This is a genomic window from Vibrio sp. S/42/10 (assembly GCF_029890535.1).
Lineage (GTDB): Bacteria > Pseudomonadota > Gammaproteobacteria > Enterobacterales > Vibrionaceae > Vibrio > Vibrio cyclitrophicus.
This window is the reverse complement of sequence record NZ_JAKMZC010000011.1, coordinates 115343-173013: the sequence shown is the minus strand read 5'-3', so window position 1 is coordinate 173013 and position 57671 is coordinate 115343. Positions and strand designations below refer to the sequence as shown.

Annotated in this window: 41 protein-coding genes and 2 pseudogenes (2 of these 43 running past the window's edge); 9 read left to right on the top strand and 34 right to left on the bottom strand. The window is 41.8% G+C overall.

Annotated features, from left to right (window positions below; translation table 11 throughout):
- From guaD to L8S15_RS13725, 10 genes and pseudogenes are all read right to left on the bottom strand, one after another.
- Positions 1-679, bottom strand: partial view of a guanine deaminase gene (guaD, locus tag L8S15_RS13770; RefSeq protein WP_010432757.1) — the 5' portion only. It extends 656 nt beyond the left edge of the window; only the first 679 of its 1335 coding nucleotides appear in the window; the start codon lies at positions 677-679; its stop codon lies off the left edge, out of view.
- Positions 680-738: 59 nt separating this feature from the next.
- Positions 739-1620, bottom strand: a complete 882-nt coding sequence (xdhC, locus tag L8S15_RS13765) for a xanthine dehydrogenase accessory protein XdhC (RefSeq protein ID WP_016785518.1) — start codon at positions 1618-1620, stop codon at positions 739-741.
- 53 nt (positions 1621-1673) lie between these two features.
- Positions 1674-4079 carry a xanthine dehydrogenase molybdopterin binding subunit gene (gene xdhB, locus L8S15_RS13760; protein WP_016790089.1) on the bottom strand — a complete coding sequence of 802 codons (2406 nt, stop codon included), beginning with the start codon at positions 4077-4079 and terminating at the stop codon, positions 1674-1676.
- Entirely contained in the window at positions 4072-5517 is a 1446-nt protein-coding gene (gene xdhA / locus L8S15_RS13755) for a xanthine dehydrogenase small subunit (RefSeq protein WP_022570952.1), read from the bottom strand. Before xdhA ends, xdhB begins: the two co-directional genes overlap by 8 nt.
- A gap of 424 nt (positions 5518-5941) precedes the next feature.
- A complete protein-coding gene (locus tag L8S15_RS13750) occupies positions 5942-6676 on the bottom strand; it encodes a GntR family transcriptional regulator (RefSeq protein ID WP_016766964.1) in 735 nt (244 codons plus the stop codon).
- Positions 6677-6950: 274 nt separating this feature from the next.
- A pseudogene (locus tag L8S15_RS13745) lies at positions 6951-7178 on the bottom strand (DNA-3-methyladenine glycosylase I); the annotation flags it as partial.
- 491 nt (positions 7179-7669) lie between these two features.
- A complete protein-coding gene (gene ppl / locus L8S15_RS13740) occupies positions 7670-10348 on the bottom strand; it encodes an anti-phage protein Ppl (RefSeq protein WP_280573641.1) in 2679 nt (892 codons plus the stop codon).
- 326 nt (positions 10349-10674) lie between these two features.
- Entirely contained in the window at positions 10675-10926 is a 252-nt protein-coding gene (locus L8S15_RS13735) for a hypothetical protein (protein ID WP_016797332.1), read from the bottom strand.
- A 266-nt stretch (positions 10927-11192) separates the two neighbouring features.
- Positions 11193-12167, bottom strand: coding sequence for a zinc-binding alcohol dehydrogenase family protein (locus L8S15_RS13730; RefSeq protein ID WP_280573638.1), 975 nt, complete (start codon positions 12165-12167; stop codon positions 11193-11195).
- Positions 12168-12218: 51 nt separating this feature from the next.
- The gene (locus L8S15_RS13725) at positions 12219-12632 is read right to left on the bottom strand and encodes a nuclear transport factor 2 family protein (protein WP_146493482.1); all 414 of its coding nucleotides are present in this window, start codon (positions 12630-12632) and stop codon (positions 12219-12221) included.
- A gap of 161 nt (positions 12633-12793) precedes the next feature.
- Here L8S15_RS13725 and L8S15_RS13720 point away from each other — a divergent pair, with 161 nt between their 5' ends.
- Positions 12794-13120, top strand: a complete 327-nt coding sequence (locus L8S15_RS13720; RefSeq protein WP_146493483.1) for a helix-turn-helix domain-containing protein — start codon at positions 12794-12796, stop codon at positions 13118-13120.
- A 359-nt stretch (positions 13121-13479) separates the two neighbouring features.
- On the opposite strand, the gene def is transcribed toward L8S15_RS13720, so the two are convergent.
- Positions 13480-13983, bottom strand: coding sequence for a peptide deformylase (gene def, locus L8S15_RS13715; RefSeq protein ID WP_280573633.1), 504 nt, complete (start codon positions 13981-13983; stop codon positions 13480-13482).
- A 660-nt stretch (positions 13984-14643) separates the two neighbouring features.
- Here def and L8S15_RS13710 point away from each other — a divergent pair.
- Both L8S15_RS13710 and L8S15_RS13705 read left to right on the top strand, forming a co-directional pair.
- The gene (locus L8S15_RS13710; RefSeq protein ID WP_280573630.1) at positions 14644-15960 is read left to right on the top strand and encodes a hypothetical protein; all 1317 of its coding nucleotides are present in this window, start codon (positions 14644-14646) and stop codon (positions 15958-15960) included.
- A 101-nt stretch (positions 15961-16061) separates the two neighbouring features.
- Entirely contained in the window at positions 16062-17024 is a 963-nt protein-coding gene (locus tag L8S15_RS13705) for a hypothetical protein (RefSeq protein ID WP_016789011.1), read from the top strand.
- 253 nt (positions 17025-17277) lie between these two features.
- On the opposite strand, the gene L8S15_RS13700 is transcribed toward L8S15_RS13705, so the two are convergent.
- From L8S15_RS13700 to L8S15_RS13675, 6 genes are all read right to left on the bottom strand, one after another.
- Entirely contained in the window at positions 17278-18285 is a 1008-nt protein-coding gene (locus L8S15_RS13700) for a PIN domain-containing protein (protein WP_102308718.1), read from the bottom strand.
- 42 nt (positions 18286-18327) lie between these two features.
- On the bottom strand, positions 18328-19377 hold the full coding sequence (locus L8S15_RS13695) for a DUF2971 domain-containing protein (protein ID WP_280573621.1): 1050 nt from the start codon (positions 19375-19377) through the stop codon (positions 18328-18330).
- Between the two features lie 437 nt (positions 19378-19814).
- Positions 19815-23372, bottom strand: a complete 3558-nt coding sequence (locus L8S15_RS13690; protein ID WP_210499765.1) for a hypothetical protein — start codon at positions 23370-23372, stop codon at positions 19815-19817.
- A 538-nt stretch (positions 23373-23910) separates the two neighbouring features.
- Entirely contained in the window at positions 23911-25158 is a 1248-nt protein-coding gene (locus tag L8S15_RS13685) for a hypothetical protein (RefSeq protein WP_016795512.1), read from the bottom strand.
- A gap of 9 nt (positions 25159-25167) precedes the next feature.
- Positions 25168-26160 (bottom strand): DNA-processing protein DprA, encoded by a 993-nt coding sequence (locus L8S15_RS13680; RefSeq protein ID WP_016795513.1) that lies wholly within the window; start codon positions 26158-26160, stop codon positions 25168-25170.
- Positions 26161-26723: 563 nt separating this feature from the next.
- Entirely contained in the window at positions 26724-27320 is a 597-nt protein-coding gene (locus tag L8S15_RS13675; RefSeq protein ID WP_016795514.1) for a tyrosine-type recombinase/integrase, read from the bottom strand.
- Positions 27321-27600: 280 nt separating this feature from the next.
- Between L8S15_RS13675 and L8S15_RS13670 the strand changes: the two genes are divergently transcribed.
- Complete coding sequence (locus tag L8S15_RS13670) at positions 27601-28581, top strand: hypothetical protein (protein WP_016795515.1); 981 nt, start codon at positions 27601-27603, stop codon at positions 28579-28581.
- Positions 28582-28857: 276 nt separating this feature from the next.
- On the opposite strand, the gene L8S15_RS13665 is transcribed toward L8S15_RS13670, so the two are convergent.
- The 3 genes from L8S15_RS13665 to L8S15_RS13655 form a co-directional block, all read right to left on the bottom strand.
- A complete protein-coding gene (locus tag L8S15_RS13665) occupies positions 28858-29625 on the bottom strand; it encodes a DUF1883 domain-containing protein (protein ID WP_210499766.1) in 768 nt (255 codons plus the stop codon).
- A gap of 386 nt (positions 29626-30011) precedes the next feature.
- Positions 30012-30770: a TerC family protein gene (locus tag L8S15_RS13660; protein WP_016792126.1), complete on the bottom strand. Its 759-nt coding sequence runs from the start codon at positions 30768-30770 to the stop codon at positions 30012-30014.
- 359 nt (positions 30771-31129) lie between these two features.
- The gene (locus L8S15_RS13655) at positions 31130-31879 is read right to left on the bottom strand and encodes a 3-oxoacyl-ACP reductase family protein (RefSeq protein ID WP_280573601.1); all 750 of its coding nucleotides are present in this window, start codon (positions 31877-31879) and stop codon (positions 31130-31132) included.
- Between the two features lie 121 nt (positions 31880-32000).
- Here L8S15_RS13655 and L8S15_RS13650 point away from each other — a divergent pair, with 121 nt between their 5' ends.
- Positions 32001-32924 carry a LysR family transcriptional regulator gene (locus tag L8S15_RS13650; RefSeq protein WP_017057680.1) on the top strand — a complete coding sequence of 308 codons (924 nt, stop codon included), beginning with the start codon at positions 32001-32003 and terminating at the stop codon, positions 32922-32924.
- A 123-nt stretch (positions 32925-33047) separates the two neighbouring features.
- Here the strand turns inward: L8S15_RS13650 and L8S15_RS13645 are convergent, their stop codons facing one another.
- Positions 33048-34895, bottom strand: a complete 1848-nt coding sequence (locus tag L8S15_RS13645; protein WP_210449928.1) for a hybrid-cluster NAD(P)-dependent oxidoreductase — start codon at positions 34893-34895, stop codon at positions 33048-33050.
- A 107-nt stretch (positions 34896-35002) separates the two neighbouring features.
- Positions 35003-35770 carry a carbohydrate deacetylase gene (locus tag L8S15_RS13640; protein WP_016792130.1) on the bottom strand — a complete coding sequence of 256 codons (768 nt, stop codon included), beginning with the start codon at positions 35768-35770 and terminating at the stop codon, positions 35003-35005.
- A 179-nt stretch (positions 35771-35949) separates the two neighbouring features.
- Here L8S15_RS13640 and L8S15_RS13635 point away from each other — a divergent pair, with 179 nt between their 5' ends.
- The 3 genes from L8S15_RS13635 to L8S15_RS13625 all read left to right on the top strand — a co-directional run bounded on the left by L8S15_RS13635 (position 35950) and on the right by L8S15_RS13625 (position 39705).
- Positions 35950-36843, top strand: a complete 894-nt coding sequence (locus L8S15_RS13635) for a LysR substrate-binding domain-containing protein (protein ID WP_016795505.1) — start codon at positions 35950-35952, stop codon at positions 36841-36843.
- Between the two features lie 944 nt (positions 36844-37787).
- On the top strand, positions 37788-38957 hold the full coding sequence (locus tag L8S15_RS13630) for an MFS transporter (RefSeq protein ID WP_102371150.1): 1170 nt from the start codon (positions 37788-37790) through the stop codon (positions 38955-38957).
- Between the two features lie 496 nt (positions 38958-39453).
- Complete coding sequence (locus tag L8S15_RS13625) at positions 39454-39705, top strand: hypothetical protein (RefSeq protein WP_016795518.1); 252 nt, start codon at positions 39454-39456, stop codon at positions 39703-39705.
- 83 nt (positions 39706-39788) lie between these two features.
- Here L8S15_RS13625 and L8S15_RS13620 read toward each other — a convergent pair whose 3' ends face one another.
- The 12 genes and pseudogenes from L8S15_RS13620 to L8S15_RS13560 form a co-directional block, all read right to left on the bottom strand.
- Complete coding sequence (locus tag L8S15_RS13620; RefSeq protein WP_016795519.1) at positions 39789-40031, bottom strand: hypothetical protein; 243 nt, start codon at positions 40029-40031, stop codon at positions 39789-39791.
- 1099 nt (positions 40032-41130) lie between these two features.
- Positions 41131-42777 (bottom strand): ATP-dependent helicase, encoded by a 1647-nt coding sequence (locus L8S15_RS13615; RefSeq protein ID WP_280573588.1) that lies wholly within the window; start codon positions 42775-42777, stop codon positions 41131-41133.
- Positions 42774-44693: an AAA family ATPase gene (locus L8S15_RS13610; RefSeq protein ID WP_029203663.1), complete on the bottom strand. Its 1920-nt coding sequence runs from the start codon at positions 44691-44693 to the stop codon at positions 42774-42776. Before L8S15_RS13610 ends, L8S15_RS13615 begins: the two co-directional genes overlap by 4 nt.
- Positions 44694-44780: 87 nt before the next feature.
- Positions 44781-45548: a hypothetical protein gene (locus L8S15_RS13605; RefSeq protein WP_016795523.1), complete on the bottom strand. Its 768-nt coding sequence runs from the start codon at positions 45546-45548 to the stop codon at positions 44781-44783.
- A gap of 162 nt (positions 45549-45710) precedes the next feature.
- On the bottom strand, positions 45711-47171 hold the full coding sequence (locus L8S15_RS13600) for a caspase family protein (protein WP_029203664.1): 1461 nt from the start codon (positions 47169-47171) through the stop codon (positions 45711-45713).
- A 971-nt stretch (positions 47172-48142) separates the two neighbouring features.
- Positions 48143-48787: a gamma-mobile-trio protein GmtX gene (gene gmtX, locus L8S15_RS13590; protein ID WP_016795526.1), complete on the bottom strand. Its 645-nt coding sequence runs from the start codon at positions 48785-48787 to the stop codon at positions 48143-48145.
- Positions 48784-52803 carry a VPA1269 family protein gene (locus L8S15_RS13585; protein WP_102371147.1) on the bottom strand — a complete coding sequence of 1340 codons (4020 nt, stop codon included), beginning with the start codon at positions 52801-52803 and terminating at the stop codon, positions 48784-48786. Before L8S15_RS13585 ends, gmtX begins: the two co-directional genes overlap by 4 nt.
- Positions 52804-52814: 11 nt before the next feature.
- Positions 52815-53207: a tyrosine-type recombinase/integrase gene (locus L8S15_RS13580; RefSeq protein WP_280573576.1), complete on the bottom strand. Its 393-nt coding sequence runs from the start codon at positions 53205-53207 to the stop codon at positions 52815-52817.
- On the bottom strand, positions 53189-54235 hold the full coding sequence (locus L8S15_RS13575; protein ID WP_280573574.1) for a hypothetical protein: 1047 nt from the start codon (positions 54233-54235) through the stop codon (positions 53189-53191). The genes L8S15_RS13580 and L8S15_RS13575 overlap by 19 nt, the downstream gene beginning before the upstream one ends.
- Positions 54236-54379: 144 nt before the next feature.
- Positions 54380-54838 (bottom strand): annotated as a pseudogene (locus tag L8S15_RS13570) (DNA-3-methyladenine glycosylase I); the annotation flags it as partial.
- Between the two features lie 63 nt (positions 54839-54901).
- Positions 54902-55528: an HD domain-containing protein gene (locus tag L8S15_RS13565; RefSeq protein ID WP_016766966.1), complete on the bottom strand. Its 627-nt coding sequence runs from the start codon at positions 55526-55528 to the stop codon at positions 54902-54904.
- 223 nt (positions 55529-55751) lie between these two features.
- Positions 55752-56399 carry an HAD family phosphatase gene (locus L8S15_RS13560; protein ID WP_280573572.1) on the bottom strand — a complete coding sequence of 216 codons (648 nt, stop codon included), beginning with the start codon at positions 56397-56399 and terminating at the stop codon, positions 55752-55754.
- A gap of 411 nt (positions 56400-56810) precedes the next feature.
- Between L8S15_RS13560 and L8S15_RS13555 the strand changes: the two genes are divergently transcribed.
- Positions 56811-57671 carry the 5' portion of an anaerobic C4-dicarboxylate transporter gene (locus tag L8S15_RS13555; RefSeq protein WP_016766967.1) on the top strand. The gene runs 468 nt beyond the window's last position, so only the first 861 of its 1329 coding nucleotides appear in the window; its start codon is at positions 56811-56813; the stop codon falls past the right edge of the window.

Below are 57671 nucleotides of genomic sequence, written 5' to 3'. Positions count from 1 at the left end.
CGGGATATTCTTCTAGCAGTTTACCGACAGTAGCAAGTTGCTCTGGTGTACTGGTTGGGGCAAAGCGAGGTGTCACGGCGTAAAGCAAACGTCTGCGGTTGTGCCATTTCTCAATCAGTTCCTTGGATTCAGCATAGCCTGATTCTGGTGTATCTGTGAGGTAATCGGGCGCATTGCGATCCATCAGTACCTTGCCCGCTATCATGCGTAGGTTACGCTTTTCGGCTTCTTCAAAGAATACATTCACTGACTCTTTGTGTACGGTGCCGAATACCAATGCTGTAGTCGTACCGTTGCTGGCCAGTTCGTCAAGAAATAGTTTGGCTACTTTTTGTGCGTAGACGGGGTTCTTGAAGCGCTTTTCTTCTGGAAAGGTGTAGTTTTCTAACCAATCAAGAAGCTGCTCACCATAAGATGCAATCATCCCTGTTTGAGGGTAGTGGATGTGCGTATCAATAAAGCCAGAGGTGATCAGCTTATCTTTGTATTCTTTTACTTCGAGTGTTTTTGGTTGGCGAGCCAATACTTCATTGGCATGCCCTAAATCGACGACATGGCCGTTCTCTATGACTAAAACACCGTCTTCAAAATAGTCGTAAGACTCATCGATACCGACATCTTTTGGATCGGCTACGCTATGTAAAATACTGGCGCGATAAGCTTTGCGTTGCGTTGTCATGTTTACTTCCTTTTAATGACTTCAGTGAGATCTTGTCCATTGAAGCTTTGCGACTTGTGTTAGGCGATCTTTTCTTCCAATGGTGGCTCACCTATATCGCTTGATTGACTGTGTTGAACGGTCAAATCTTGATTTCGATAGTGTTTGGTCGGGCGCTTTTGTTCAAGCGCTTGGCCTTGATAGTGTGCGATCAATTCACCTGCAACCGATACCGCAATTTCCGCAGGGTGTTTGCCATTCACGGTGCTAATGCCAATCGGGCAAAGCATAGTTTCTATCTGTTCCTGGCTGTAGCCACGCTGCTCTAAGCGGAAGTCGAATTTCTTACGCTTCGTAAGCGAACCAATCATGCCAAAGTAACGGCTATCTTCACGGTCAATAATCGCTTTGGTCAGGTCGAAATCGAGCTGGTGGTTGTGCGTCATCACAAGGTAATAGCTGTTCGGTGGCATGTGTTTCACTTCGCCAACCGGATCATCTGAGACAAGCTTTTTAACACCGTGTGGCAGCGTTTCAGGGAATACTTCTTCACGCTCATCAATCCAGGTCACGCGGAAGGGCAGGGTTGCGACAATGTGCAGCAGCGCTTTGGCAACATGGCCTGCGCCGAACAGCACAAGGTGGTTCTGCTGAGTGCCAATCGGTTCGAAGCTTAACGTTGCCACTCCGCCACAACATTGGCCTAAACGAGCGCCTAGGTTGAAGCGTTCCACTTTGAGCGATTTTTCGCTGGCAATCAGCATTTCGCGAGCCATTTTAGTGGCCACATGTTCAAGGTGACCACCACCAATCGTGGCTATGATTCGGTCACGAGTGACAAGCATTTTTGTGCCCGCATCGCGTGGAACAGACCCCCTGTCTTCGAGCACCGTCACCATTACACATGGCTCGTAGTTCTCTTCCAGTTTTGCCAGTTCGTGAATCCAATTATCCTTAAACATATGTCCTCCTAAATCCCTTTTATGCTTCCCAAGCTAAACGATCGATATGAGCCTTAAGCCGTTTCTGATTGAGCATCGACCGAAGTCGGAGCCGTTTCAGTGACTTCCTGAATCGCCATCAGAATACGTTCTGGCGTTGCAGGTGTGTTGAGCTTAGGAATCGCCCCATCGACGGCGACATAGCTAATGGCGTCTTTCAGTGCGCTCCATACCGACATACCCAACATGAAAGGCGGTTCACCCACGGCTTTCGAGTTGAAGACGGTGTCTTCTGGGTTGTTACGGTTTTCTAAAAGATGCGTTCTGAAATCAATTGGCATATCAGCAATCGCCGGGATCTTGTAACTCGCAGGACCATTGGTCATCAAGCGGCCTTGCTGGTTCCAAACCAACTCTTCCGTCGTTAACCAACCGACACCTTGCACAAAGCCACCTTCGACTTGGCCGATATCAATCGCAGGGTTCAGTGAAGCGCCCACATCATGCAGAATATCGACACGCAGAATCTTGTTTTCACCGGTTAGGGTATCGATGATAACTTCTGAGCAAGATGCTCCGTATGCGTAGTAGTAGAACGGGCGACCGCGCGCGTTCTCGTGATCGTAATAGATCTTCGGAGTGCGGTAGAAGCCAGTGCTCGACAGCGAGATTTGGTTAAACCAAGCCAGTTCAACAAACGAGTTGAAGGTCATGATCTCATCGCGGATTTGCACCATGCCGTTCTTAAATACCACTTCTTCAGGCCACACTTTGAAGTGCGAAGCCGCGAAGTCAATCAGACGCTGCTTAATGGTCATTGCGGCGTTTTGCGCGGCCTTACCGTTGAGGTCGGTGCCCGATGAGGCTGCGGTTGGTGATGTGTTCGGAACTTTGCCTGTGTTTGTAGCGGTGATCTGGATACGTTCGATATCGACTTGGAACTCCTGTGCAACGATTTGTGCCACTTTGATGTTCAAGCCTTGCCCCATTTCCGTACCACCGTGATTCAAATGAATACTGCCATCGGTGTAGATATGGATGAGCGCACCTGCTTGGTTCAAGAAAGTCGCAGTAAACGAGATGCCAAATTTCACTGGTGTGATCGCAAGGCCTTTCTTCAAAATAGGGCTTTGCTTGTTGAACTCGGCAATGTCTTTACGACGTGCGTGATAGTCACTGCTGCGTTCAAGCTGTTCAGTTATCTCAGGTAAAAAGTTGTCTTCAACGGTTTGGTAGTAATGGGTCACGTTACGGCCTTCTTCGCCGTAGTAGTTCGCCTTACGTACTTCCAAAGGATCTTTTTTCAGGTAACGCGCAATCTCGTCCATGATGTGTTCGATGGTCATCATGCCTTGCGGACCACCAAAGCCACGGTAAGCGGTATTCGATGCCGTGTTGGTTTTGCATCGATGACCGACCACAGTTGCATCACCTAAGTAATAGGCGTTGTCTGAGTGGAACATTGCTCGGTCGACGATAGAACTTGATAAATCTGGCGAGTAACCACAGTTACCTGCAACGGTAATGTCGGCACCTTGAATCATACCATTGTCGTCAAAACCGACCGTATATTGGTTGTAGAACGGGTGGCGTTTACCGGTTTGCTGCATGTCTTCATTGCGCAGCAAACGCATTTTGGTTGGTCGGCCTGTAAGGTGGGCAATAACCGCAGCCATACATGCTGGAGAGGCCGCTTGAGTCTCTTTACCACCGAAACCACCACCCATACGACGCATATCAATCACGACTTTGTGCATCGGCACGCCAATCACTTCCGCAACCAACTTTTGAACTTCGGTCGGGTTTTGAGTCGAGGTGTACACGATCATGCCGCCGTCTTCGGTTGGCATCACGCTACTGATTTGAGTTTCTAGGTAGAAGTGCTCTTGGCCGCCGATCTCTAGATCACCTGAGATCACATGTTTCGCTTTTGCCAGCGCGGCTTTCGAGTCACCACGTTGTTGAGTGTGGCTTTCTGTTACGAAGTGCTCTTTCTCTAGCGCTTCTTTTACATCAAGAATGGCGGGTAGCTCTTCGTATTCAATAATGGCTGCATGTGCGGCTTTGCGTGCCGTCTCTAAATCGTTGGCTGCCACGGCAATCACAGGTTGGCCGTAGTATTCTACTTTGCCATCAGCGAGCAGTGGGTCACCCGGTAGGATGGCACCGATATCTAGTTCACCCGGTACGTCCTTGGCTTGAATGGCAATCGCCACGCCTTCGAATTCGTAACACGGAGATAGGTCTATTTTGGTGATGTTGCCGTGCGCTTGCGTGCTCAGGCGTGCGTATACGTGCAGCTGATTCGGGAACTCTAGGCGATCATCAATGTACACCGCTTCGCCTGTGACTTGCTTGGCTGCACTGTCGTGTTTAACGCTTTTACCTACGCCAGTTTTTAGGTCTTGTTTTGCAATGGTAACCATCTCTTCGTGGGTCATCGCATTGCTCTTGTGACCAGAGGAATTTGATTTAGACATAAGACGTTACCCTTGTTTCGATTTGGTTGTTTTTGTTCTGTCGTTCAATGAAGTAACGGCGCAACATATTGGCCGCCGACAATGAACGGTATTCTTGGCTGGCACGGAAATCAGATAGCGGCTCAAAGTCGTTATACAGTTCCTGCATCGCTAACTTAATATTAGCGTCTGTCCACGGTTTACCTAATAACGTATTTTCACAACGCGCCGCGCGCTTAGGTGTTGCAGCCATACCACCGAAGGCGATACGAGCGTAAGAAACCTTGCCATCTTCGATTTGAATATCAAACGCACCACACACCGCAGAGATGTCATCGTCTAAACGTTTAGACAGTTTGTAAGCTCGAAAGCTGTCGTTGCTTGTTTTAGGAATGATGATCTGTTCAATGAACTCACTCTCTTTCTGCGCTGTCACTTTGTAGCTGATGAAGTAATCTTCAATCGGCATTGTGCGAGACTCGTCACCGCAACGAAGTTTGATCTTCGCGTTCAGGGCAATCAGCAGAGGAGGGGTGTCACCGATAGGTGAAGCATTGGCTACATTGCCGCCGATGGTGCCTTGGTTGCGTACTTGCAGTGAAGCAAAGCGATGCAACAGTTCACCAAAATCTGGGTAGTGCTTTTTCAGTAGTGAGTAAGAATCACTGATAGGCAGGTTGGCACCAATGATTAAATCGGTGTCGGTCTCTTCACATACCTTCATGTCTTCAACAAGGTTCACGCTGATCAGTGTTTCAATCTCGCGATGGAGTTGCGTCACTTCCAGTGCTAAATCCGTACCGCCAGCAACCAGCTTAGCGTTCGGATGCGCTTGAAAAAGCTTGGCCAGTTCATCGGTGCTTTTCGGGGAAAAAGCGGTGAGGTGACCAAGGCGTAAGTTGGCTTCGGTGTCTTGAATACTTTCTAGCTTCTTGATGGTGTTGCGTTCAAGCTCAGCAAATTGGTCGATCAAAGGCTGGTCTGTTGAAAGTGACATCGCAGCATCAACAATTGGTCGGTAGCCAGTACAGCGACATAAGTTACCCGCCAGTGATTCCATGACGTCTTCTTTACTTGCATCGGGTTTGTTCTTGCCTAGTGCAAACATCGACATGATGAAGCCCGGTGTGCAGTAACCACACTGTGAACCGTGAAAATCTACCACCGCCTTCTGTACTGGGTGCAAAGAGCGATCTCGGTTTTGTAGATCTTCTACTGTGATCAGTTGCTTGCCATGCAGCGCTGAAACGAAAGTTAGGCAAGAGTTCACCGAGCGGTATTGCAGCTGTCCATTAACCACTTCACCCAGAACTACCGTACATGCACCACAGTCACCCGACCCACAACCTTCTTTTGTACCCGTTTTATTAACTTTGGTACGAAGGTAGTTGAGCACTGTCATATTTGGCGACAGATTATCTTCACGTCTTATTTCCTGATTGAGCAAAAAAGTAATCAAGAGACCTCCTTGTAAATCGACATATTTCCATGTGTATTCTTTTTGACTTCTAGGTCAATAATTATCCATCCTGACCTAAGGGTCAACTATTTATTTACAAAAACGCAACAATATGGCGCTTTGGTGGATTGTGTACAATTTAATTTCTATTGTAGTGACTTGCTTTATATGGACTTGACTGGTTATTTAGAAGTTTTTTGGTGAAGGTTGGGTTTTGACTATGTATACAAATTAAGAGGAGTTTTTGTGATGTGAAGTATCGTTACTATTCAACTTTTCTGAAGTGTTGAGGTAATACAGAGCAAAATTTCCGGGCAAAGCTGCGTTGATTTTATAAGGTAAAAAGAGGGATTCAGGTATAAAGAAGAGAAGTGAACACAATTGGTTCACTTCTGTCGATTTATAAAAATTGTTGTTTAAAGGACTATGATTTCTTCTTAAGCAGATCGGAGAATACCACATGTAGATCACTAGAAGCTGTGCTGCTGTCTAGGTTGAGTTTAGAACGAATATGGCTTAGATGTTCTTGCATCAACTCGACGGCTTGTTGTTCGTTGCCTGACTCTATTGCATCCAGTAAGCCGGAGTGTTCGTCTAAAGAACAGTTTGAGTGGTTGCCCGTTTCGTATTGAGCGATCAGCAGTGAGGTTTGCGATACTAAACTGCGTTGGAAAGCCAGCAGTGGAGCGTTTTCGGCCATTTCAGCCAGTTTGATGTGGAACTCTCCAGACAAACGTAAGCCAGAGCCGTAATCACCTTGGTCGAAAGCACAGTTCTCTTTCGCGACCAATTTTCTGCACTCTTCGATTTGAGCTTTGGTCGCGTTTTTAACGGCTAGCTCGGTGATAGCAATTTCCATTACTTCACGTGCTTTAAATATCTGTTTGGCTTCGTCTACTGTTGGAGCCGCAATCACAGCTCCTCGGTTAGGGCGGATCACCACAACTTGCTCCAAAGAGAGTCGTAGTAAGGCACGACGGATAATAGTACGGCTAACGCCAAAGATTTCTGCGAGGGCTTCTTCGCTTAATTTGGTGGCTGGTGGCAGCCTTTGTTCTAGTATCGCGTCGAAGATATGGCAGTAAACAACATCGTCTTGAGTCTGGCCTGATACTTTTGTATTTATACCTTTGGAGACAGAGTTTTTGAGAGCTGTCATAGAGATAAGGGCCCTTGTTTAGTCGAGTAGGGTGGGTTGAGCATGATTCGTGAGTGTTACCTTACATTGTATACACTTATCTATACAATGCCACTGGCTGAAAGTGCGATGTACGCTTATTTGTTAACGACTTATAACATTCAGTTTCGTACAAATCGGTGCAATATTGAACTATGTACTTTTTAAAAAGTGAGTTTTGGTTTAAAGCTTAGTGCGCATCTGGTCGAAGCTAAGTGTGTATGTAATTAAAGCTAAATGCGCGTTCTGTTTAAAGCTATACTCGATTATCGCCGCAGCTGTATGCCACGATCTGACTGATTTCGCTCAGGCTACGACCTGACTGTTGCTGCCATTCGTTGAAGGCTTTACCCGCTGCCAGTTGTGCTCGCTTGGTGTTACGACCACTATCGACCACATCGGTACTGCGCAGATGCGCTTCAACGTCAGAAGATAAGATAAAAGTATCTTTACCCATTTGGCGCAGAGTGTAGGCTCCAGTATTAATGTCCTATAACCACAAAAAATATACTATTCTTATGATTGAGTGATTTAATAACTTTAAAATCAACGATATTGAGAAACATAGAATACTAGTATATATACTAATTAGATATACTGAAATTGCTATTGAGTTTTCTTTTTCAAGCGTCTCTGGACGTGTGGCTTCACCAATTTTCAATTGCTCTGCAACCTGTTTTTTGTTATTCCCGATGCAATAAGAACTACTCTAGACTCAATGAGCACGTGATCGATTGGTTTTCTGTCGTCCGACAAAAAAGCATGATCAAAAATGTGGAGACTTGACACACCAAAAGACAAATTGAGAAGCAATGTTTGATCATATGCGCGCTTCATTCGACCCTTGGAGTACATAGAGTGACAATAAAGATTGATCGCTTCCTAACAAGTTTTTGGACAAAACCAAGTTAGGCGAGATACCCAACTTGGTTGCTTCGGATAAATAATTGTAAGTAAGTTCTGCGTATAGTTAGCCTAACTCAAGATACGACTAAACCGTGAACGGAATGCTTTTTCACCACCTTCCATCTGATTACATATCAATTCTTTGACACTTTGTGTTTGCAGTGCCCCACAGATATTAGGCCTTAGACCATTTTTGTCATGAATCATGCTTATCACATACTCTGCATCACCATTGACAACAATAGGTGCGGAGTGAGAGACAATGATTAGTTGCCTTCTTTGCTTATTTGCAGCAATAGCTGGAATTACACTTTGGCTCAACATCATACAATCTAAGTCATCTTCTGGTTGATCCAACAACAGAGGGTCCGTACCGTAAGACAACAGGAATTGCAGCATACTAGCGGCTTTCTGTCCTGGTGACGCTGATTCAATGTCTTCCATCCTACTATTCAATGCTCGATAGCGAATGTGTATCCCATCATCTGGAAACCAACACATGAGATTATCAAGTGAGTCACCTGAGAGAGAAGCAATACGATTTCTATACGAACCATGAATATCGATTTGTTCAGTTAGAGTGCCATCAACAATTTTCAGATGACGCTCCTTCAGCGCCTCTAAGTATGCGTATTTTTGTTCAATCATACGATCGATTGGGGCATATGTTTGATGTTCAATGAACTGCTTTATAAAACCCGAGCCTGATTCTTGGTCATATATGCGTTCAGAGAAGGCTTGAATACCAGTAACCTCTTGATAGCTCTCTACTATTGATTTAGGTGGTGCATTTAAAGGCAAGACTTTGATTTCAAGACCATCTAAGTTCAAAGAGGCAATAAATTCTTTTCTCCTCTCTGTTAAGACCTTTCTATGCTCTTTTATTTCGGTAAGTATCTGTGTAATGTTCTGTTTTGCTTGAGTTATTTTTACATCTAAATTATTGTATTCTCGCAGCTCAACCGATAAATTCGTCTGCTGTTCGACTAAGCTGTCTAACTTATCCGGATCCAAGCCTTGAGCTCTCAAGGAGTTTGCCTCGCGATCCACATTTTCTTTTTCAGCAGCAATCAGGTCAGCTAGTTCTGTTATTTGAGCACTTCTATACAAAGCAGCATATTGTTGTCTGGCACTCTCTAACGCAGATCTGATGTTCCGATTACCTTGAGCTTGAATAACTTGGAATTGTTGTACCACTTTATGATACTGCTCTGAGTGGTCTGTAGGCTCTGTGTGTAACGTTTGTGCCGGCATCTTACTATCGATGTTATCTAGAAAAGCCATTTCAGAATCAAGAACTTCATGAATTAGAAAATGTTCTGACTCCAGTCGACTAAGATTTGTTTTTACTGTGTAGTAAGGGCTTTCACTCAACTTTTCTATTGAACGAGACACATCTGAAAGCTGTCCACTTAATGCTGAGCTAGTACTTTGTTTTGCTAGTAAATCCCTTAAATTAATCTGTTCATTTTTGAAGTTACGTTCAAGCTCTTCTTTCTTTTCCTTCCATTGACGCTTGTTTACAAATTTGCTTTCATCACATACTTTTAAAAAAGCATCGTTGTCAGATGCTAATTCAAATAGCATTTTTTGGCTGTATATTGAAATTCCAAATCGTTCAGTAGACCAATTCAAGTCTTCAACCAACTCTCCATCAATAATTGAATGAAGCGTCGTAGTATTGTCCGGTTTCCAAGTTAGTTTGAAGTCACTACCATCTTTACGATATATGCACTCTATCTCAGAGTCTTCACTCATACCTTTTCCAATAGACTTAAACCTTTCAAGAGTTTTATCTAATTTCGGAGAAAGTTCGTTAACCTTTCGCATTCCAAGACGAATACTTTCGATAATTGTAGACTTACCGCTACCACGAGAACCAATGATCGCATTGTAGAAAGGATTGAACTCTAACTCCGTAGGCTGGCCATCTTCAGAGCTACAAATTCTAGTTTTTAATTTTAGCTTTCTAAGTTGCAAACTTGGCTCTGAAGGAGGTGATGAGTCAAGCAGAACACAGTTCTTATGGTCTAGTAGTGCGCTTTTTAATCCATCAAAGTTTAACTCTGACATTTTTAACCAACAAGTGCGTAAGCCTGCATTGTCTGGGTGATGGGCATCAGAGCCTCTCAGTTTAGGTAAATCTTCGATCAAGCGCTTGTGGGTACCATCCGTTATATCGGTGAGATCAAAACGAATTTCTAAAGCATCTGGTTTTGCTTCAAAAGCATCTGTAAGTTCAGTTTGGTTAGTAACACTTAAAACACCTTTAGCTGCATCAATATGCGCCAGAACAGAAACCGCATTTTCATACTGTTTGATTGAGCTAACTATACTTGCAACTCCATCTCGAAGTACTAATTGATGATTAGGCTCTCTAGGAACAGGAGCATTTCCATTGCACTGTCCAATCAAACGCTCAATATCAGCGCCTGTACTTAGTTCATCAAAGATAGCTAAAACATGCACATTCCCTGTAGCCGTTAACTCTACACCAGGAAACAATGTGAGTGGCCTAAAACCGTCTAAGCCTCCACTATCAGCTTCGACTTTCATCTGAAGCAGTTCTGTTTTTAAGCTGTCAATTCGTGCCCCAGTGTTATGGTCACTGATTACTACAGCATCTACTTCCTGCCTCATGTAAGCAAACAACCAATCTCGATCGGATAGCGCAGAATCTTGATAATCATTTGAAGCAGGAGTGTGATTATGGAAATCGAATTTATACCACTTGGAACCTACAGACATTAAATGCCTCCCAAAAAGTTTATAAAACAGAGCGTTACAATACGCCATAGTCTACCTTCTAGGTTTTCACTAGGCTATGTCCATGTTTGCATTACAAAGAAATAATTTGAGTATCTAAGTAGGGATTGGGAGATGGGCTATTGATGTTGAATTGAGGTGGATCATGTAAAATCATACTCGTTTGTTCTGTGCTTCATTGCCAAAATAACTTTGCCGGTCATAAGCTCATCTAATGGTAGCTAAAGAACAACGAAACACGTTTAATGGGGCATTTCTGGGCTAGGGTTCGCCCCGTGAAGGTTCGGGGAAGAAGTGCGTTTCAGTTATTAAATGGGGAAGTGCTTTTCTTCATACTCTTCAACCATTGCCGCTAGCCTTTCTAGCTCTTCACCTTCAGGAGTGCTAGGTTCGGCCACATCAAACAGTGATTCAATCCGCTTCAACGCGGCCTTGTAATCACTTTCAGAGATTTCAAGGCCCAACTCATCCAATGTTACCTCGGCTAGATCATCACTATGCGCAGTATGGGGTGTCATCCCCTCCAGCAGTTCTTTTTCAGACAACCGTTTTTTGCTCATAGTACGCCTTTCCATTCAAAATGAGATTAGATTATTTATAGCATACTGAGTTATTCGTTATAGCGTAAGGGGGTTGTCCTGAAATGAAATGGGGCAAAAGTGTGCCAGCTCCTCAGTCAGCAAGGTTCTGGACATTTCTGAGTTACATTCCACAGCCGACTCCAACTTTTCTGGTTACTTCTCGTATTGCTATCATGTGGCTAGCCTATATGTAGCTGACCAAATTACCTTAGCGACTAAAGTCATGCATAGTTCAGTACAGTTTCTTAAAGTTCAAGAATTAACTTTCCTACCGTATTACCACTTTCTAAATCTCGATGAGCTTTTACGCCTTCTTCGAGTGAATAGATCTTGTGAGCTGGCATTTTAATCTTACGCTCTAAAAGCAAGCTCTCGATAGATTTTATCGCCGAGACATTGCCTTGTTTACTGTGGGTTCCTCCATTAAATAATTCAAGCTTAATCGACTTCATAAAGGCATTTTGTAGTGCTGTTTCTATATTGGGGGCTTGATTATTTTCAGCGAAGCCATACCAAATTAAATGTCCATTACTTGCAAGAAGGTCGATATCTCTTGCAATAGAATTACCGCCAGTAGCATTGAAAATAGCGTCTATTCCATCTGGATATTCGCATTTTATAATATTTTGGACACCTTCCTGTTTATAATTTAAAACATGATCTGCTCCCAATGAGTGTACATATTCTTTCTTTTTATCAGAGCCGACTAAAGCAATAACTTCATGGTCTTGAGCTTTAAGAAGTTGAACTAGAACGCTTCCCACGCTTCCTGCTCCAGCATGAACGAGAACTTTTCGCGCAGAGCTGCTCAAACGTTGGGTCAAGAGAATCGCAGTTCTTGCCGACATACTGATACTACTTGCTACTAGAGGTGAAAGTGACACAGGGACAGCTAGTTCCCATTCTAATGAGCTGGTAGTGTCGACAACAACGTACTCAGCGTAGGATTGACTGGCTGAAAATGTAACAAGTTGTCCTTTCTTATAACCACTGACTTTAGCCCCCATCTCTTCAATAATGCCTGACCCTTCCATCCCTAAAGTAAAAGGAGGGGTGGGTATGCCTGGGAAGGCACCTTTACGAAGGTACGTATCTGCTAAGTTAATGCCACTATAAGCGACTTTAATTAGTAGCTGACTTTCGCTTATTTGCGGTTTTTCAACTTGGTTTACGGTTAGCACTTCTGGGCTGCCAAATTTAGTTACTTGTAGAGCTCTCATTTTTTAGTATTCCTAAATAATTTTTAGTATGTTGACGGGGTAGCTAATTGTTTAGAAGCCATTGGGGTTATCGATGACATAAAGCCAACCGCCATCAGAATATTTCATTACTTCTAGAGCCATTCCTGTTTGTACACTAGGGATTTCCCAGTCGGAACGGATAAGTGCAGTGTCGCCATTGATATGAATAGACACGCCATGTGTGACCATTTCCACGTCACCTTGCATATAGCCTTTCAAGGTCTGTACGATAGCGTCTTTGCCTCTAGCGAGATTACCTTCAGCATCTAAGACGAATACGGCATCTTCATGGAATAATGTCGCGAGCCCAGTTGTATCTTTATTTGAAAAATACTTTGCAAATAATTGGTGTAATTCACTAGGTGTTTGCGGTTTTGTGTAATCTGTCGATCCATAAGATAAAAAAGAAAAAGCGCTTAAAGCAATCAACCATACAGCTTTCATAATGTTTCCTTCATTTAGTGTTCTGTAAAGATAGTGTGATAGTATTAGAGTTGGTTACTAAATGAAATTAGCTACCTAAAAGTAACTAGGTACCTACAGGTAACTTAGTAAGGTGCGCCAATTTTAGAAAATGCAATATGAACGTATAAAAGGAGTGGACTATGAGCCAGCAAGGTAAACACCCCGAGGGCTATTGTAGTGCGGACCGATACTTAATGTTGATCTCTACAAAGTGGACTGCGCATATTGTTTGGTTAGTCGGTCAGCATAAAGAAATACGGTTTGGGCAAATACAGAAGCAGCTAGCCTTGGTGTCTAGCAAAGTCCTCAGTGAGCGTTTAAAGCTGTTAACAGGAGAAGGTTTTGTTTGGAGAAGACAAGAACAGACGGTTCCTGTAACAGTTTATTACGGGTTGACGCCAAAAGGAGAAGAACTTGCAGAAATTGTCGATATTATCGTAAACAAATCTGACGACTGGGATAGGTGATCGCACTAGACAATGCAGGACAATGATTAGAACAAGTAAGTCAAATGAGGCTTAGATGAAATGTGTGTTCCTCGGTCTAAACAAACTTTAGGGCAGCTCTGAGTTAGTCACGATGGCTAGCTCGTGTGATCACCAAGCGATTCTGTCGTACCGTAATTATCAACCGATAAATGTCTAATGGCCTAGCCAATAGTGGTTGGCTGCGGAGAGACCACAATAAGAGACCTTCTATATGTGTTTGTCGTAAGCAATGTTTAATGACCGAAATGACAAAGCGAAGCAGATAACTTTGTTGTTCGAAAAGCATTGGCTACTCACGCAGCCAACAGGATGTAATTACCTATATTGATAGGCGGAAGTTAAGAGTGCGCTTTAACGTACTTTTTAACCTTTTTCATAGCCATTTGACGCTTAAGTGGTGAAAGATAGTCAATAAACAGGTTACCCGACAAATGATCTATTTCGTGCTGCATTACGATAGCTAGAAACTCATCACTTTCGATGGTCATTGGTTTACCTTCGCGATCTAAAGCAGACACAACAACTGAAGTAAAACGCTCTACGTCGGCATAATACTCAGGAACTGATAAACAACCTTCTTGACCCAATGTTTTATCCGAGCCGCTAACCACTTCAGGGTTAACCAAAACTAATGGTTCATCTCGACTTTCGGAAAGGTCAATAATAACAACGGCCTCTTTACGACCAACTTGAGTTGAAGCCAAACCAATACCATGGTCAGTCGCATATAACGTTTCCAACATGTCGTCTATTAATGTTTGTACCGTGGAGAGATCTTGCACCTTTTCCGCTTTGACCTTAAGCCTTGGATCTGGTGCAGTCAGAATTTCTAAAACTGCCATATTTTCCTTCTATTCTTGGAAGCTCATAACGCTTTCTATATGTCGACTGTCCGTATTTTATGGGCCAATAATGCCTTCTTTCTTTTTAACCTTCAACAATACAAACAGATATGACGGGGGTAAATAGCCTTTGCATATAACTTTGACAGCACATTGCTTCAGATAACCTTTCGTAGAGGAAAAGCTCATGAACAGGTTGTGAATGAGTAAAAGGTCTAGATTACAATGGGGCATTTTCGTGTTTCATACCCCGTCAGCACGCCTGTCAGCACGCCTCTGGACAGAAACGTGTCAGTGACTTAGCTAATTTAGCAGAAAATGGATTATTTAAAGTATAGGAAACCTCATCAGGTAAAAAGCAAGACGCGACCTTATTTGTTTCACGAACAGGAATGCAGCAAGCTATACCGAGAGTTCAGCGAGAAGCTTTATGCTAGGCGTTCAAGGAAGCCATGCTTCACGGGAATGACTATTGATGATGTAAAATCACACCGTTGATAACGTATTTTGAATTGCTATTAGCTTAGGACTTTTAGTGGTTGTTTTTTGCTGAGTCTACTTAATATTGTGACTCTGCAGCACTGTTCTATTGGCCCTTTTTGACTATAGAGAGCCTATATAAGTATTATGCAATCATGTTGTTATTCATTGGGCAGAGTAGTGAAAAGAGAAAATCAAACCTTTATATGTGCAGAACCATCGTGGGCGAATGCATGTGTGGGGGAGAACGGTAATCCGTCGTATGTTCAATACGCTATGGGATTTTCGCAAGCAGCGAATCTCCTTATAGATCAAGTTATCGAAGACGACATCAAGTACCCTGTAGACGATTTTATTTACCCAGTTTGCTTTAACATGAGGCATTCGGTAGAACTTCGTTTGAAAGGGGCAATAACTGAGTTGCAGAGACTTGAGAAGATTGCGGGAAAAAACCTCGATTTTGATCTTTCGGGCTCTCACGATATTGGTAGGATATGGGACTTTTTCAAGACTAAATCTGAGGAGTTTGATTCGCGCTATCGGGCAATCAACCAAAACATAGAACCAACTATTCTTGATATCGCAGATATAGATGCGACTGGTCAAACGTTTCGTTATCCAGTAAGTACAGAAAGTCAAAAGCACCTCGTTGAAGTTGGGTGCATCAACTTCGTAGTGTTAAAAGAGCGCTTTAACGCCCTAGAAGCGCATCTTGATACCTTGCTTGATTTGAATGATTTCTTAGTATTGGAATATGAACAAGGCTCTTTCACCTCAAGGTTATCAAGAGTCCAGTTATTTCAGTTGGCACGTGAGTTACCAGATTATAGTGAATGGCGAGAAGAACATTTTAAGGATATAAAAGATGCCTTAAAAAGGAGTTACGGCCTGTCCTCGAATAGAGCACTTAGTGATGCGCTCGACATCATTAAAGGTCACTACGAACTAGCACCCATGTTAGGGCTAAATGTTGAGTTGCATGGTATAAATCGAGAGGAGTTGTTTACATTCTTGACTTATTGGCACCAATATCATGAGGATGCTAAGGGGAAGACCTTGGCAGGTGCAACGATATCTTTCTCTGCTTCGATTGATTTGTTTGCTTACATTGAGAGAACAAGCAAAATCAAAGTAGATATTTTGGAAGATGCCTCTAAGTGGATAACAAAAGATAAGTTAGCTGGGTTTCAGGCTCTATTCTACTTTGCAAAGAGTTTTGGTTTTTCTGAACAATATACAGCTAAGTATGCTCACCATTTAGCCTCATTGTCAGTAGATAAACAGCCTAAGGACTTTGAAGAAGATTTTATGAATTTGCTGAGAAAGACAAACTGTTTCAGCAATATTCTTCAATCATTGTATTTCTTGAAGCATGATAAATTGGCGAAAAACCTAATAGAGCATTTCGATTGGAAAGGTGTCTTTAAATGGCAAGAAAGAGCTGAAACAAGAGATATGTTCAAGTTGCCAAACTACGGTCAATACGAAACAGACTAGCCACACATATCCAGAGATCTTTTACGAGCTTATGCAAAGGTCAGCATTCCAGTGACTTTGCCAAATTCGCTCATCCACTACAACCATTAGCGAACCTATAAATGAACATAAGTTTTAAGAACATAGCTTGGTCAGGAGTAATCATTTATGTTCTGGTCATGATTACTCTCCATCGTTATCCCAACATGCATGACAACCAAATATCTACTGGAGATTTTGCAAACATTCTCGTTGGGTTGGTAGCCATTGCAACACTTGGTTTTAGCATCTGGGACAGACATAGAGAGACAATAAAACATAACTCTTCCATCGCCCTAGAGTCATATGTCACTTCAATCGATGATCTAAAAATTAAACTTTCAGATTCAGAAGTAGACACAGATACTAGGTTTTTTCTTATCGATAACTGCCATAAAAACTTATTGCTATGTCAAAACGCTATTACTGAACAAGAACATAAACTGTTTGCGCAAGCTAAGTACGAGACCTTCAGAACCCACCTGCAACTGGCATATCATCACTTACAGGTCGAGGATTTTTTAACTGTCCCTAAAGAACTTAAAGAGCAATATAATCTGAGTTACTGGTCTACCAATTGGCTTGCATGTTCATACTTGCTAGTATCAAGTTGGCTGAAGTATGTAGTGCCCAAATCTCCGTTCTATCAAGACCATGGAATTGCTACTTATGGCAATTACCTATGTACAGAAGAAAGATACATATGTTCAATGCTTTCTATGCTGATAGCAGAGCCTTTATCTATTAAACCGACTTCAGAGCTTCTCAATCGATTCTTCCAATTTAGAAGAACATGCGAATTCGAGTTACTTCACTGTGATTTAGAAAACGCTTTCGAGAATTACCCTTCTCTAGCAGCACATCTAATGCTAAGCCATACGTGTTCAGCATATTCTTCCAAGAATAACAGTCATCCAAATCTGTCTATTGCTGTCTATGACAACGGTGAGAAAAAAGTTTGGTTTACTTTTAAGGGAACTAATGTGAAACACACATATGGCATCCCAAATAAACTAGCGAACTCAAAATATCTTAAAAAGAGATAAAGTGATGCATTCGATTAAATAACGTTTTACTTGGTTATTTAGATAAATTTAAGTAGGACAGACGCACATTCACAGAATGTAAACGATTGTTAGTCTGGCTTGTTTTGGGGTAGATCTGAGCTAGCTGGCACTTTTTAAGAAAAGTGCCACGAGTAAAATTTCGGGTCGATGAAACCTCTGGACAGGAATGCCTAACACGATCCCCTTGGTGAGAAAATATATGTTGAAACCTTAGGTATTGAGCTAATACATCTTAGCTGTCTAACATATCCCATTCATCACCTAACACCCAACGTAATGCTGACAATTTTCCATTAATCATGCCCCACTCAAAGTCGCTCCAAGGCCCTACATTGTCATAGGAGTCTTCAACACGTTTTGCAGACTTCATAGCACCTTTAAGGATATCCTCGTGAATGACATTATTGCCATATCGTTCAGTACCCTCAGGAACAACTTCGATTTCGCCATTTTCAATGCCCCAAATGCGATTCTGGTGCCTGTTATACCAAACTTTATCTACTAGCTCGTCCATCGCATCGAGGATTTCTCTTAGACCTCTGGTTTCCTCTGTGTAGTCATACTCAAATTCAATACCATCTAAAAAATCCTCGTCAATTTGATTAATTGCTGATGCTAGATTATTAAAATATAGAACATTCGTATCATTAAAAATATTACCAAAATCAGAATGTGGTTGACGGTGATCTTTTGCAGAAAAGTCATTGTGATTGTGGGTTATGAAAAAACAGCAAGCTGACTCATTATCTACACTCTGTGAGAACTCATAAAATTGTTCGATGATGACCGCATCTGCTACAGAGTTTTTACTAATGTGAAATGGTGCCCTTTTATCTAAGCCACGCTGAACTGCGGCTACTTTAGATCGTTCACTAATACTGATTTTTTTTGCTGATTCGATGAGCTTCTCAACCCTGTGAATGGTCACGTAGTTGGCATCAGTTAACAGTGGCAAACGCGCATTGATGTCATTTAATACGTCTATTGTTTCCGCTTGTTTATCGTCTGCAAATTCACTTACTACTGCTTTGACTTGTTTAAATTCTTGGGACAGCCTTTTGGCAGTTTTGTTTGCTACATCTTCCTTGTTCCTCTCGTACTCTTCGACAACTAGGTCGGTGAGCACAAGTGTAATCACACCCGATGTAACCAACTCTTCCAGTGCAGAAACCAAAGGAAGGTCATGCTTTTTTGTTGAAATGTCTAGAAGAACACAGGTATCAAGAAAAATATAAAACATAGCACCTCAAATATTATGAATTTTTGCTAATAAAGTATCGTGTTACACAACGAGATCACTGATCTCAATGTTTCCATAAATATTGTGTTTGGCTACGCGTAACTTTAGATGAGACAAGTTTTCATTTTTCCTTACCAGTTCCGTGATAGTAGATTTGTCAAATTCGCTCATACTGTAACCAAAAATGATAGATTCAAATGCCTCAAATGGTATTCGTTTGAGGTTGATTTTATGGCCGCTCTCAAGCACAGGGGAGAGTTCATCAGGTAATTCAACTCCAAAGTCTGGTTGTACTAATGGCCCTTTTTTCTTTTCACAAAACATAAGAGGGCATACAATTCGAGTTTCATTTTCAGAAGACCATTGTTTGGCTTTCGAATATAGCAGCCGTTCCGAGAATTCAATTACATCAATACCATTGCCATTAAGAGATTGCATAACTCCTAATGGATTACCTAAATCCGCAACATGGAAATTTTTTAACGGAGCACCATTCATTCTCATCATACCTTTATAATATGTAAGAGAGGCTCTTTTATCTGGAGTATAACTAACATCTTTCGGGGGAAATTGGTTGAAAAACGCATGATTCTCATTGAAAGTAACAGCTAGTCCCTTACCCTCACTAGCATAATGTGTCCACATAAGTTCAATTGTGTCAGACTTCGACAGGGATAAAACCCCTAACTGGCAGCTTAATGCCTCAACTAAAAATGAGTTAACTCTTTCAGCCGTTTGAGTCAGTTGCTCCCGATCATAATCTTCCATTGAGCTGAAGCCTTCTTGAGCTAGCATATGCGGGAAATGGTCTCCATATCGAGAGCCACACGGTTTTAGGAAGAGGTTTTCTAGTTCTTCATTTGATGGGACATAGGAAGGATCGGTTTGCATTTTATCATGTTCTTTTTTTGCCCATGCATAATCCGCTGGTGAAAACTCATTAAAATATGGCCATAATCTCGCCTCACTTCCTTTATCATTAAGGTACTTGGGCTGAGTCATGCGAAATAAACCGTTTGATATAAATTCTACTCTGGGTGACCAACTATTAGTTCTATCATCGAAATCCAAACCGTAATATTTTACAAGCATTTATACTCTCCAGTCGTGTAAGCCTACCTATGTAGCGCTGAGCCACCTTACACACATAATGCGCTATCTTTCATATGCTTGCAATTTACAATCGGTTCATCACTTGAATCAAAAATTCATGTATTAGAATGCAGTAAAGCTATTTAGTGCAATAGAAACCCAATACACACCTTCAGATAACCTCGTATAAGGCAAAGTCACACTAGTAGGTGACAAATGAGTATTTACTCTAAATGATTTTGGGGCAAAACCTTGCTAGTGATGATCACAAACTTCCCTCATGTCACCAGAATCGTTGTTGGACAGTTCCGAGTCAGTGGCTTTGCTAAATTAGCACTTAACGGATTACCAGTGGTATTACAAAACTCCAATCTAGTGGCCAAACTCCCTCATCCACAGCCCCCTCCAGTGGCCAGTTATCCTGGCCCTCAATATGGCTAATCACCACGCGAGACAATACGTTCAGCGTCCCTATCATAACTATCAGCTAATTCCCTTAATGTTAAAGCTAACCGTTGGTATCCAGCATTTTCAATTTCATCGGCTTGTTGCCTGTATTTGTCTGCAAGCGCTCTTTCAGGCTTAGCTTCTGGATCAACTGTATGAACCCCTCGTGAATTGAAAACTCCTGTACGATAACCATCTCTGAGACTAGAGCGCTCTCTACTATTCATTGCATTCGCTATCACTGGATGTATCCATAAACCATTGACTCCGGTAGGAGAATTGACCAGTACATCACCAAGCTGAATCAGTGCGACATCATAATGCCCAGATGCTTTTACGATCTCCTCCATTGTCGTTAGCCATTCTGAGAATGCTTCTGGGTTGAATTCCCCGTTTGATTGAGTACCTGGAACAGTGCGCCATGCTGAGAGCAAACGATACGCATTAGTGGCAATATTACGACTCTGTTCGGTTGGCTCTGCTGTATCAGCCTCAATATCCTTAGATCGATATATGAGCTGAATCAGCTCACAGAAGAAATCCGGAGTGGACGCTAACCTGTTTTCCAAGGTCACTGGCGAACCTTCAGAATGCTGATCCAACAACGAAACAAATGCCCACTCAACCTGAAAGAGTTTATCTTCGTCTGTTTCGCTATTATGTTGAAGGAACTTAATAATTTGCGTGATATAGTAACTATCGACTCTTCCTGCCTCATCTTCTGACTGCAAAAGCGCCAGTAGCGCCTCACAAGCTAGTTCAAGGTTTACATCCTTGTTATTAAATATATTTCTCGACAGTCCATTAATTACAGCACTTGGTCGTTCATGTTCAAGAAGCTTTACTAGTGCATACTCTGTGTCATCTTCAGTCTGGTAAGTATTAGCCTCTGTATTTCTCCAGTACTCGTACTCATTCTCGCCAAGTAACTGCGCAGCTCTTTCCCATGCGTTCTGATTAAAGGGCAAAACGCAGAGCAGGTTGGCTATCTGTTTGGGGGGCCATTCTGACTTGTCTATATCATCAAACCATTGCCAGTCACCTATTAATCTACGACGCCATGCGTATGAAGAGACCAAGGACCATTTCTTTTGCTCTTTCATATCGAGCCAGTCCGGCAGTAGCTTTGCATCAAAGTCCGGCCTGTTAAAATCCGCAAGCACCTGCCCGACTAGATAGGAATTTTTCACCATTGACGAAAACTCTAGCACTTTATCGATACCACCTTCAGCTAAAATATCCTCCACAGCAACCTTACGAATTTGGAATAGTTTCTCCTGCTCTTCTTGCCGATCACCATCACCTTCATAGAGGTAGGAATCTGATTCAGAGAACAACCTCCTATGTAACAGACTTGGAGTATTTGGTGCCAACCTAGTAGCAATCTCCTCCAATGGTAAAAGATGTTCATCCCCGAGTGACCATTCAGCCTCAGGGAAACGACGGTGACGTGCAATTAACTTGCGCAATCTGCTCCAGATAGGCAACCGCTCCTGTTCCAGCAAGTTTAAACAAGAGTCCGACAACAACCTGTTTCTCAACTCTTCCGATGCTGGTGATGGCAGATGGTCATAGTTTCCAGCCAGTAATGCGAGCTTTTCAATATCGAACTCTGCTTGCTCGACTATAAGCTCTGCGCAGAATCGAGATTGTTCCCAATACTCACCGTTTGTAACCCCTTTCTCCCAACCTTCAGGAAATATATTTCTCCAAACAGGTTTGTGGGTTCCCGAGGTTGTGGAGTGTTGGTTAGGCAACAAACTTTCTAACAGCTTCCATGCGACTTCCGGCTGTTCGGCACATATTGTTCTCAAAGCGACCTGTCGCTTCTCAATTGAAGCTAGTGTATGAGGCATCCATGGTAGAAAAATATCCGTTAAGGAATTTCCCGGCCTATTTGCCCAATTACCTCCTGGATCATGTGACGCTATCTCCGCTAGAACAACTGCTGCTCGACTAAGATAAACTTCATCCCAAGCAATACCTTCAAGTGCCCATAACAAGCCAGTTATATAATTTCTACCGAAAACGCCTGCGTCTTCTTGCTCGAATAAAGCCTCTAGTGGAGAGGGGCAGATGGCTATAGCATTCTCTACAGCGGAAAGAAATTCACCTGGATCAGCTTCAGAAAGAGTAGGAAGCAAGCTGTTGAGGCTCCCCCACCGCAGCCAATCACTATTTTCAAAGAGTTCACGGATAGATAATACGGCGATACTGTCAGCCTTACCTAGGCTGCAATTTGCGAGTGAAGCGTGTTGATTACCAATTAGTGCTAATGTTTCAACTAACCCCTCACGTAAATTGCTAGAGTATGGAAGCACCTTACCGTGAATGGCAGCCGCATATCGCTCATCACCAGGTAATTCAAACGCTGGATCATTGACACAAAGGACTTCTAATGCCGTACTTTTCAAAGTATCCAAATGGTCATCGAAAAGCCTGCCGCCTAAGTCTTGCCATGACCGTAAACGCTCCTTGAATTTCCACAGACCATTTTTGTAGGTTAAAGGAGTATCGTGAACCTGTAATGTTTCTCTCAAGTCAACTATCCAGTCACTATACTTTTCACCAACCATCTGACTGACCACTTCAAGGTCAGCTTCGTTAGACTCATTCCAACTACCAATTAACATTGCTAGAGCCAATTTAGAGGCTGAAGCATGTTGATTCCAATCTGTAACAATAGGTTCATCGGCTACTTCAGCTTCACCAACAGCGTCTTCCTTGGTAAAGCTCTTCGGGATATGGTTAATCTTAGGCTCTCTAAAATGACCGACCAAATCCTCAGATAGCGTTTCAGTTGTGATTGTTCCAGCATACTGATTGAAATCTTGGACTTCGCTGAGAATTTGATACCAAATTTTATCTGGTATGTCTTTATTAAACTGGGAAATGTGCGACTGTAATAGAGACGAAACAACACTTCCCTTTTTGGCTAGATCGTAGCCAAGCAAGTGGAAGTGCTTTAGAAATTCATATAAGTCGGCGTTGTTAACATCACGCCCTCCATTGGCGGCCTTTAACTGCACTTTAAAAGCTTCAAGCTTAACTCTAACTGTATCCGAGCAGAAATTAGCACGGGCAACTTGAGTGAAAAACTCCTCAGCATCACGGGTGTGGCGAGCCTGTTCCAATAGGCCATTTACTCCATCAGTGTCAGTTGCATTAATCGGCCCAGTGATCAACGCGATGATATCTTTTCCTTTAGTAAAGACATCTGTGGTGTTGAAGTCATTCCATGCAGCCTGAACAACTTCGGCAAAAAGCGAACTTTTAGCGGTGATCGCAATAGAATTTTTAACTTGCCCGAGTAATCGACGTCGTTCGTTATTTGCTGGATTCTCAACAAACACAATCAGGTCATCCGTACCATATCCTGAAACTGCACCTTGTAATTTAATCTCGACAATTGGCCATGCGGGTAAGCAAGGTGCATAGCCACCACTTAACATTAAGGTGACAAATGTGGCCTGAATATTAGCCTCAAACCTTGAACCACCACTACCAGTTGAAAAAGGGTTACTAAGCTGTTTCCCGTCTTGTGCCATTATTATTTATTCCCTCTTTTCCGATGTCCCCTCACTCTGGTAGGCAGTTTACTAACAATAAAAAAGCTAAAGCAATGTAACCGCAAGTAATTATTGTAAAAATTCTAGCTAAAACAGTTTGGGGCAAATCCATCGAAGCGATATGCACTTGCTTATCTTCGATGATTCGCCTTAGTCGTTTCCAGTCTTCTGCTGTCAAACGAGTTAGGCGGCCTACTTGCTCAATGAATAGAACACATCCCTTGTTAGCTTCATCCAATAGACGCGCAAGCTCATTAATATACAACCTTGCACCTATCTAATTTTCGATGAACCAACCTAAAACAGAGTGTTTTATGTTTTTCAAAAAGTCAGTCATAGGCTCTTTAGCACGAGTTGTGTCTTGGCTGTTAGTCGGTGCTCTTAAGCAACGAGTATCTGCATTATTATTTTCTATCACATAACTAGGTCAGCAACTCAAATGATAGAGATATTACGCTAAAGGCTAGGTGATAAAGAAAAGCCCTAACGTATGGCTAGGGCTTTATTATCAATGGTATTAAACAGGCCAATTCCAATCAATGTATTGCTGTAGCTGTTCGGCAAGCTCCTCTGAAGCAGCACCGTCTACGTGATATGCGTGATAGCCGTACGTTTTTCCTGATGGAATTTTGGTAAATGTCGTTGCTTGATAAGGGTCAAATACTGGAGTAACACCGATTGATTGAATATCAGTATTGATGGTCTTTAGCCATGTAACCATGATTGTTTTAGCGCCAGTGCGTTCGACGTACTTACGAGCAGCTTCAAGTGACCAGCCTTTTGTGCAGATATCGTCAACTAGCAAAACTGTTTTATTGCGCTTTAGTGGAGCATTTACGTAAGGGTTTTTGTAGTTCTTTGTTGGTAGCTTGTTCAGCTTAATAGTGTTGAGCTGATTATGGTGGTCAATCACAATGCCAGCATTACGCGCATTCTGGGATTTGGTCGCTGTCGTGTGACGCTCAATCAAATCATGCAAATAGCCCTTGTTGAAGCATTTGCCGAAAGTCATAAGATCATCGTTCATCTTGTCGTTGCCAACTCCTGCTTTATGGCTAGGGTAGGCAGCAATGAAATCAATACGCTGATGAATGCCAGTAAAGTACATACTACTAACTAGCGCGCCTAGCCAGAAGTCAACATCACCTTGACCGAACTTAGCTGCTGCACGTCCATTTTCAGAGTACTTTCTGAACTCTGGCTTGTACGTACTGAACGGAGCTAACGCGTAGTACTCAAAGTCACCGTCTTTGACCTCATGACTCCAGAAGTGCTCACGTAGACAAAGCGTATCAATGAAGCGAGCAAGTTCTTTCGGTTCGCTAAACTCGAAGCCGTAGTCAGTATTATTACTGTACCAAGTCGCACGCAAGAACAGAATCTTGCCATTTACAGCAGTGCGCATATCATCGTCGCTACTGCCGATATAGATAACTTCGTTAGATTCCCACTTCATTTCATCAAGAACGTACTGAGTTGCTGCTGCGCGTGGCTTAGGCGGAATCTTGGAGTCACGCTGTCGAGTAAAGATTGCTAGGTCTTTAAAATGCTTCTCGAACTCGTCGTAAAGGTCTTTTTTGTTGCCGTCGTTATCCGTAAGTGTCCAAGCTCGGTTAGCAAGTAACACAGGCTTAACCCCACGAAGTGTAAAGAAAGCCATTAATTTCTCTACCTCAGCGAACACGTCTGTTTTAATCTTACCGTCGGTGTTAATAAGCGTATCTTCTACGCTGAGAATCACACCTTTTAGCTGTTTAGCAGCCATGCAAACTCCTTACAAATCCATTGAAAGTTGACCTTGTTCGCCTTGTGCTGGTGACGGTTCGCTTTCTTCAGGTTGTTTTAAAAACTCGATTAAATCACTGGATTGGTCAGGGACGCTGAATACTTGCCCGCGTTTATATGCACTGACCGCTTTTATTTCTGCATTTTCTAAATCTGATTGATAGAGATACGGCATTACTAGGAATCGACCGTAGTCTTTTGTGAAGTTCACTGTATGAGCCGTACCACTCTTAATCTTCCACTCGACGGGCACTGTAACTTGAGCAAGGCTTGCTTGAATGCGATTGCGGCGCACAAAGTTATGTGCGCTGTAGCTTTGACCTATCAAATACTCAGTAACAATCGCACCACCATTAGCCACTATTTCAGCTCGTAAGTGTTCAGAACCACGAGGGTAGTTGCTATCAATACCAGTACCGAGAACAGCAATCGTCGGCACACCAAAACGCATTGATTCAACGTGAGCTTTCTGGTCAATACCGTCAGCAAGGCCACTTACTGATGCAAGTCCTTGATTAGCCATAGCTGAAACAATATATTTCGTTAGCCAGAGTCCGTCTTCGGTAGATTTTCTACTGCCAACTATCGCAATAGACGGCTGGTGAAGCGTTCGGTAGTTACCCTCAACGAATAACCACATCGGCGGCTCAGGTGTGTTCTTCAACTGCTGCGGAAAGGTGTCTTGGTCATGGAAGAAAATACGAACGTTCTTTTTGGTGAAATCACGTGCAAGCTCAAGCCCCTTATTCCACAAGTCAAGCTTGAACTGCATCCACGATTCGTCTGACTCTTTAATAGAGTCATCTAGCTTCTTGTGAAGCATCTTTTCGAAGTGCTCAACGTCGTCTGTTTTAATCAGTTTTCTAAAGCTGATTTTTTGAGCCGCGATTTTATACAAGGTTCTAAAGCCGATGCCGTGTATAGACTGTAACGCTAGAAACGCAACGGTTTCAGCTTTCCAGTAATCCTGCTCATTTTCCATTTCAAATACCTTGCTATAGCTGGGCTGCGCCCGATTTTCGTACTGAGAGCGGTGGGTTTAAAGCTGGATTGAATGCCGAAGACAAATCGCTCTTATTGCTTCCATCTTCCTGATTTATATTGCATATAGCAAGTGGCCAACCGACAAAAGCATGAACATTTTGTTCTAGAGAAATAATTTTACAGGTAGGCGTTTCGTGTACGTGATATATTAGTTCGACATGAGTGCGGATGAGTAGCTGGGTTTGGCTTAAGTGACAAGTAGAGTGAGGTGGTGATTTGTTGCCGGGAATAGGTGCTGTCTTAACGTTAGAGTATCCTCCTCATTCACGCCTAAACTGTTACCAGAGTAAACACGTCTTGGGGCAGAAATAATTCACGAAACAGGTTGTTTCGCAATTGTGCAAGGACCTCTTGCACAATTGAGTCCGAGAGTTTGTCCAACAGCCTGTTGGGCAATTGGGAAACAGCTTGTTTCACAAATAAATCTCATGATGGTCTCTTGCGTTCTAAACATGCCTTGGGGCACAGGCTTTTCAGAAGAAAAGCCTGTTTCAGCTCCTGTCAGCAGTCTGTTTTCTCAGACAACCTCAGAGCGTCTTCTAGCTCAACGCCAAGGTATCGAATTGTGTTATCTAGCTTCGAATGTCCAAGTAAAATCTGTACGGCCCTGATATTTTTCGTTCTGGCATAGATTAAAGTGGCTTTGGTGCGGCGCATGGAATGAGTGCCGTAATAGTCAGCATTCAGTCCCAGTTTTGCAGCCCAAACCCTGATAATTGAACGATAGAATGAGTAGCTGATAGGTTGCCCAAAGCGTCGGCTACTCGGGAATAGAAAACTGCTTGCCTCTAGGGATGCTGCAAAAATCCATCGGCTAATACTTTGCTGTGTCCTCGGAGTAATCTCATAGTGGACATCGGTTCCAGTTTTTTGCTGGATGCACTGAACCCTTTCATAGATAACTCCTTGCGAAGAAACATCGTAAACGTGTAGCTTTAGCAAATCACTCGCTCTTAACTTGCTATCTATAGCTAGGTTCAGTAGTGCGAGCTGCATCAGATCATTTTCAATCTCCAGCTTAGTTCTGATCCGCCAGGTTTCTTCAAGCTTAAATGGCCTTTTGATGCCACTGCATTTTCCAGAAGATAACTTTCTCATGATGACCTCCTCTCAGTGTTTTTGGTCAACATGAAGTTTGGCAGTCACATTTCGTAGGGTTTAGGAAGATCTGAAACGTCGGTGGACAATTCTGAGTTACAAAGAGGCGATTGGTGAAAGTTCAAAGTAAGGGTTCATTTACTGATAATTACACATCGTTTACGCTGATTTACATTACATGACTTAGTATATGCGCCAATTATTCAACTAGCTCAACATATTGATTTGCTGAGACTAAAAACTATACTCAAGTTTCATACTTACCACTGGATCTCTATTGATGATTATAAACAATCAAGTATTCGCTCTTTTATCTATCGCCCTGCTTTTGACTGGTTGTTCTCCATCCTCAGACCTAACAGTTAGTGGAAACATCAATGATTACAAGGGTTCAGCTAGCATTACTCAAGGTCTTGCAAAAACAGTAGATACGAATCTTTTTGAGTGTGCAAATGGTCGAAGTCGTGTGGCAGGTATCGGTCAGATTGTTGATGCTGACGGGAAAGTATGGACAGTTCCTGCTCAAAACCATTTCACAACTGCACCAAAAGCTGTCGATCTTTATGAAGAGTGCGCCAATATCACACCTGATAGCATAGCTGATGTGGATGAAGAGTCTGTCCCTGTGGCTGTTATTGACTCAGACGGTGAAGAGATCACAGGTTACATCTTTGCTGACAACTATTTCGAGTTATATATTAATGGTCAGCTTGTTGCAGTAGACACGGTACCTTTCACACCCTTTAACTCTAGTATCGTCAAGTTCAAAGTAAATAAGCCATACACAATTGCTGTAAAAGTAATCGATTGGGAAGAAAGCTTAGGTTTAGGTACAGAAGATAATCGTGGCAAGGCTTTCCATCCAGGTGATGGCGGCTTTATCGCAAGCTTTAGTGACGGCACTGTGACGGGTTCAGACTGGCAAGCACAGACATTCTATACTGCGCCAATCTATGATCTTAGCTGCTTAAGTGAAGTTGATAGTAAGCGCTTATCGGAGAGTTGCACAACTGAAGGCACTGATAACGGTGAAAATGCTTATGCAGCTCATTGGGAAACTCCAAGTGGCTGGATGGCAAAAGACTTCGATGCAGCTTCATGGCCTCAAGCTACTGAGTATTCAGAAGATGAAATTGGTGTAAATAATAAAAAATCTTACATGAATTTTATTGATAAATTCGGCGGTGTTGGAGCAAGCTTCATCTGGTCAACAAATGTTGTTTTGGATAATGAAGTTCTACTAAGATACGAAGTGAAATAGCTTTCGTCTCTAGCCTCTAAAAGCAGTTATGTCAAAATTGATCAGGCATAGCTGCTTACTTTTTTCATTCGTTGATTCTGCTACATCTTTCCTTTCCTGACTCATAATGGGGCAAAAGTTTGTCAGCGGCATTGCTAAATTAGTATTTAACGGATTATTTTGGGTATCGTAAACCCTCTAACCTAGAGGCCAAACTTATGCATCCACTACACTGATGAAACATAGCTTTTATTATCATATGATAGAACGTTTAAGGCTCGATTTCTTCCTGCTTTGTTACGCTTTAGACTCGAGTAGCTCATATATCTCTTGAGCGATTTCATCAATTGTATGAGTTGCAGTGCTACGAGCGACTTTGTCAGCTAAAGATGGACTAAAATCGACAACTTGCTGTTTGGTGATAGTGTGCCAAATAGGCAGAAGAACCTGTTCGCCTGATACTGTTCTTGTGACAATCCCATCGAGTTCGTAGTTAGTCCAACCTTTTTTAATAAAGGATGGAGATAAAACCACTAAACCTACACGGCTATTAGCTAACCCTTTATCAATTTTCTGTCTTAGACTATCACCAATCCTAAGTGTCATTTCATCAAACCAAACATTTAGACCCTTGGCAATTAAAGCGTTTGCCAAAGGGCGAACTAAATCATCTTTATCTTCGGATGCATGAGATATGAATACATCGTGAGTTTCACCACCAGACTCAAGAGAAGGAGGAACATTATCCCTAACTAGACTAGGAACTTCTGATAATGGTCGTTCTTGTATTTCAGGTAACATTCCTGGAAGTGTTCTCACGGATGCTTTTGTTGAGCCTCGAAGTCCTTGCATATCTACAGCAACGTACCATCGACCTGAACTTGTAACTTGAAGGTTTACAGGTGATCGCTTAGCTAGCCCGCCAATAAACCTATGCTTTCTTCCGCTTTTGTAATTATTAAACTCTGAACTAGTCATTAACCTTACATTGGCACCACTTGTTAGTGTCACCTCAACAATCTCACCCCGTTTGAGGTTTCCTAGGTCGAACTGTAAAAAATTCATTGGTATCCTTATTTATACATTGAGCCTTACTAAGCCGTATTCCACAGATGTATGATGCAATCTTTACTTTAAGCATAATATCAACAAGTTAGAATGCGTGCTGAAATATTGCACTGTTCTGTGAGAGGTAATTTATGGGCGTGTTGAATTCGGATAACTTTTAGTATGGCAAAATAACATTAACAGGTTGTGAATGAGTATCGGCTCTGGCTCATAATGGGGCATTTCTGAGTTATCGGCCTTCCTAAATTAGCAATTAATGAATAACCCTTATTTATAGAAAGCAGCTTTGTCTAGTGCTGACTGTGTCGAATAGGTTTGCACATTCCGAATTAGCAGAGCTGACAGTCTCCTTATAATGGAGACGTGTCTCATTAGAATGTAACTCAGCTCGCTTTGGACTGATATGCTTTAATTCGCTGGATGGTTAAGGTTCGCTTATGTTTGTTTTTTATTTGTATATGACATAACTCAAGCGTTAGTCCGAAAACCATAGCAAAGTACACATAGCCTTTATTGATATGAATGGCTAGCCCTTCCGCCATCAACAACCCTCCTAATAAAACCAAAAACAGTAAAGCCAGCGTTTTAAATCCTGGGTAACGAATAACCAAGTTGTTAATTTTTTCCGCTGTTAAAATCATAAAAATCGCGGATGTCAAAATAGCGGCTATCATAACGGGCACTTCAGATGTTAAGCCGACAGCGGTTATAACTGAATCCATTGAAAAAACGGCATCTACCGCTACAATCTGGAGAAGTACGATGGCTAGTCCAGTCCTAGCTTGAGTCGAATATGACGATGGTGTATGTCTTAACCATGACCAAAGTTCTTTCGCACTTTTAGCTAACAAAAAACCACCACCCAATATCATAATAATATCTCGCCCGGTGAACGTTGTATGGGCGAAGCTCAGCAAAGGATTAGTCAGAGACATCACCCACGAAATAGAAAGTACAAGACCTATTCGCGTTAACACCGCCAGACCAATACCTAAATTACGTGCAACTTTGCGTTGCTGTTCGGGAAGCCGCTCACATAGAACAGAAATGAAGACGACATTATCGACACCCAAAACAATTTCAAGAATCAATAAAGTTGCAAATACTACCCAGATTTCGGGTTGTAGAAAGAGCTCTAGCATGTGCTTATCTCCTTAATACAAGAAGACAATGGGATAAAGCGGCACCTAACGGGGTCGTCCATAGAAGTAATTTACCTCTTTGTTTAGAAATGTTGGATTAAGAGTCAGAATTCAATTTAATAACGCTAGTTTTTAATGTGTTATCTATTTTATTGTTGAACTCAATATTTAACATCGGATGTTTATGTGGTAGTGACTGGATGTCGTTGGCAAGTATGCAAAACTGATCAAAGCCAAGGGGGTCTAAATGATTGACCTGTGAAATAGGCCAACCATTGTACTTCTCTTTACTAATCATGTATCGATGATTGCTTGAAGTTAGATTGATAAATCACGAGTTACTTGACTGCATATTTTGATTAAGCGGAAAAGCCACCGTCGATCATCAAATCAGCACCAGTGATGTAACCCGCTTCTGAGCTAGCGACGAATGCTACTAAGCTAGCAATCTCCTCAACTTGACCATAACGACCAAGTGCACCGATAGCTTTTACAGGCTCTGAAGTATCGCCATTGTCTGGGTTTAAGTCGGTATCTACCGGACCAGGTAAAATGTTGTTGACTGTAATACCTCTAGGGCCTAGATCGCGAGAGAGACCTTTGGCCAATCCGGTTAGTGCAGACTTGCTCATTCCATATATAGAACCGCCAGCAAAAGGAATGCGCTGAGCGTTCGTACTACTGATATTGATTATTCTGCCGTTATTATTCATATGCTTCGCGGCTTCATGAATAGACACAAACACACTTCGTACGTTGGTATTGATGGTCTTGTCCCAATCATCCATCGTCAAATTTTCAATACTGTCCCAGATCAGCGTACCTGAGTTGTTTACGACAATATCAATTTGACCAAGTTGTTCTATGGTTTCGCTGATTGCATTTTTGATATCTTCAGGCTTAGTGCTATCCGCCTTTATTGCGATGACTTTGCTACCTTGTGAAGTTAAGTTCTCAGCAAGCGCTTTAGCTTTTTCGTGGGATGACACAAATGTAAAAGCTACGGACGCTCCCTCCAATGCCAATCTCTCAACAATTGCGGCACCAATACCGCGACTGCCACCTTGGATAAAAGCGACCTTACCTTTGAATCTATTGAAGTTATTCATCATGTTTACCTTAATTGAAAATCGATGTAATCATCTCGTTGATGTACACAGAATAATCGATTCACATTCGCTTATTAAGTCCATATAATGACGAACATAAAGTCCTTAGGGGAATCAATTGATGTTAAAAAGCCAGTTTGTGGAAGTTCGTCACTTTGTCACCGTTGCGCAGTTGGGGAGTTTTACCCTTGCGGCTCAAGCTCTTGGAATGACCGGTTCAGCTTTAAGTAAAAGCGTTGCTCGACTAGAAAAACAGCTAGGCACCAAACTCCTTCATCGAACAACTCGACGCATCGCGTTAACCAATGATGGGGATTCCTATTTAGCCGACTGCCTTAAAGCGATGACCATTTTAGAGGAAGCAGAGAAGCGCTTAAGCAATCAACAGTTATTGCCATCAGGGCGTGTGCGTATAGATTTACCCGCAGTTCTCGGTAGAAGAGCAATCCTACCCAAGTTGCTAGAATTAACGTCCAAGTTCGAGCAATTAGATCTATCTATTACCTTTAATGACCGTCCTACGGATTTAGTCAGTGACGGGATTGATCTTGCGATCCGCGTTGGGCACTTAGAAAACTCGGGCGATATTGTTGCACGTAAAATAGGGGAGCAAAAAAGGGTGATATGTGCCTCTCCCTCTTATTTAGCAACGCGAGCACCTATTACCAAAAAAGAAGATATTGCTCAACATGATTGCATCGTCGGTTGGCCTATAGGACAAAGGCATAGTTGGCTGCTGAAAAATGCTAAAGGGGCAACCGAATCTGTTGATATTTCAGCACGTCATGAGATAGCTGACTGTGAAGGTATTTTGCAATCGACTTTATCTGGTGCAGGTTTAGCTCAACTACCAGTATGGTTAGTGAAGCAATACCTTGATGATGGGCAATTATGCCCTGTATTAGAGAAATTCAATGGCGAAGGAGCACCCATCAGTATTGTTTGGCTAAAAACACCTTACATTCTGCCTAAAATAAGAGTCATCATAGATGAAATCATTGCATTATCGAGCCGTCATCCGGATATTTTTGAGGCTTCTTTGTAATGTTGACTAATCGAAGCACGACATTGCAGGTCATTTGGGTGTTATTGTGTTTTAGATAATCCAACGATATTGAGGTCACTATCAAAGTTTGATAGTGGCCTCAATCATCATAAAACCTACATACTAGCTAACAATATTTACATTTGTCTTAGGTATCGCGCAGCAAGCTAGGGCCATTCCTTTCGCCTTATCACTGTCTTCAATTCCTGGGGCATCGGGCTGGTAAACCTCTCCTGATTTCACAGTGACTTTGCAGGCGCCGCAGAAACCAGCTCTGCAGTTATTCGAAATAGAAAGCCCTGCTGATTCAGCTTGCTCCAGAACGGTGCGCTGGTTGCTTCCTTCAAACACGACACCATCAAGGTTGATTTGAACCCTTTTCTCGCTCCCGTCCGCCACTCTTGCAACGCCAAATGTCTCTTGATGGTACTGTTCTTCGGGCAGCCCACTCTCTATCATCAAGCGCTTTACACTCTCCATGAAACCACTAGGACCACATACAAAAACTTGACGTTTGTGAAACTCTGAAATTTGATTTAAATGAGTACGACTAAAATGCCCCTTTTCGCCTAGCCAATCAGTTGATGGCTCGCTAAGGGCTAGAGTCACAGTGACATTGGCGTGTTGTTTTTCTAGCATAAGGAGCTCTTCCATGAATGGAATATCCGCTTTCGTCAAACATTGATGATAAAACGCAATATCACGCGTGTCTCGTTGGTCTGTCAAATACCGAAGCATAGCGATCATGGGCGTCACACCGCTACCGGCAGAAAGCAGCAACAGCGGCTCATTCGATTCTTTAGTAATATGAAAAGTGCCTTTGGGTTGATCCGCAATAATGGTATGGCCAACTTGTAAGTGGTTGAACAACCAGTTGGAAACTTCACCACCATGGACTCGTTTCACTGAAATCGACAAACGTTCTGGCCGAGAGGGGCTAGATGACAGCGTATACATTCGTTTGGTCAGTTTGCCATTGACCGTGATCTCAATAGGGAGGTGTTGTCCCGCTTTATACCCAGGCAGCATGCCGTTTTTAGGCTCAAACCAAAATGTCTCGAAGTTTCTTGCTGTAGGTTCTCTTTCAACACAAATCAACTCTTGTTTTTTGGCGTCGAGATCTTCATAAAACTCCTTGGATTTATACTCAAGCACTTCGATAGCATCATTGATGGAGATAACACCTTCGTTTTTCGCTACAAGGTTTTGCCCGAAAAATATTTTGCCTTGCTCGTTGGCTCTAAAGCGTGAAAAGCTCGTCAATGGCTCTTTACTGGCCCTAAATTCTCCATTTTCCAGATCAAGTGTCGTTAAAATGCACCGCTCACACGGCTCTACAATTTCAAATTCAACGTCACCTATCTTGATACGCTTCCATGAGTCTTCGATAAAAGGTTCGTTTGATTGCACCACGAGGTTAGTACGAAACTGTTCCATGGTGTGGACTTCGCTGCTGCGTCTATTCAGCTCCGCTAATGAGCCAGAGCTAATCAGCAAGATAGGAAAACCGTCGGCAAAGCTCACATTATGACCAAGGTTTTCTCTCATGCGGTTAGATTGCTCGCCAGTAAACAGTAACTCAACTCGCTTCCCTATCACTTGGCTAAACCAGTCATTTGCTTCATCGGTTGTTGTGTAGGCTGAAAAGCGGTCCCTCCAAACACTGGTATCTGTAGCCTGCATTTTAAAATTAGAATAGTGTAGTTTTAGTGGTTCCATCCCGGGGTAAGAAAAAATGATACCGGTTGGCAGTAGACTAGAACTCACTTGAACCATATTTGGATACTGACGCGCCGTCACCATGGTTGGGTATTTAGCCGAAGCGGAGACATCATCACCAGTTAACGCCAACATAAAGCGACGATCAAAAACAAGGCCTTGCTTTTCGAGCCATGAAGAAGAGAGAGAAAGCCCGCCAATGGATTTGACTGGATAGATATTAATTTGGGAAAGTACGGTAGGATTTACCACAATGTTACCCTTTATTATTGTGCTGATTTATTGAACCGCAAGGAACGGTTTTAACGACCTAACAAGGCCGATGGTTTATCTTGTGAGAAGGTAGGTTGTTTCGCGATTTAAGCATGAAGCGCATCAAAGCCAACGCATTCAATGCCACTTTTTCTTAGCCAGAGAGAGAACTCATCGCTGGTTAAAATCTTCCACTCTTCAACACGAGCATGGGTATAACTAGAGATGTCCTCTAGCTCTTCAGTTAGCGTCCTTGCTGGGTGGCACATTAATTCAATCGTACTGTTAGGCATGCTGTATTGATAAGCCAGCAATACTGCTTTGAGGTATTCAATATTGACACCTTCTGCATGAAAGCCCATATCAAACGCATCTGGGGTAGGAACCGACAATAAGTTTTGACCCCGTATAAAGCTATCAATACGCCTGACGGGGAGGCCTATTTCATTGGCTGCTTGTGTAAAACCTATTTTAAGAGGGCGATAGGCACCAGCAAAATGGTGGCTATCGATATGATTAATATTAAATCCCGCGTCTAAAGCCGCTTGATATTGCGCCATACACTCTCTAAAGACTTCATCAGAAGACACATCAGATTTATTAAACAGGGTCTTTCTATCAAAAAAATGACCATTCTCGTCAACCAGTGTTGGAATTAATTTAGGGGACGATATTGATTTACCTGATGTCACTGTAAAATGCAGTCCAACTTCATGAATAAGACCACGTTGATAGAGTTGTGACGCGTGAGAGACACCAGGTTGGTTCATCATTATGGTGGTCGATTTTACGGTTCCGGCACGAAAACAATCCGCAATCCCCAAGTTCACCGACTCCGTCAGCCCGAAATCATCAGCATTTAAAATAAGTTTCATCGTATCTCATCCACGTTATATCTTATCGATTCTCGTAATAGCGTTATCAGCTCCGATTCCCTTCTTGATTGAGTCACCATTAACGTCCTTGTAATGTGACATTACACAAATTAATCTATAATGACTGACAACTTCGGACAAACGAATAATTCCCCCACACGAATTAACTAGAGTAATGCATGAGCTCAATCACCAATCAACAACAGCAGCTTTCTCTGCTTCATACTTTTAGCGTTGCAGCGCGCCACTTGAGTTTTACCAAAGCAGCAGAAGAGCTCTTTCTGACCCAAGGTGGGGTTAGCCAGCGAATTAAAAAACTGGAAATGCAGCTTCAATTCAATCTATTCATTAGAAAAACCCGAAAGTTAGAGCTCACACCGGAGGGACAAAGAGTTCTGAGTGTTCTGAATTCATCATTTGAGTCCATTTTTTCTACCCTTTCTGACATTCAAACCGGAGAGCTGACTGGTAGCTTACATATAGCCACATCACCTTATTTTGCCTCTGCTTGGCTGATCCCGAGACTCCCTTCACTTCGTCAGCAATACCCCAATCTAAGCATCAAGCTGCAAACCAAACAGAATCAATCTGATTTTCAATTTGAACCTTACGATGTGGCGATTTTTTATAGCCAGGGGCGGTATCCCAATCACTTCAGTGAGCGACTATTTTCTGGAAAGAGGACACCTGTGTGCAGTGTTAATTACGCCACCGAGCATGGTCTTCACAATGGGTTGAGCGCTCTATCTGACGTTAATTTTATCCATAGAGGGGATACAAGTGCGTGGCAGTATTGGTTAGATGAAATGCATATCGACATTGATTGTAAAAAACGGTGTGACTTCTATAGTGACAATCGCCTAGCGATGGAAGCGGCGGAATTATCGCTCGGTGTGTTTCTTGCTCGGTATGAATTTGCGCTGCCTTTAATCCAAGCGGGGAGGCTAGTCGCGCCATTTCCGCATATTGAATCAGGAAAGGGCTACGATTTGGTTTGCCCTAAAGGAATGGAAACAAGAGTAAAATTCCAAGCGTTTTCTCGCTGGGTACATTCTGAACTAGACAATGGATAAAGAGTTCTCGTTATATTGCTACATAACCGAGTACGAATTATAAGCAGTTCAAATATAAAAATACCCTAGAGTGGCTCTAGGGTACGAATCAACAACACTCAAACTGAGTTTTATTGATTATTTTTTGTTAAAAAAATCAATAACTAGATCTTCAACCTGGACTGGGCACTCCTCCATCAACCAGTGGCCACATGACTCCAACACATGACTTTGAACGTCGTTGGCATACTCTTTCATTTGATTGATTTGAGTTGTCCCTAAACTACTTTGAGCGTTACCTGATATTGCCAGGATCAGCATTTCCCACAAATTATTTCAAGTACCATTTGCACAATAAAACTTCAAAAAGACATATTAAGTCCCTGTGGGAATATGTATTGGTAATTTTAAGGACTTAATCTTGCGTGTGTTATCCCCTATTATGCAATCCAAGTTGATAATTAAATTCAAACGACTACCAATATCTTTTGGTGAAATTTACGGTTCGATGTGACAACGAATAGACCTAACTGCCGCTTCTGTCATAAGAGTGACAGTGTCATAAAGCATGGTTATGGCCCCAACGGCCATCAACGATTTCGCTGTCTTGCTTGCCGCCGTACCTTTCAAGTGAATTACTGTTACGAGGCCTGCAAACCAGGAATTAGAAATAGGATTATTGAAATGACCACACAAAACCATGGAAAGCGAGAAACCAGTCGTCATTTACACGTTGCCTACAACACAGTTCTAAGCACATGTCATCGGGTAAGAAAAAAAGTCTCCACCCTTTGATAATACGAATTCTGATACGTTGCCGAATTCAATCACATTGAAAACGGCATTTTTATTGGATAAAAAACAACATTTTTGTGCCACTTTTCCAACACTTGGACTTAGGGCTCTAACAACAACCAATATCGACGGTACGTAATTACCGCATATTAATAATTTGAGTTGAAACAATGAAAAAACAAAGCTTGTTTATCTTTGCTCTATCTTTAGCCGTTTTTGGCGTTATCACGACAGAGCTTGGTATTATTGGTCTCCTTCCACAAGTCATGAAAGACTTCAATATTGATGTACAAGAAGCAGGTCTATTAGTCAGTGTCTACGCTATTGTCGTCGCGGTGAGTGGTCCCTTTATTACGTTAATGATGTCTGGGTGGAATAGAAAATACGTTTTAATTGGCATTCTTTCTTTGTTCGTTCTATCGAATCTGGTGTATGCAATGACGCAAGATTACACAACCATGATGATATTTCGCGTACTGCCAGCCTTGATGCATGCTGTTTTCTTTTCAGTTGCATTGGTAGCAGCCACTTCTATGGTATCAGTAGAAGAGCAAAGCAACGCCGCAGCAAAAGTATTCGGTGGTGTCGCTGTTGGTTTGGTCTTCGGTATTCCGATTAGCGCTTTTCTAGCTGAACAGTATTCACTTGCTTATGCCTTTTACTTTGGTTTAGCCGCTTGTGCCATTGCGTTAGTGAGTGTGATGTTCTTGATGGAAAGCGCTCCTGTTGAGGAAAAGATGTCATTCGGCTCTCAAGTAACTATTTTACGCAGCAAATCCATGTGGCTTTCTTTGTCGACCGTAATATTTGTATTTGCAGCAATGTTTTCTTCGTACAGTTTTATTACTCAGTACTTAAGTACTGTAACGAATATGAACGGCACGTGGATTAGTGCAATGCTGATGGTGTTCGGTGTGTTTGGTATCTTTGGTAACTTCATCTTTGGCAAATTACTTGGCAAAAACATGAAAAAGACCGTGATGCTTTACCCTATTACACTTGGCCTTATCTATCTTGTTGTATACTTCATGGGTTTCTCGTTCTCCTTCATGGTAGCAATGGTCGCGTTTTGGGGTGCAGTACACTCTGCTGGCTTGGTTGTGAGCCAAACATGGGTTATGGATAATGCAGGTGATGCGAAAGTATTTGCAAATAGTCTTTACATCTCTTTTTCAAATTTTGGGATCACTATTGGCTCGATAGTCGCTGGGTGGTTTATCGCTCAGTTCGGTGTAGAAAATCTATTCCTATCGAGCTTAGCATTTACGGTATTAGCGTTGATTAGTATCTTACTAAATCAGAAAAAAAGTCCCGCTCTTAAACTTTCAGAAGTGAATTAATTAGCGAAAGTGCTGACTTTCATGAGAGAAGCATAATCACAAAAGTCAGCACTATTTCTATTACTTGCTCACTCCTGATTGGATTAAACATGTTAGTCCAATCTGCCATTCATTTTGCACTAGATTACTTAATTCAAACAGCATATCGCTACTTTGGACTGTCTATTAGTTCTAACAAAGTTTGGGGCACAAACGTGCTAGAAAATGCCACGGGTAAAAATTCAACCTACGAAGGTTCTGGACAATTTCGTTTTAGAAAGAACTCTAATTTAGCGAAGCATGAATTATTAAAAGGATGACAAAAGTTGCTAACGAGAGTGTCTGATATCACTGAAGCAGTCACTCCGAAATGGTCAAAAAATCCGAGATACTGAATTAGACGGGAAAGTTGGACATTTTTGGTTTGACTTTTCATAGTATTGCTACACAAACTCGAAGTTGAGTATAGATGAATTAGGGTTCACTCCACCCAAATCACTGAAGAAGGTCTTTTACTATGAGATGCAATGAATCTAAAGGGCAGAACATTGGAAGCCCATTGGAAAACATTAGAGAGGTTGTTTCTAGCGTTGATACTGAGTTAATTATGGATAGGCTGTGTCATCTAGGTGAAGATTATGTAAGTTGGTATACCTCCTACTTGGTGGCCAGCTACGGACATATAACACCTCAAGACATTACCAACAAATATGGTGCTTCTGCATTACTGCAGTACATTGATATGAAGCTTGAGGGAGGTTACGAATAGTCAGATTTCATTATTCTTGTAGTATTTACAACTTAGACTCTCTCTGGCCATACACATGGCTTCAGCCAATCCCTTTTTATAAGTCAAAGGATTACTTTCTTAAATTCAATATCAATACCAAACCGGAGTGCGATTTTTTCTACATCTGATGGGTAAAAAGCATACTCTTTATCGATAATCCTTACTGTTGTTACTTCTAGCATCCCTTCATCTTTTAAAAATTCGGGATAGAGTGCAGGGTAACTCTCTTGAATGCTGCTCAAAAGCTCGGATGTTAATATGTACGGTGCGTTAACAGAACCAAAATAAACATTTAGTGTAATCATCTATCGCCTCAGCTATCCTTAAAATATAATCACCAAAAATTATCAAAGTGCTCTTTGATTCCATTTATCTCGATTACGTATCAGACGAGCGAGTTGATTTCATCAAGTAAAACCAGTTATATACAAATATCATCATAAGCATAACCAGCATTTTTGATAGGTATTTCTTGATTTTAAGTTAGTTTCAAACTTAATACTGGCGTCTATTACGCTGTTTAATAGAACCCTACACTCTTCAAGTGTTGAGCTTTTACCTTGGTTAAATGTACTTACACCGGACCTAAAACCGACTCCAATCGGATTTTCCCTACCAAACCGAAAAACCGCGTGAAGAACGAATTTAGCTACTATAGTCCATAGAACCAACCAAAAAACGCCTCAACTCCGCGCTTTCCCTACCATAAGTCAAAGGACAAAGGTATTGATGATTGATTCCCGTTTGCATACTAACCTTCAACCAGTGTCAATATTAAGGCTATTAATCTCAATTTGTCACGATTTCGATTGAACTTAGATCTATTACAGCCCTTTAAAAACATATACATAGAATATCTTAGCTCTGACCTGAAAGTACATAACCCAGAGGCAATACTGCTATAGGTTTCTAAGCATTGTTGGTTTCCAGCTCCCGTGGTTTAATAGGCGTTTTTTGGTTGGCCGCACCTTTCACAGTCGGTTAATGGCACCAAACGCCCCGTTTCGAAATGACCTAAAACCGCGAGCACTGCGAATTTAGCTACCACAGTCCATTGGGCTTAACATAAAAACGCCTCAGGCCCCAATTTGCCTACCATTAGGTAACGAACAAAGGTAAACCGTGATTGACTAGCAGCTTACTAGCCTTCGAAGGTACGTCTTAAACCGAAAATTGTCACGATTTCAGCAGGTCATCAGAGCAGCCCTAGTTACTAAGTACCAACTGTATCGAACCTAGTCTGGAGTGAGGTAAACTGTCCTTTTAGCGCCTTTTTGGACAAAAGTAAGTTAGGTAGGTAGGTGACCCTAATTCATGCTGGGTAGATTAGGAAAAGTATCGCGTGATACCGTCTTTCGCGATACTTTCTTATCTGTTAGTTAATAAGAGATACAAACATTGTTCTCATGTTACACATCCCAAAAACCTTTCCTGTTTGCACCTATGAGCGTCCCACCTTCCATAATGATCTGCAGGCCTAGAGCGAAAGCTAACATGTGTCAGCAACAACCTTCGTTTTGCTCTTGAAACCCCGACAAAAAAAGTACATAAATTTTCATCTGGATTTCCCCAATAGCTTTCATTTTCAACACCTAGTAGCACTACAGAGTCAAACTCTAAGCCTTTACTCTTATGAACTGTAAGTATTCTCACTGCTTGATCATCTTCAAAGCGTTTCAAAGACTCCAGAAGAGAGAATCCAGTTGACATTAATTGTTCAACCTTGGAGCAAGTGTCATTGAGTACTTCACGTAAACGTGATTCTGTTTCGTAGTCATGTGACAGAGACATTAGTGATTGAAATCCTACTTTTTCAACAAAACGTTTCAAACAGTCCCATCTGTTGGTATTTTCAAGAGTTATTGGATTCTGATTTATTGCCTTCTTCTCCTCAATGATGAAGCGTTGCCAATTTTGGACTAACTCTCCTCTTTCATCATCTTCTTCAGTGAATGGAACTAGCTTTTCCATCAAGCGAATCCATGCAGAGGGCTCTTGTTTACCAAAAGTGCTTAATAAAAAATCTATGATTAAGCGCGCAGCTGGCTCAACTGATATATCCAGCAACTGTTGTTCATTCCTATATGGAATACCTCGATCGCGCAGCGCAACCATAAGCTTCATTGCATATAAGTCAGGTTGATTTTTGATGAGTATGGCTATCTCAGCAGGAGGGACTTTCTCTTCATTTATCCATATGTCGATTTGCTCAGAAAGATAATCTGCTTCTTCTTGGCAATTTTCGAAAGGGTGAATTTGGATGTGACCTTCGTCTCCCGCGACTTGATCTTCGGGCATAACTGAAGCAGGGTCGAGAATTTTTACTATTTCATTTTGTAACTGAAGAAGCTTAGGCTCTGAACGAAAGTTTCGGTACATATTGAGTGGGGCAGCTTGGAAGTCTTCCTTAAAGGTTTCAAAAATGCCGTCAAGTGCACCGGCCCATCCCATAATTTTTTGCTTTGTGTCACCGACTGCCGTAAGGCGAATATTCGTTCCTTGAAAGGCAACTTTTATAAGCTCATACTGATGATTCGTACAATCCTGGAACTCATCCAAAAAAACATCTGTGTATGTTTGTCTCAATGCATTTCTAGCTAGAGGGGACTCCTCTAATATTTTTATTGCAAGCGGAACTAGATCCGTGAAATCAATTTGCTTATGAAGAACTTTAGGGCCAATTGTAAAGCCCGCTTCTAAGGCGTTATCCCCAGTTAATACTGGACGAAAGCGTTCTATAATTCGCTTAGCAAAAGCATGGAATGTATAGCTATCAAAACGAGATGATAGTTCAATACCACATCTGCGCTTAATTCGTTCCTTTAAATTGCTACTCGCATCTACCTTAAATGAAATAGCAAGAATGCGTCTAGGGTATCGACATGAACCAGTACGAAGTAAAAAATCTGCTCGTTGAGCAAGCATCTCTGTTTTTCCAGCACCTGGGCCAGCCGTCAAGGCTAAGCTAACTTCACGTTCCTTAGCTGCTCGATAGGCGTTGGGTTCCAGAACTAACCCGTCAGCTGGTAGCCAGTTTTCCACTTTAATCATTCAGGAAGCTCCAACAATATTTCTTTTGCAGCTTCAACCAACCGCTCTAAGGATGGGGGAATGTTTACCAAAAGTTGCTCATCAGATAGTTTAGAGAGAGCACTGATATGCTCAGCGGGTTTACTGCCGATTTTGAATAACTTGTGATATGTAATAAATAACTTCCGTTCTTCATCGTCGTATTCGGATGCTTCAGTACGAGACTTGCCTAACACCGCTTTGATCTGTGGAAGTTCTGGTTCAACTTGATCATCAATTTCGATATTGAATGCTGTAGGAAAGGCTCTCAGCATTGCAAAATCTAAGTCCATTGGATAAGAGAAAAACACCCGTCGCTTTTCCATTTCTTCTAAATAATGATGAAAATCTCTGATTTTGTGGTCAGAATCGTCCCATCTTGGGATAACTGTAAACCCATCAGTTAACTGAAGAGCTGGTTTATGTAGTATTAATTGATCATTGGTTGTTTTGATACGCCCCCAACCACCTTGATACCTACCCACGTCAAGGTCTAAAAGTGTAATGTGCGGGATATTTAGTCCTTCAAGGAGCCTCCAAAAGTGGTTCACATGCCGTCCACCAAGAGGGGCTACGGTAATACCAAACGCGTCAACAGGCACTTCTTTAACTTCTAATAATCGTGGTATGACAATTTCTTCACTATCACCTTCCCCAAGAATAACTAAGCGTGAAAAGTATATTTCAGGAAAGGCTTTTACCGCCTGAGTGACAAACTTATGGGCATCGCCGTAATGCTCCTCGTCAGGTATGTTAATACTAGCAATAGTTGTTTCTCTATCCGAGTTCAAACGCATGTAACGTATTTGTTTCGGCTCGATACGTCTAAGCATCGATGGTGCATGAGTTGCGATGAGAGCCTGAGCATCCCCGTGACCGAGCATCTCTTGAAGAGAACTCACAATTCTTCCTAAATAGTGAGGAGATAGACTATTTTCTGGTTCTTCTACTGCAATTAAGGTAAACACTGCAGGACGAAGTTTATCAGGATCAAAAGAGTCGTCTCCTTTTAACACTGAACGACCAATTGCCTGAGATGAAAGGACCAGAGATAAATATAACATCGACTTTTGCCCATCACTTAGCCGTGAAAAGTCAACGTTAGCTTCATCATGTCCTGGAGCAAATGAAATAGATAGGTGGCGAAGTAGCGATTCAATTTCGCTAGCCACAAAAGTAATTTTTGGTTGCGTGAAAAACTGTCCTTTATGTAAACAAGACCATGACTTTTGGATACTTGTGCTTAGAGCATTTACCGATATGTTAGCGTCAAGACTCGAACTAATTTGGTCTGTATGCCCCTTTACAGTCTCTCGCTCTACCTCCCAATTAACAGCTCTTAACATACGTCCTAATAAAGCATTGGATCCAAAGGTGATATGTTCAGCTGGGTCTCGTCTCGCCGGAAGATAATGTATTTGAATCTGATTGCGGTCTATACGAGAAACTTTAGCTGTACTATGTGGTTGCTGATTTTCATCTAGCTCCAAGACATATATCAATGACTCATCGATATCACCGTCAATACCCATAGATGCTTCTAAACGAAATCGCACTCGAGGAATGTCTTCCCCATCGACTAATCTCATATGAGCAAAGTGCGGTGGGACAGTTGTGCTATCTGCCTCTTCATGCAATTCAGGGAATAGAAAATCAGCTTCAATCCAAAGCGTTCGCTCTTCAGGATGCTCCGTTTCGTTACATGGAACATGGAAGTCAGATTTCTTTATTCGTCGTAGAGATGGGTCAAAAGCAAACATTCTACAAAGTGCCTGAAGAGCAGCCGTTTTTCCTGAGCCATTGGGGCCAATTAGAAAAGTTAGATCGTCAAAAGATAATTCTGTAGGTGTTGAACCATAACTCTGAAAATGTGAGATTCGCAATTTATCGAGTTTCACTATGTCTCCTCATTCTATTATTCAATAGATTAACTTAGATATAAAACGCATACTTATGTAATCAAGCTTAAACAGTTTGTTATCTATTTACCTAGATGCTTTCAATTTGCCTATCGCTTCTAAGATTCTTTTTACTGCGCTTATAGCCTTCTGAGGCTCATTACACTCACTAGCCAAAATTCTTTCTACATGTACACCTTCGTGCTGTAACGTTCGTACTCTCGCTTGTGCCTCTGCAGGCGTTTCCTGGTGTACGGTATCACCGTCAATTTCAACGACCATCGTAATTCCATTATGGACTATTACAAAGTCAGGCTCGATTCGGCTATATGTCTGCCCCCCGCGAATAAAAACAGGCAGTGGTGAAAAAGATACGCCCTCTGACTTTAGTGCTCTGTAAAAATGAATTTCTGGTTGTGACCTAAACAACAAACCATCAGTCGATAGAGGTGCAACATTATCTGAACGCACACGACCTTGATTTGTAATTTTGCTACCTGATAACCAAGCTGACGCTTTCTCACGCCATTGAGGATCTTCTTGGACGGCGGGAATGATTTTTACAGTCGACAGAGTATCATTCTCAAAATTTGATAAGAACACACCAGCGTTCTCTAAAATGGCATGCTCAATTTCTGCCAAATCTGACTCTAATTGTGGATACAAATTAATTGGAACATGTAAATACAAAGTGTAATGAGTTGTACCACCGTTCCAGTTATCGTAATAGCTTTCTTTAACCTCCGGAGATGAATAGGTCAATACAGCAACTTCTCGTGCTGCACCCTTTGCAGCAAACAATCTAGCTAATGTCCCCAGAATCGATTCTGGGTCTGCAAAAAAACGTGTTTGCATAAATGTCTCCAATCAAAGTGATTAACGCCTGATTAAGTTGAGCAATGCTTTCAGAGGACTTAAATATTCAAACTCAAACTCAAACTCAAACTCAAACTCAAAACCCAATGATGGAATGAAAAATGCCATGTGTTGGGAATCACTCTTAAATGCTTGTTAACTTTATTTAGCTACGGTATAGCCATAAGGGACTAACAACTTTGATCTTGGGTCACAATCGAAGTCGTAGTTTATTTTTAGTTTATGACTAGGGATCAAAATTTCTTCAGAAATTCTTCTTTCGAATGCAGAAGCCCTTAAACCTTCGTAGGATATTCCTTCTTGATCATCTTCATAATAACTATATTCGTCGTCTGGTCTCAGGATGTTATATCCACTGAAGTAGACTCCTAACACCTTGAATTCACCTTTGTCATTTTCACGGGTTTCTACATCTATACTAACTTCTCGATTCTTCCCGGGAATTGCATAAAAACGATTTTGATATGTTGCTAAGACATCTGAAATAAATGCAAAAGAGTCATTGAATTCAGAAAATTTCTGAAACTCGAAAACACTATTAAACTTGGAAGTTTTAAAGTTATCACGTAACTGGCCTTTGCTATTAAAGAAAACCTCAAATAGCATGCCATCCAATAAAGCTTTTCGTGTTTTAGTATGAACTTCTGTTGTTCTTTCTCTAAAGTACGTGATGTATGTACTTATATCACGCGCACTACCACACGCTGCTTGATAAATATTACGACCTAATACAAATGCAGCATCATCATCGCTGTCATTGAGGGTAGATGCTATAAGGTCTGAAGCTACTGGATTTTGTGTATACCAATTGTGACTTCTAAGGCTACGAATTTCACTATGTAAAATCTTCGATGTGTCAATTTGAAACAACTCATCTGAAATAGCTTCATTGGAATAAATGTCTATTGAAGCACCCAAGCTGAGATTGAAGAAGAAATCACCAGATAATGAAGTATGCTCCCACGATGTTTGACTTCCCTTTGTAAGTACAGCAAGTGAATTGCGTACTCTTTTAAACATATCTTCAATAGGGATATCCGGGACAGCTATATGCTGAAGCAATGCTTCTGTATATGCGCCATTGCGTTTCGCACCATCACTAGCGACTTCCCCTGGAGAAGTGGAAAACGCAATGATCGTTCCCTTTGGAGCATAAACTGGAGCTAAACCATCCAATGAAGGGTCTCGATTCCAAGCCCGGAGGTAAGGGTTATTACGACAAGCATCAAGAATAATGATGTTAGTTTTGTTTTTACTCTTTTCCATGATTTCGATGATCTTATTCAATGGATAAGAGGAGTACTTTGCATCAATTTCTGATCGAAAGTCCGAATCTACAGCCGTAATATAATTTTCACCTTCAATTTGCATTCCATGACCAGCAAAATAGAACAGTCCGATTTCATTACTATTTAAGTTATCACGGAAGGAGTTAACTGATTCATCAATAGATTTTTTAGTCGCATCCGTTAGCTTGATAACCGAAAAGCCAAAATCTGACAGTTTTTGGCTCATATCTTCCGCATCATTTGTGGCATTTTGGAGTTCTTGCTGAGGGTAAGCACCATTACCAACAACCAATGCAGTCATTTTTCTATTCACTTTTGTTCCTCTGAACTTCTAATAAAGTTAACACGCTCTGAAGGTGAGTAACGCAATATCGATACAGCCGTAAACCACCTTAAACACAAAACGCAACGCATAGTAAAAATGCCACGCATTGCGAATCACTCTTAAACAGTTTGTATGGATTTTAGCTTCATATCATCCGCACATTGTGCCGTTTCTTCGTGTTTGTCTCAATAGATAAACTTCATAGTTTCAATCATATAAATTTATTGCATAAACACTTGATTGCTTACTTAGTTCTAATCAAAGTTCCGTTGAAGCATGGTGGAATTTACCCCCGTAATACAACATGGTGATTCACGACAAACAGCATTAGAAGAATGGATAACTTCTAGTAAGAAAAAAACCCATGAACAGGGTATGAATGAGTAAAAGGTCTATCCAACAATGGGGCAAATGCGTGCTAGCTTGACCGTCCTTCTGGGCCTGACACTACCCCAAACAGAACAATCTTTATTGTAAATGATCAGACTTTATTGGAACTGAGCAAACTTTATTGTCCGCTGACATTTTCTTCCCTTGTATTAACCTTTCGACTTAGCGACTTCCACTTACGTTTTGCCTCAAAGTCATTTAAAACAAAAACTAAACAACATCCTGTCCACGTATAATTGCTCATAGACCAGAAACTATTAACTCTACAGATCGGATTATTAACATGACAGAATTGTAACGGCTTTAGCGGAAATTCGTTAGAGACACCCTACAAACGTAAGACTGTGTACTTGGCCTACTTTTCATTATTCTAAATGCCTGAGTTAGACCAGAAGCTCCAACTTAGCCATGTCCCGAGACACCATAATTAAAGATGGCTATAGTGAATAAACCTGTAGCCATTTTTCACCTTTTTCGGTCTTTACGTGCTTTTTGTCGAAGTTAATCATCAATAATAATCACTCAAGCTTTATTATTACTCTCGAGAGTTAATCAATAACGAGTAAACCCTACTTGCCGTTGGCAACATCCATAATAGTTGCCAGCTTTTCAATAGCATCAACAAAAGCCACTTTCGTTGTAGGTCGCCCTTTGGCATCGAGCAGTCGTCCATTTTTGCCTATGCTCCAACCGAAGTCTGCCAATCGTTTCTCGGAGATAAAGTCAGTAAGAGCGCGGAGTTCAACCTCAGTAAGTTGGTTTTCCAAATAGTGTGAGGCTTGCTCCTCACGTGGCTGATTTCGCATATCAACCTCAATGGTTGTTACACTTTTGAGGATGTTCAACTCGTTCTTTAACTTTTTATTCTCAGCTATTAAATCAAGCACTTGATAGCGAACTGGGGCATCTTCGATTTGATTATACCATGTCGATGTATCAGCTTTAGTCTGCTTAGGTATATCTTGCGTATACGCTGTCTCGTAAGCGGAGATAAGTTGTCTAAAGTGTTTACCTGTCTTATTTCGTATCGCCTGTGCTTTTACCCCCCCCATCTCATCAGAAATACGACCTATGGTTGCAATACTGAAATCAGATACCTTACGCCTTACTTGGCTCTCACAGGCCTCTTTGATGATTTCAAGACTTCGCTTGGTTCGGGAACCCGCTTGCTCAAATAAGCATTCGTATATCGTTTGAATAGTGTCGTTACTCATTGATGGCCACCACTCTTTAGTTCAGGCTTTGTAGCACTAAGTCTTAGGTCACTCAGTGAGCGACCATCGAACAGAAGTTTCAAATTTTCTTGAATTTCCGCTTCCTTAATACCAAGGTCTTTTAGTGTTATCACTGACTCCTTATCCATCAATTCCTCTACTTTTTCCCAGCTTCCTGTACGTGCTCTAAGGAGTTGAGTTATCTCATTACCAATTGCGAGTTGTTGTTTCTCAGATAATAAAAACATACTGGGATAAAGACCGTTTTTCTTCGCAAAGAGATCAAGCAATTGTGATCGAGCAAGACTTGCATTTCTTGGTCTTGCCGATTGATGTATCGAAGCAGACTGGCAAATCATATCCAGATGGATGAAATCAGACACCTCGTTCATTTGTGCTTGTATTGCACTTTCATCATCCAGCGTGATAAGGCTCAAACCTTTAGTTTCATTTTCACCTTTTATTTTTCTATTGAGCAGTTCAACACTGTTCATAAACAACCGTATAGCAACAATGAGGTCGAGTGTTAAACCATCAAATTTAGTTACCTCTTGTTCATAATGCGATGCTGTCAAAGAGAGTTGATGCGTTTTCGTGAAGATTTCACCGTTACGTTTAGCGGTGTATTGCTCATCTTCTAAATTGTCGAGTTCATCCCTCAATTGCCCCATGACATTGGCGCTTGCTTTACACTCTAGTGAAATTTCATTACACAACATCTGTAGGCCACCGATAAACGCAGGGCCTGTACGAAAATGGCGGCACGTTAGGCAATTACTATTCCCTAGGTAGCCGGCTCTGACATGCTCATACCGAGTCGTGTTATTGGCTTGTCTCTCACCGCCATCATGACAACGTGTTCGACCATAAGGGCATAAGCCAAAGTCCATTATACTGTTGGCCGCCGCTGGTATATCTGAGGCAGTGGAGGTAATTAGCTCTCCTTTGGCACCGATCAATTCGCTAGTCAGTTTCTCCATCTTACGTTGACGTATCATTATCTCAACCCGCTGTGTTTGATTTTTGATAATGAGTGATTCAGACTCTTGAAGAGCCTTTCTAATCTCTTCATCCTGAACTTTGGTGTAGTAAATCGTCATCACAATACTGGAGTGCCCCACCAACTTCTGCACGATTTCAGGAGCGATTTTAGCGTCACGTATGAATGCGGTAATTAATGACACTCGCATCGAGTGAAGCGTAAAGAGGGCTCGAAAATTTGATAATGAATTGCCTGTTATATTCTTGTCTTTTTTTTCTTTTAAAGTGGCAAGTGGTAGTTCATCAGACTGAATATTATATAGCACCGCTGCGTAAGCGCTCGCCAACTTAGATTGCGATATCGGAATGTGTCGTAACGATTTAGGTTGCGTAGGATCTCTAAAAAGAAAGCAAGAGCGACCTTTGTAACCATATTGTTGTAGTACTTCAACCGATTTACTTCTATAAACATTGTGAATATCCCTAAGTGACGTCCATCTTGTGGGGGTATCAAGCGGATTGTATTTGGTTTGCCAGTCTCTTAGTCGAATAACCCAGGATATCAAACGATCGTCAATCCACGGAATATCATATCCTGTGTAAGCATTTTTGGCTGTCTTATTGGTGTTGACATGACAACCCACACCAGAAAAAGAGTCACGGGGAAGTAATATGCCTTGGTGATGATTGACTTTCACGCGATAGTTTGGAAACAACGAGTTATCTTTCCAAACCCACTTACCACCTTCATTTACTAATAGCTTTTCATCAGCTTCGCCTGAATCTAACCAACATATTTGTTGACCTCTAAATGGCATATAGAGCTGAAACAATACAGCAATTATTCTGACCGGAGACCACATGAAAAACTGATCACCTTCTTTTTTCCATACACAGTCAGGGTCTAAAGTATTGATTACACTTCCTTCCACTTCAAACCACTCAGATTTACTATCAAAAACAGAAGATTTCTCTAACAGTCGCTTGTAAAGCTCCAGAATATTTTCTACCGCTCCTTTTTTGTGGCGAATCAAGAAGTGTCGAGCATCATCAATAAACCGAAAAGGTAAAGCTTGTTTGTTGGATTCCGAACGACTTATCTCACCAGATATGTCGGTAGTAATGTTCTGTTTTTTTATAGGATTTCTATAACCTTCAAGTGTAGTGATTTCGCCTGTCTCTTCGCATGTAATAGAACATCGTTTCTCAATAATATAATCAAAAAAGTCTATAAGTATTTTGAGTGAGCCTGTGTGCCGAAATGAGTCCGACAAAGAAGTTAACCAAACATTAATATCAGGAAATTTAAAATCAATATCACAGGCAGACTGTGGCTTGGCTGGTAAGGTTTGGCGATATGTTTCATAGAAGCCTTTTATTAAGCGCTGCCTGTTTTTGATGCTCACTCCTGTGTCTGTCCACTCTTCAGCAACGGCTACCCAATCATCAAATTTACTGTTACTAAACACATCAAATGGTAATGGACGGAATAACAAATACTGAGTTTTGGTGAAACCCTGTATTTGGTCAGGTTTATAAGCTAAATATGGTTCTGATGAGCTTGCCTTGTCGTATTCTTCTTTTGAAGAAATCTTATGCTCATTACAATACTCTCTGACCTTTTCCGCATTCCACAATTTATCTTTATCGAAAGACAGAAATTCATCAAAGGTATCAAAACCGTAGAATGCCACAGCGTTTTGGGGAAGAGCACGATAGAGTTTTTGAAGCTTCTGATAGGATTCCGTGTCACAAACATGTTGACCTTTATCTCGGAGAAGTCTTATTGCATCCAGCGGGTCACGGTAAGTGATGCCGACATAATTATCCCAATCATAATATTCTTCATAGATAAGTTTGGGGTTCGGTGGCAAGCCTAATTCTTTTAATGGGAGCGATATATATTCTACTCCATTCAAATCCCCGTGTTTTTCCGACAAATATTCAACTGCCTGAGCATACGATAATATACTACCAGCGAAGAATTTCGGCCAGTTTATCCAACCTTTTCCGCGGTATGTCAAATGAGGAGAAGAAGGTAAGCGCGGATCTTCTCTGTAAATTTTTTGATAATCAGCCTGAGTTTTAACGCCAATAACTTCGGTGGCGGCTCTTGCCTCCTCATAGGTTGGATAGAAACCTAAAGATTGCTTTTTTCCTAAGTAATCACTCCAGTTAACCCATTCGTCCTGATAAGCGACCGAAGGAGCAGAAGGCAAGCAAGGATCTTCTTTGTAACGCTCTCTGTATTCATCATAACCTTTAATACCTAGACGTTGTGTAGCGACTTTGGCATCCTCATAGGTTGGAAAGAGCTCTACACGTTGGTCTTTTCCAACAAAATCGTGCCAACTCAACCAATCATGATTGTAATAAAGATGAGGTGAAGAAGGTAAACGAGAGTCTTCTTTGTAGCGTTTGTTGTACTCATTTTTGCTTTTTATTCCAAGACTTTGTACAGCTATCTTCGCTCCAACAAGGGTTGAATAGAATTTGATAGGACGCACTTTACCAAAGAAATCATACCAATCTAACCATTGTTCCTGGTACACCTTGTCAGCGTTAAGAGACAAGCGCGGGTCTTCTTTATAGCGTTTTCTGTATTCACCATGAGTTTTAATCTTGAGGTGTTGGACGGCGGCTTTAGCTTCAGCAAGGGTTGGATATAAATCTACAGGGGGCTCTTTGCTGAGGTAATCGTACATATCCACCCATTCATTTTTATAACACCTTTGAGGATTCGAAGGTAGGTGGGGGTCTTCTTTGTGGCGTTTTTTATACTCTGTGGAAGATACAATACCAAGGGTTTTGATGGCGGCTTTGGCTTCGCCAATTGTTGGATATAAATCTACAGGTCGTTCTCTTCCTGTAAAATCATACCAATCTATCCAGTGTTCACGATACACATGGTAAGGTACACTAGGTAAGCACGGGTCTTCTTTGTAACGTTTTTTGTATTCTCCCTGAGTTTTAATCTTGAGGCGTTGTACTGCGACTTTGGCTTCGAGGAAAGTGGAATATTTTTTTTTCACCATGTGTTGCTTCCTTATTTACCAAAACCAAAAGGTAATTCTTGTGGAACTGACATCTCCTCTGCTTTTGCTAATGACTTTTCCACCTTTTTAATGTCAGGCTCAGTGTAAACCTTTTGACTATCGGCGGATTTATGATGTAACGCTCGCTGAATAATGATTTCATTAATGCTTGGACAGACTTCACGAGCATCAGCTAGTCTCTGAGCATAGGCATGCCTATGACTGTGTGGCGAGCCTCCAGCATTTAAATAATGGGAGATACCAATCTTCTTTACGGCTATTTGATGTGCTCTTTTAAAGCTTTTCATGGTAAGGGGATCGCCATTTCGGTTTGTAAATAGAAAAGGGTGTTCCCGACCAATCAGGGGGGGTACTCGCTGTTGAGTTACATAAATGCGGAACAATCTATAGAAGAGTTCTTTAATACCAGGTAGGCCAAAAAAAACACTGCAAAGTATTTACCTTCTTCATTTACAACAGGATTTTTCCAGCCTGCATGGTATTTATCATTTGCGGTTAGTCTATCATTTAGCCCATATTTCTCTTGTAAAAATTGACCACGAGTACAGAATGGGTTCTTAGTTTTGATTCGATACCATTCTGGTGCAAAACCTTGGGTGGGATGATAGACTCGGATCTGCTCATAGCCAGCATTAGGTATTATGTCATCAATATAAAGGTGAAATACCTCGGAGTTTCTGAGGCCGCCAAAATGCATGAGCATAGTAATTAGAATATTAGCAAGATTGAAACGTTGTTCTATGGGGGCGTTTGGTGATACCCCTTTCCTGTTAAAACCCTCAGTTAACAATTCAAAAATTTTATCTTCTGAAAAAGGTTTTTTTGGTTCATCAATAATTGATGGTAATTGTCTGCGCTGAACTGTTCTCACCCAATTTACACTATCGCTTTTGTGTTGGTTTGAAAATGTATGTTTTAAGAAAGCATTGTTCATGCGGTGATTGTATGCCGCAAGATTTAATATCATCTCAGTCGGTGATGCTTTACGTTGTGGATTCAATAGTGAGCTTGTACCATCACTTTGCTCATATAACCAATCTGAAAACATAGTGACGTGATAAATTATCTCGTTTCCAGTCTTAATTGAGCGAGGTTTCCAACGCAACTGAGTTGTATCCTCACCTGATTCGGCGATAGTTCCACCGAAAATGCGCTCTGCAAAAGACTTGAACAACTCATGAGGGTCATCAAAACAGTCTTTATTTACCATTGTGTAATCAAGCAATAACCTTACTGCATGGATCGACTTATCAATCCAACTGCTCTTAACGCCCTTCCGCATTTTCTGTTCAAGCATGAAACGTAGATGTGAAATAAGAACACCTTCACCATCAACAACTATTGCTCTCATCGGAATAGAAAGATCGTGGTTATCAAGCTTCACATTAACTTTGACAACAGAACTGAACAATATTAAATCCTTTTTAGTATTCACATTATACAGTATGTGGTAATATTTAAAAATCGCAAGTATAAAAAAAGAACTTTTCAGCTCTAATTATTTATTTGTACTCTAAAATGCTTAGTTTTAGTATGCTCATCCATAGGGTAATATACCACCTAATCGCTTGCCGTGTTTTTTCAGGTAATCCCACAGCTCGGTGATACGTTCTGATGGCCAGTCGGCAACCATTTGCGAGAAGGAATCCGCTTCACGCTTGGCATTGTGGATCATCATGGCGTTGGCAGGTATGGTCATTACCTTGGTGAGGTGGCGAATAATGCGCGGGTCTTGCGCTTTCTGTTCCCACATCTCATTCGGCAGCATCAGCATCTTTTCAATATCGAACTCAAAGAATACTTCTTCAAATTGTGGCCACTTCTTTCTCACCACATTCCACGAAATACCACACTGGAAGACCTTTTCGGTAAAAGCGGCCAGCCAACGGTCATCAGTGATTTGTGATAACTCGGCTTGTGAAAGGGGCGCACGGACAATCTTTTCGAGTTCGGCCGCTCCGCCTTTACGGTGAGCCGCACGTTGATAAATGGTGTCGAATTTTTCTTGGGTCATTGAAGGTTCCAAACTAAAGCGATTCTTTATGATATGGGGACTAATTTCTATATGAAAAGGAGCTTAAGCTTCTGTCGCCAATTGAGCGAGAAAACCACGCATGTAGTCGGTGCGCTTGTTGGCTTCTAATTTGGCAGATTCTGTATTCATTGTTTCAGCCAGCTTGAATAGCTTCACGTAAAAGTGGTCGACGCTGTAATGTTTGTCATCCAAGTCACGTTGCTTCGCAAACGGGTCTTGGTGGTTATAGAGTTCTGCGTTAAAGCTCTGGCCCACATACAGGCAGCGAGCAATACCAATCGCACCGAGAGAATCTAGTCGATCGGCATCTTGGACGATTTGAGCTTCCAAGGTTTCTGGAGTGATGTTGGCACTGTAGCTGTGCGTGACAATGGCATGATGGACCTCATCCAAATAGGACGCAGGATAGTCGATAGATTTGAGGAAAGAAATCGCCTTGTCTGCTGCCATTTGCGAGCTTTGGGCTCTGTCCGGGTGGTTCTTAGGAAAGGTGAAGCAATCATGAAGGTAAGCGGCGGGTAGAACGACTTCAAGCTTGGCCTGTTCTTGGACACACAACGCCTTAGCGGTTTTGACTACGCGCTTGATGTGGCTGATGTCGTGAGCTGCATCTTGTGTCATCTCTCGCTGTGCAAAATCAAGCAGTTGGTCTTCAAACTTTTCCTTCACGCGTCTCTTTCTCCATATGTAGATGTTAGCAATCTGGCTTATTACTTAGGATATATTCCACCTCGACTGTAACAGTTTCAAGCGCGAGTTTTTATCTTTTATAAAAGGAGTACCTACAAAAAAACCGACTTTGTGAGTCGGCTTGATAGAGAGGCTTGTCTATGTATTTTAGGACGAGACAGGTAAAAGCGTTATCAACGGTAATCAGAACTTAAGCAGCGGCTTATTGAAGCTGTGCTAACACATGATGCAGGGAAGGGCTGATCGTGTGACCAAGGGCTTTGACTTCTTCGCAAGGCTCAACCAGATCTGGGATCTGGAAACTGATCATGTTTGCAGCCATCGACGCGCGAATACCGTTGTTTGAATCTTCAAACGCTAGGCAGGTTTCAGGTGCAACACCGAGGCGTTCTGCCGCTAGCAGGTAGATCTCTGGATGAGGCTTACCGTGAGTTACTTCGCAGCCTGTGCTTAACGAGGTGAAGTAAGAATCTAGGCCAGCCAACTCAAGCTTCTTTTTTGCAATATCAAGCTGAGTCGAGGTCGCCACCGCGATTGGAATGTCGTTTGATTTGAGCCATTCAAGAAGCTCAATCACGCCGTCTTTTACAGGGATCGCTTGGTTCTTAACAATCGCACTATAACGAGTTCGCCATTCGTTGTTTAACGCAGGATAATCTAAGCCTTCACCGTAACCATTTCTAAAGATCTGTTCGATGGTTTTTGCGTTACAGCCAATAATGCCTAGGTAGACATCTTGCAAAAACGGAACACCTTGCGCGTGACATGCTTCTTCAAAAACCTGCATACAAAGTCGCTCGGTGTCGAGCAGTAGTCCATCCATATCAAAAATAGCAGCTTGAAAATTCATATCCGTGGTTCTTTATCTATTGTCGTCGTGAGAATGAGTATTTTGACATAGTGTCTAAGGATAGGCGAGTCAGCGTTGAGTTAGAATCGGAAGTATTGGGTGTGCAATATGCTTCTGAATGACTTGAAATCTCATTAATTCAAGCTGAAATAATATCGTTCAGTTATGAGCCTAATCTTTTATAGGTCATCGAGATCTAACAGATACAATTATGACTGTTATACATAACAAATCGAGGTCGGGTGTTTGTTTTACTATTACATTTCATAAACTTACAGGCTTGTTAGCGTGACCATAATCTTATAAAAAACAATTTGCGGTAGCCTTCAATGATAGTGTGACCAAGCAATAAGTAAATGGCTGAGCTTAGAGACAAAATATCATTAGTCCATATTTTTAGCAGGGTTGCTTATGTTGTATTTTGAGTTTCTATTTTTATTAGTCGTACTTTATATCGGGTCTCGGTATGGTGGTATTGGCTTAGGTGTTGTTTCTGGTATTGGTTTGGTTATCGAGGTGTTTGTCTTCAAGATGCCACCAACGTCTCCACCTGTCACTGTCATGTTGATCATCCTCGCAGTTGTGACTTGTGCTTCGATTTTAGAAGCGGCGGGAGGCTTGAAATACATGCTGCAAGTTGCGGAAAGGGTACTGAGAAAGAACCCGAAACGCGTCACCTTGATAGCACCGTTCGTGACTTACTCGATGACTTTCTTATTGGGTACTGGCCACGCGGTTTACTCTATTATGCCAATCATCGGCGATGTGGCATTGAAGAACGGTATTCGTCCTGAGCGTCCAATGGCAGCTGCGTCGGTAGCATCTCAGTTGGCGATTACGGCATCACCAATCTCTGCGGCTGTGGTGTACTACCTCGCGCAGCTATCTGATATTCAACACTCTATTACTCTGCTTTCTATTTTGATGGTGACGGTTCCTGCAACATTGTTTGGTACGTTCTTGCTTTCTTTGTATAGCTTAAAACGCGGTAAAGAATTGAGCGACGATCCTGAATACCAAGCACGCCTAAAAGATCCTGAGTGGAAAAAACGCATTGAAAGCACCACCGCGACCTCTTTGGATGAAGTTCTGCCAACTTCGGCTCGTAATGCGGTTTTGATTTTCCTATTGTCGATTGTCGTGATTGTCATCGTGGCAATGGTGCCAGAGATCCGAACCATCGTAGACGGCGACAAGCCAATCAAGATGTCAGTGATCATCCAGATGATGATGCTCTGTTTCGGCGGTATCATTTTGCTGGCAACTAAAACT

Coding starts and splice junctions, on each gene's coding strand:
- xdhC (WP_016785518.1), bottom strand. CDS start 1,620: ATGTTTAAGGATAATTGGATTCACGAACTGGCAAAACTGGAAGAGAAC.
- xdhB (WP_016790089.1), bottom strand. CDS start 4,079: ATGTCTAAATCAAATTCCTCTGGTCACAAGAGCAATGCGATGACCCAC.
- L8S15_RS13750 (WP_016766964.1), bottom strand. CDS start 6,676: ATGACAGCTCTCAAAAACTCTGTCTCCAAAGGTATAAATACAAAAGTA.
- ppl (WP_280573641.1), bottom strand. CDS start 10,348: ATGTCTGTAGGTTCCAAGTGGTATAAATTCGATTTCCATAATCACACT.
- L8S15_RS13735 (WP_016797332.1), bottom strand. CDS start 10,926: ATGAGCAAAAAACGGTTGTCTGAAAAAGAACTGCTGGAGGGGATGACA.
- L8S15_RS13730 (WP_280573638.1), bottom strand. CDS start 12,167: ATGAGAGCTCTACAAGTAACTAAATTTGGCAGCCCAGAAGTGCTAACC.
- L8S15_RS13725 (WP_146493482.1), bottom strand. CDS start 12,632: ATGAAAGCTGTATGGTTGATTGCTTTAAGCGCTTTTTCTTTTTTATCT.
- L8S15_RS13720 (WP_146493483.1), top strand. CDS start 12,794: ATGAGCCAGCAAGGTAAACACCCCGAGGGCTATTGTAGTGCGGACCGA.
- def (WP_280573633.1), bottom strand. CDS start 13,983: ATGGCAGTTTTAGAAATTCTGACTGCACCAGATCCAAGGCTTAAGGTC.
- L8S15_RS13705 (WP_016789011.1), top strand. CDS start 16,062: ATGAACATAAGTTTTAAGAACATAGCTTGGTCAGGAGTAATCATTTAT.
- L8S15_RS13700 (WP_102308718.1), bottom strand. CDS start 18,285: ATGTTTTATATTTTTCTTGATACCTGTGTTCTTCTAGACATTTCAACA.
- L8S15_RS13695 (WP_280573621.1), bottom strand. CDS start 19,377: ATGCTTGTAAAATATTACGGTTTGGATTTCGATGATAGAACTAATAGT.
- L8S15_RS13690 (WP_210499765.1), bottom strand. CDS start 23,372: ATGGCACAAGACGGGAAACAGCTTAGTAACCCTTTTTCAACTGGTAGT.
- L8S15_RS13685 (WP_016795512.1), bottom strand. CDS start 25,158: ATGGCTGCTAAACAGCTAAAAGGTGTGATTCTCAGCGTAGAAGATACG.
- L8S15_RS13680 (WP_016795513.1), bottom strand. CDS start 26,160: ATGGAAAATGAGCAGGATTACTGGAAAGCTGAAACCGTTGCGTTTCTA.
- L8S15_RS13675 (WP_016795514.1), bottom strand. CDS start 27,320: ATGAGAAAGTTATCTTCTGGAAAATGCAGTGGCATCAAAAGGCCATTT.
- L8S15_RS13670 (WP_016795515.1), top strand. CDS start 27,601: ATGATTATAAACAATCAAGTATTCGCTCTTTTATCTATCGCCCTGCTT.
- L8S15_RS13665 (WP_210499766.1), bottom strand. CDS start 29,625: ATGAATTTTTTACAGTTCGACCTAGGAAACCTCAAACGGGGTGAGATT.
- L8S15_RS13660 (WP_016792126.1), bottom strand. CDS start 30,770: ATGCTAGAGCTCTTTCTACAACCCGAAATCTGGGTAGTATTTGCAACT.
- L8S15_RS13655 (WP_280573601.1), bottom strand. CDS start 31,879: ATGAATAACTTCAATAGATTCAAAGGTAAGGTCGCTTTTATCCAAGGT.
- L8S15_RS13650 (WP_017057680.1), top strand. CDS start 32,001: ATGTTAAAAAGCCAGTTTGTGGAAGTTCGTCACTTTGTCACCGTTGCG.
- L8S15_RS13640 (WP_016792130.1), bottom strand. CDS start 35,770: ATGAAACTTATTTTAAATGCTGATGATTTCGGGCTGACGGAGTCGGTG.
- L8S15_RS13635 (WP_016795505.1), top strand. CDS start 35,950: ATGAGCTCAATCACCAATCAACAACAGCAGCTTTCTCTGCTTCATACT.
- L8S15_RS13630 (WP_102371150.1), top strand. CDS start 37,788: ATGAAAAAACAAAGCTTGTTTATCTTTGCTCTATCTTTAGCCGTTTTT.
- L8S15_RS13625 (WP_016795518.1), top strand. CDS start 39,454: ATGAGATGCAATGAATCTAAAGGGCAGAACATTGGAAGCCCATTGGAA.
- L8S15_RS13620 (WP_016795519.1), bottom strand. CDS start 40,031: ATGATTACACTAAATGTTTATTTTGGTTCTGTTAACGCACCGTACATA.
- L8S15_RS13615 (WP_280573588.1), bottom strand. CDS start 42,777: ATGATTAAAGTGGAAAACTGGCTACCAGCTGACGGGTTAGTTCTGGAA.
- L8S15_RS13605 (WP_016795523.1), bottom strand. CDS start 45,548: ATGCAAACACGTTTTTTTGCAGACCCAGAATCGATTCTGGGGACATTA.
- gmtX (WP_016795526.1), bottom strand. CDS start 48,787: ATGAGTAACGACACTATTCAAACGATATACGAATGCTTATTTGAGCAA.
- L8S15_RS13585 (WP_102371147.1), bottom strand. CDS start 52,803: ATGGTGAAAAAAAAATATTCCACTTTCCTCGAAGCCAAAGTCGCAGTA.
- L8S15_RS13560 (WP_280573572.1), bottom strand. CDS start 56,399: ATGAATTTTCAAGCTGCTATTTTTGATATGGATGGACTACTGCTCGAC.